This is a genomic window from uncultured Desulfovibrio sp., from assembly GCF_944324935.1.
In the GTDB taxonomy this organism is placed as follows: Bacteria; Desulfobacterota; Desulfovibrionia; order Desulfovibrionales; family Desulfovibrionaceae; genus Desulfovibrio.
The window spans coordinates 1-57,671 of sequence record NZ_CALUYG010000007.1 but is presented as its reverse complement, the minus strand read 5'-3'; the positions used below and the strand labels follow the sequence as shown (position 1 = coordinate 57,671).

General features: G+C 63.2%; 47 protein-coding genes (1 of these 47 running past the window's edge). 16 read left to right on the top strand and 31 right to left on the bottom strand.

Annotated features, from left to right (window positions below; translation table 11 throughout):
- Positions 1–1,647: the 3' portion of a YcaO-like family protein gene (locus Q0J54_RS03020; RefSeq protein WP_296303897.1), read on the top strand. It extends 96 nt beyond the left edge of the window; the window shows 1,647 of its 1,743 coding nt (coding positions 97–1,743); the start codon falls outside the window, past its left edge; its stop codon occupies positions 1,645–1,647.
- Positions 1,648–1,854: 207 nt separating this feature from the next.
- Here the strand turns inward: Q0J54_RS03020 and Q0J54_RS03015 are convergent, their stop codons facing one another.
- From Q0J54_RS03015 to wecB, 4 genes are read right to left on the bottom strand one after another with little or no spacing between them, the layout of a single operon-like run.
- Complete coding sequence (locus Q0J54_RS03015) at positions 1,855–2,898, bottom strand: NAD-dependent epimerase/dehydratase family protein (protein ID WP_296303896.1); 1,044 nt, start codon at positions 2,896–2,898, stop codon at positions 1,855–1,857.
- Positions 2,899–2,915: 17 nt separating this feature from the next.
- Positions 2,916–3,842: an NAD-dependent epimerase/dehydratase family protein gene (locus Q0J54_RS03010; RefSeq protein WP_296303895.1), complete on the bottom strand. Its 927-nt coding sequence runs from the start codon at positions 3,840–3,842 to the stop codon at positions 2,916–2,918.
- 53 nt (positions 3,843–3,895) lie between these two features.
- Entirely contained in the window at positions 3,896–4,870 is a 975-nt protein-coding gene (locus Q0J54_RS03005; RefSeq protein WP_296303893.1) for a radical SAM/SPASM domain-containing protein, read from the bottom strand.
- Between the two features lie 21 nt (positions 4,871–4,891).
- Complete coding sequence (gene wecB / locus Q0J54_RS03000) at positions 4,892–5,986, bottom strand: non-hydrolyzing UDP-N-acetylglucosamine 2-epimerase (RefSeq protein ID WP_296303892.1); 1,095 nt, start codon at positions 5,984–5,986, stop codon at positions 4,892–4,894.
- A 186-nt stretch (positions 5,987–6,172) separates the two neighbouring features.
- On the opposite strand from wecB, the gene Q0J54_RS02995 reads away from it, so the two are divergent.
- The 6 genes from Q0J54_RS02995 (at position 6,173) to Q0J54_RS02970 (ending at position 15,637) form a co-directional block, all read left to right on the top strand.
- Complete coding sequence (locus Q0J54_RS02995; RefSeq protein ID WP_296303891.1) at positions 6,173–8,029, top strand: hypothetical protein; 1,857 nt, start codon at positions 6,173–6,175, stop codon at positions 8,027–8,029.
- A gap of 40 nt (positions 8,030–8,069) precedes the next feature.
- Positions 8,070–10,133 carry a hypothetical protein gene (locus Q0J54_RS02990; protein WP_296303890.1) on the top strand — a complete coding sequence of 688 codons (2,064 nt, stop codon included), beginning with the start codon at positions 8,070–8,072 and terminating at the stop codon, positions 10,131–10,133.
- Between the two features lie 51 nt (positions 10,134–10,184).
- The gene (locus tag Q0J54_RS02985; protein WP_296303889.1) at positions 10,185–11,624 is read left to right on the top strand and encodes a hypothetical protein; all 1,440 of its coding nucleotides are present in this window, start codon (positions 10,185–10,187) and stop codon (positions 11,622–11,624) included.
- 13 nt (positions 11,625–11,637) lie between these two features.
- Complete coding sequence (locus tag Q0J54_RS02980) at positions 11,638–12,576, top strand: NAD-dependent epimerase/dehydratase family protein (RefSeq protein ID WP_296303888.1); 939 nt, start codon at positions 11,638–11,640, stop codon at positions 12,574–12,576.
- A 103-nt stretch (positions 12,577–12,679) separates the two neighbouring features.
- Complete coding sequence (locus tag Q0J54_RS02975) at positions 12,680–14,245, top strand: glycosyltransferase (RefSeq protein WP_296303887.1); 1,566 nt, start codon at positions 12,680–12,682, stop codon at positions 14,243–14,245.
- 276 nt (positions 14,246–14,521) lie between these two features.
- Positions 14,522–15,637 carry a hypothetical protein gene (locus Q0J54_RS02970; RefSeq protein WP_296303886.1) on the top strand — a complete coding sequence of 372 codons (1,116 nt, stop codon included), beginning with the start codon at positions 14,522–14,524 and terminating at the stop codon, positions 15,635–15,637.
- A gap of 181 nt (positions 15,638–15,818) precedes the next feature.
- Here Q0J54_RS02970 and asnB read toward each other — a convergent pair whose 3' ends face one another.
- The 3 genes from asnB to Q0J54_RS02955 form a co-directional block, all read right to left on the bottom strand.
- Positions 15,819–17,744, bottom strand: coding sequence for an asparagine synthase (glutamine-hydrolyzing) (gene asnB / locus Q0J54_RS02965; RefSeq protein ID WP_296303885.1), 1,926 nt, complete (start codon positions 17,742–17,744; stop codon positions 15,819–15,821).
- A gap of 109 nt (positions 17,745–17,853) precedes the next feature.
- Positions 17,854–18,921 carry a DUF2972 domain-containing protein gene (locus Q0J54_RS02960; protein ID WP_296303884.1) on the bottom strand — a complete coding sequence of 356 codons (1,068 nt, stop codon included), beginning with the start codon at positions 18,919–18,921 and terminating at the stop codon, positions 17,854–17,856.
- Between the two features lie 507 nt (positions 18,922–19,428).
- Positions 19,429–20,640 carry an HlyD family efflux transporter periplasmic adaptor subunit gene (locus Q0J54_RS02955; protein WP_296303882.1) on the bottom strand — a complete coding sequence of 404 codons (1,212 nt, stop codon included), beginning with the start codon at positions 20,638–20,640 and terminating at the stop codon, positions 19,429–19,431.
- A gap of 167 nt (positions 20,641–20,807) precedes the next feature.
- Here Q0J54_RS02955 and Q0J54_RS02950 point away from each other — a divergent pair, with 167 nt between their 5' ends.
- Positions 20,808–21,521, top strand: coding sequence for a hypothetical protein (locus tag Q0J54_RS02950; protein WP_296303881.1), 714 nt, complete (start codon positions 20,808–20,810; stop codon positions 21,519–21,521).
- Between the two features lie 196 nt (positions 21,522–21,717).
- Here Q0J54_RS02950 and Q0J54_RS02945 read toward each other — a convergent pair whose 3' ends face one another.
- The 13 genes from Q0J54_RS02945 to Q0J54_RS02885 form a co-directional block, all read right to left on the bottom strand.
- Complete coding sequence (locus Q0J54_RS02945) at positions 21,718–22,809, bottom strand: cysteine protease StiP family protein (protein WP_296303880.1); 1,092 nt, start codon at positions 22,807–22,809, stop codon at positions 21,718–21,720.
- Positions 22,809–23,606: a hypothetical protein gene (locus tag Q0J54_RS02940; RefSeq protein ID WP_296303879.1), complete on the bottom strand. Its 798-nt coding sequence runs from the start codon at positions 23,604–23,606 to the stop codon at positions 22,809–22,811. The genes Q0J54_RS02945 and Q0J54_RS02940 overlap by 1 nt, the downstream gene beginning before the upstream one ends.
- The gene (locus Q0J54_RS02935; protein WP_296303878.1) at positions 23,599–24,702 is read right to left on the bottom strand and encodes a phosphoribosyltransferase domain-containing protein; all 1,104 of its coding nucleotides are present in this window, start codon (positions 24,700–24,702) and stop codon (positions 23,599–23,601) included. The genes Q0J54_RS02940 and Q0J54_RS02935 overlap by 8 nt, the downstream gene beginning before the upstream one ends.
- 157 nt (positions 24,703–24,859) lie before the next feature.
- Positions 24,860–25,435: a TerD family protein gene (locus Q0J54_RS02930; RefSeq protein ID WP_296303877.1), complete on the bottom strand. Its 576-nt coding sequence runs from the start codon at positions 25,433–25,435 to the stop codon at positions 24,860–24,862.
- Between the two features lie 16 nt (positions 25,436–25,451).
- Positions 25,452–26,030: a TerD family protein gene (locus Q0J54_RS02925; RefSeq protein WP_296303876.1), complete on the bottom strand. Its 579-nt coding sequence runs from the start codon at positions 26,028–26,030 to the stop codon at positions 25,452–25,454.
- Positions 26,031–26,039: 9 nt separating this feature from the next.
- Positions 26,040–27,053, bottom strand: a complete 1,014-nt coding sequence (locus tag Q0J54_RS02920) for a TerC/Alx family metal homeostasis membrane protein (RefSeq protein WP_296303875.1) — start codon at positions 27,051–27,053, stop codon at positions 26,040–26,042.
- Positions 27,054–27,611: 558 nt separating this feature from the next.
- Positions 27,612–28,187: a TerD family protein gene (locus tag Q0J54_RS02915; protein ID WP_296303874.1), complete on the bottom strand. Its 576-nt coding sequence runs from the start codon at positions 28,185–28,187 to the stop codon at positions 27,612–27,614.
- A gap of 120 nt (positions 28,188–28,307) precedes the next feature.
- Positions 28,308–28,763 (bottom strand): tellurite resistance TerB family protein, encoded by a 456-nt coding sequence (locus tag Q0J54_RS02910; RefSeq protein ID WP_296303873.1) that lies wholly within the window; start codon positions 28,761–28,763, stop codon positions 28,308–28,310.
- Between the two features lie 427 nt (positions 28,764–29,190).
- Positions 29,191–30,120 carry an HpcH/HpaI aldolase/citrate lyase family protein gene (locus Q0J54_RS02905; RefSeq protein WP_296303872.1) on the bottom strand — a complete coding sequence of 310 codons (930 nt, stop codon included), beginning with the start codon at positions 30,118–30,120 and terminating at the stop codon, positions 29,191–29,193.
- 315 nt (positions 30,121–30,435) lie between these two features.
- Positions 30,436–30,999, bottom strand: coding sequence for an ATP-grasp domain-containing protein (locus Q0J54_RS02900; RefSeq protein WP_296303870.1), 564 nt, complete (start codon positions 30,997–30,999; stop codon positions 30,436–30,438).
- Positions 30,981–31,406, bottom strand: coding sequence for a hypothetical protein (locus Q0J54_RS02895; RefSeq protein ID WP_296303869.1), 426 nt, complete (start codon positions 31,404–31,406; stop codon positions 30,981–30,983). Before Q0J54_RS02895 ends, Q0J54_RS02900 begins: the two co-directional genes overlap by 19 nt.
- The gene (locus tag Q0J54_RS02890; protein ID WP_296303868.1) at positions 31,385–32,599 is read right to left on the bottom strand and encodes a TerD family protein; all 1,215 of its coding nucleotides are present in this window, start codon (positions 32,597–32,599) and stop codon (positions 31,385–31,387) included. Before Q0J54_RS02890 ends, Q0J54_RS02895 begins: the two co-directional genes overlap by 22 nt.
- Positions 32,600–32,645: 46 nt before the next feature.
- Positions 32,646–35,165, bottom strand: coding sequence for a tetratricopeptide repeat protein (locus Q0J54_RS02885; protein WP_296303867.1), 2,520 nt, complete (start codon positions 35,163–35,165; stop codon positions 32,646–32,648).
- A 157-nt stretch (positions 35,166–35,322) separates the two neighbouring features.
- On the opposite strand from Q0J54_RS02885, the gene Q0J54_RS02880 reads away from it, so the two are divergent.
- From Q0J54_RS02880 to Q0J54_RS02870, 3 genes are read left to right on the top strand one after another with little or no spacing between them, the layout of a single operon-like run.
- The gene (locus Q0J54_RS02880) at positions 35,323–35,946 is read left to right on the top strand and encodes an MBL fold metallo-hydrolase (RefSeq protein ID WP_296303865.1); all 624 of its coding nucleotides are present in this window, start codon (positions 35,323–35,325) and stop codon (positions 35,944–35,946) included.
- Complete coding sequence (locus tag Q0J54_RS02875; protein ID WP_296303863.1) at positions 35,946–36,563, top strand: flavodoxin family protein; 618 nt, start codon at positions 35,946–35,948, stop codon at positions 36,561–36,563. Before Q0J54_RS02880 ends, Q0J54_RS02875 begins: the two co-directional genes overlap by 1 nt.
- Positions 36,560–37,318, top strand: a complete 759-nt coding sequence (locus Q0J54_RS02870; protein WP_296303861.1) for a ComF family protein — start codon at positions 36,560–36,562, stop codon at positions 37,316–37,318. The genes Q0J54_RS02875 and Q0J54_RS02870 overlap by 4 nt, the downstream gene beginning before the upstream one ends.
- A gap of 245 nt (positions 37,319–37,563) precedes the next feature.
- Here Q0J54_RS02870 and ilvC read toward each other — a convergent pair whose 3' ends face one another.
- The 7 genes from ilvC to Q0J54_RS02835 all read right to left on the bottom strand — a co-directional run bounded on the left by ilvC (position 37,564) and on the right by Q0J54_RS02835 (position 43,107).
- The gene (gene ilvC / locus Q0J54_RS02865; protein WP_296303860.1) at positions 37,564–38,565 is read right to left on the bottom strand and encodes a ketol-acid reductoisomerase; all 1,002 of its coding nucleotides are present in this window, start codon (positions 38,563–38,565) and stop codon (positions 37,564–37,566) included.
- A 101-nt stretch (positions 38,566–38,666) separates the two neighbouring features.
- The gene (gene ilvN, locus Q0J54_RS02860) at positions 38,667–39,158 is read right to left on the bottom strand and encodes an acetolactate synthase small subunit (RefSeq protein ID WP_296303858.1); all 492 of its coding nucleotides are present in this window, start codon (positions 39,156–39,158) and stop codon (positions 38,667–38,669) included.
- A 10-nt stretch (positions 39,159–39,168) separates the two neighbouring features.
- Complete coding sequence (ilvB, locus tag Q0J54_RS02855; protein WP_296303857.1) at positions 39,169–40,860, bottom strand: biosynthetic-type acetolactate synthase large subunit; 1,692 nt, start codon at positions 40,858–40,860, stop codon at positions 39,169–39,171.
- 21 nt (positions 40,861–40,881) lie between these two features.
- A complete protein-coding gene (locus Q0J54_RS02850; protein WP_296303856.1) occupies positions 40,882–41,112 on the bottom strand; it encodes a DUF465 domain-containing protein in 231 nt (76 codons plus the stop codon).
- 143 nt (positions 41,113–41,255) lie between these two features.
- Positions 41,256–41,555, bottom strand: a complete 300-nt coding sequence (locus Q0J54_RS02845) for a YggT family protein (RefSeq protein WP_296303855.1) — start codon at positions 41,553–41,555, stop codon at positions 41,256–41,258.
- The gene (locus Q0J54_RS02840; RefSeq protein ID WP_296303854.1) at positions 41,546–42,214 is read right to left on the bottom strand and encodes an HAD family hydrolase; all 669 of its coding nucleotides are present in this window, start codon (positions 42,212–42,214) and stop codon (positions 41,546–41,548) included. The genes Q0J54_RS02845 and Q0J54_RS02840 overlap by 10 nt, the downstream gene beginning before the upstream one ends.
- Positions 42,211–43,107: a hypothetical protein gene (locus Q0J54_RS02835; protein WP_296303853.1), complete on the bottom strand. Its 897-nt coding sequence runs from the start codon at positions 43,105–43,107 to the stop codon at positions 42,211–42,213. The genes Q0J54_RS02840 and Q0J54_RS02835 overlap by 4 nt, the downstream gene beginning before the upstream one ends.
- 202 nt (positions 43,108–43,309) lie before the next feature.
- Between Q0J54_RS02835 and pdxS the strand changes: the two genes are divergently transcribed.
- Both pdxS and pdxT read left to right on the top strand, forming a co-directional pair.
- Complete coding sequence (gene pdxS / locus Q0J54_RS02830; RefSeq protein WP_296303851.1) at positions 43,310–44,191, top strand: pyridoxal 5'-phosphate synthase lyase subunit PdxS; 882 nt, start codon at positions 43,310–43,312, stop codon at positions 44,189–44,191.
- A 1-nt stretch (position 44,192) separates the two neighbouring features.
- Positions 44,193–44,786, top strand: a complete 594-nt coding sequence (gene pdxT, locus Q0J54_RS02825) for a pyridoxal 5'-phosphate synthase glutaminase subunit PdxT (RefSeq protein WP_296303850.1) — start codon at positions 44,193–44,195, stop codon at positions 44,784–44,786.
- Between the two features lie 153 nt (positions 44,787–44,939).
- On the opposite strand, the gene Q0J54_RS02820 is transcribed toward pdxT, so the two are convergent.
- From Q0J54_RS02820 to hydG, 4 genes are all read right to left on the bottom strand, one after another.
- Positions 44,940–46,598 carry a bacteriohemerythrin gene (locus Q0J54_RS02820; RefSeq protein ID WP_296303849.1) on the bottom strand — a complete coding sequence of 553 codons (1,659 nt, stop codon included), beginning with the start codon at positions 46,596–46,598 and terminating at the stop codon, positions 44,940–44,942.
- A gap of 329 nt (positions 46,599–46,927) precedes the next feature.
- Positions 46,928–48,130 carry an iron-containing alcohol dehydrogenase gene (locus Q0J54_RS02815; RefSeq protein WP_296303848.1) on the bottom strand — a complete coding sequence of 401 codons (1,203 nt, stop codon included), beginning with the start codon at positions 48,128–48,130 and terminating at the stop codon, positions 46,928–46,930.
- Positions 48,131–48,347: 217 nt separating this feature from the next.
- Entirely contained in the window at positions 48,348–51,392 is a 3,045-nt protein-coding gene (locus Q0J54_RS02810; protein ID WP_296303847.1) for a hypothetical protein, read from the bottom strand.
- Between the two features lie 125 nt (positions 51,393–51,517).
- Positions 51,518–52,912 carry a [FeFe] hydrogenase H-cluster radical SAM maturase HydG gene (gene hydG, locus Q0J54_RS02805; RefSeq protein ID WP_296303846.1) on the bottom strand — a complete coding sequence of 465 codons (1,395 nt, stop codon included), beginning with the start codon at positions 52,910–52,912 and terminating at the stop codon, positions 51,518–51,520.
- Positions 52,913–53,425: 513 nt separating this feature from the next.
- Between hydG and Q0J54_RS02800 the strand changes: the two genes are divergently transcribed.
- The 3 genes from Q0J54_RS02800 to ald all read left to right on the top strand — a co-directional run bounded on the left by Q0J54_RS02800 (position 53,426) and on the right by ald (position 57,510).
- Entirely contained in the window at positions 53,426–54,796 is a 1,371-nt protein-coding gene (locus Q0J54_RS02800) for an aminotransferase class III-fold pyridoxal phosphate-dependent enzyme (RefSeq protein ID WP_296303845.1), read from the top strand.
- 121 nt (positions 54,797–54,917) lie between these two features.
- Positions 54,918–55,991, top strand: coding sequence for a BMP family protein (locus tag Q0J54_RS02795; protein WP_296303844.1), 1,074 nt, complete (start codon positions 54,918–54,920; stop codon positions 55,989–55,991).
- Positions 55,992–56,391: 400 nt separating this feature from the next.
- Complete coding sequence (ald, locus tag Q0J54_RS02790; protein WP_296303843.1) at positions 56,392–57,510, top strand: alanine dehydrogenase; 1,119 nt, start codon at positions 56,392–56,394, stop codon at positions 57,508–57,510.
- Positions 57,511–57,671 lie beyond the last annotated feature (161 nt).

Sequence of the window (57,671 nt, the reverse complement as noted above, 5' to 3'; positions counted from 1 at the left end):
CAGGCCCTGGCCGATTCCGGGCTGGACGTGCTGACCGAGACCCGCCGCGTGGACACGGGACGGCTCGGCATACCGGTCTACCTGAGCGTCTGCGGCCGGGATGCCCGCCGCATCATGCCCACCCGCAAGCAGATGGGCAAGGGCTCTTCCGCCGAACAGGCGCAGGCCTCGGCGCTCATGGAACTCATGGAGCGTTATGCCTTCTTCAGCTTCTGGGAGGCCAGGCCCCACATGGTGACGGCAAGCTGGCAGGAGGCGGAACAGCGCTTCGGCGGCGAGCTCATGCCGGTGGAAGAGATCCTGCGTTCCGTGGAGGACACGCTCGCGCCCGAGGCCGCCCGGGAGGTGCTCTCCACCGTGCGCTGGGCCTTTTATCCGGCCACGCGGCTGGTGGACGGCAAGACGGTCTGGACGCCGCTGGACTGGTTCAAGCTGCTGGGCGAATTCAACGGGACCTCGGCCGGCAACAGCGCGGAAGAATCCCTGCTGCAAGGCCTGAGCGAACTGGTGGAACGCCACGTCTGCTGCCGCATCGACCGCGAACGCCCCACCACGCCCACCATCGATCCAGACTCGCTGGGCGATCCGGTGCTGGTCGACCTTTGCCGCCGCTTCGCGGCGCAGGGCATCCGGCTCGTGCTCAAGGACTTCTCGCTGGGCATGCCCCTGCCCACCGTGGCCGCGCTGGCCTGGGACCCGGCGACCTTCCCCGACCGTTCGGAGATCGTCTTCACCGCCGGGACGGCGTCCAGTCCGGCCAAGGCGGCCATCCGCGCCGTGACCGAAGTGGCGCAGCTGGCGGGAGATTTCTGCACCAATGCCTGTTACGAGGCCTCGGGCCTGAGCAAGTTCGAGCGGCTGGAAGACATCGACTGGCTGCTGGAAGGCCCTGTCGTCCCGCTGGACAGCCTGCCCGGCGTGGAAGCGCCCGACATCCGCGACGAGCTGCTGGCCGCCATCCGCGGCCTGGCGTCCGTCACTGTCTATGCCGTGGACGTGAGCCACCCCGCTCTGGGCATCCCGGCGCATTACAGCATGGCTCCCGGGCTCGCCTTCCGCGAGCGCGACCGCAACCAGAGCCTCGGCCTCTTTGTGGGCCGCAAACTGGCCGAAGAGGCCGAGGAGGCGGAAGCCCTCGCCGGGCTGGAGGTGCTGGAGCGCCACTATCCCGGGGCGCACTTCCTGCCCTTTTTCCGGGGGATGCTGGCCCTGCGCGCCGACAGGCACGCGGAAGCCCGCCAGTGCTTCACCAAGGCCGCTGCCTGCCAGCCGGACGCCGACGCCACGGCGCTCGCCCACTTCTATGCCGGGTACGCCGCCACCCTCCGCGGCGACTGGGATGCCGCCCGCGCGCCGCTGGCCGCGGCCTGCGCCCTCTGCCCGGACATGAAGGAATACGGCAACCTGCTGGGGGTGGCCAACTTCCGCACAGGCCGCTATGCCGAGGCCGCCGAGGCCTTCCGGGCCGTGTTGCGCGTGGACAAGGGCTCGGTCATGGACATGGCCAACCTCGGCATCTGCTGCAAGCTCCTCGGCCAGCGGGACGAGGCGCGCCATTATCTGGAAGCCGCGCTGGAACTGGATGATTCGCTGGACTTCGCGCGGCGGCATCTGGACGAACTGCTGGGGAACGACGAGGAAGACTAGAAGCGCTCCTGGCGCATGGCCGGACATCCCGGGGACTGCTGTCCGGCTGCTCGTGGCCTGCCTGCCATAGCGGGCGACAGCCATGACCTGTCGCGCACGACACCCCCTTACCGACTGGACAAGCCCGCCGACTCGGGAACGGACATCCGCGAGTCTCCTCAGCAGGAGGCCGCCCGCGCGACCTCCTGCTCCGCGGGATACGGAAAGTCATCGCATGAAGGGATCATGCTGATGCATGCAGCGCTCTATGAGCTCGCGGTGTTCCTTCGTCCAGGCGATGGTACGCTCAAGGCCGCTCGCCAGATCGACGCGGGCTTTGAAGCCGATCTCCCGTTCAGACTTTTCGGTACTGCCGAAGCGTTTGCCGGATCGATCCCAGTCACGGGGCTTGCGCAGATCCGGCGGCGTGGTGTTGCCCGTCAGACGATTGATGGTTTCCGCAAGCTCGCGGATGCTCGTTTCCACCCCTGATGCCAGGTTATACGCCTCGCCCGGCGTCCCCCGCAGCGCACAGGCTATCAGCCCTTCGACGATGTCTTCGACAAAGATGAAATCACGGCTGGCGTTGCCGCCGTTATCCAGCGGCAGCGCTTCCTGATGCAGGGCTTTCCAGATGAATGTAGGCGTTACATTGCGCCACACGGTATGCACGGTCCCCCTCCATCGTCCGGCACCGAGGATCTCGCGCGGGCCATAGACATTCTGAAAGCGTGCCTTGACGATGGGGAGGCGGTTGTGAAGAAAGAAGTAGTTGCCGTACAGTTCCCCGATAAGCTTGGATATGGAGTAGGGGCTGTCGTGAAAAAGGGATACCGGCGCATCTTCAGACGTCGCATGCGCCTCACCAAACGTCTTTTCGGCGACCGCGCACCCCGCGGCGGAATAAACGACCTTTTTCAAGTTGGCAAAGCCCGCGAGCCTGTTGAACAGCACCAGGTTGGGGTAAGCGTTGTTGGCATGGTCCTCCAGCGGGTTGGCGATGGAGGACTGATTGCCATGATAGCAGGCAAGGTGGAAGACAAAATCGATATCATCCTTCAGTCCGTAAAGGATCTCAGGATCGGTGATGGATCCGTATACGAACCGCACGGCAGGATGCGCCGGGACGTTGGCCGCGTCGGACGACAGCAGATTGTCCACGACGATGATCTCCGCCGGAGATTCCCGCAGCAGCCGCAGGGTCAGATTGCTACCGACGAAGCCCGCGCCGCCGACGATAAGGATACGCATATTTTGAAAAGATGTCGCCATGTGAACTTCCTCGCTCGTTATTTGCCGGGGGCAAGATGGGTGTAGATGTCCGTGACTCCGTGGGCATCATACCAGGCGAGCATCCTGCGGATGGTTTCGTCGAAGCCCTTCCGGGCCTTCCAGTGAAAGGCTCTTTCCGTTTCGGAGGGATCAAGCACGACGGCCGGCACGTCATCCGGGCCGCAGGGCACGAGGGGCGGTTCAGGCGTATCCAGGCCGAGGTGATCGGCAACGATCGCAAACACCTCGCGAATGGTATGCCCTTCTCCCGTGGAGACATTGAAAACGCCTGTGGGCGCCCCGTCGACGAGACAACGCTCCATCAGCGCCAGAAAATCCTCCATATCCAGAAAATCCCGTACGGTGTCGGAACAAAAACAGGCCCGTCCGTCCCGCAGGCGCGTATAAAAGGTAGGTATGGGCCCGATGGCCAGACGCGGCCCGGTCACATTGGCCAGGCGCAGCGATACCGACGGCGTCCTGGCCATGCGCACATACTGCTCCCCGGCGGTTTTGGAAATGCCGTAACTGGTAAAGGGGGCCGTCGGATGATCGACGGGAATGGGGACCTGCCGCGGCCGGCCATAGCAAAGCGCCGTCTGAAAATAGATCAGACGCCGGACGCCGTGCGCGTCGCAACAGCGGGCGATGTTGATGCTGCCGCGCACGTTGGTCTCAGCATCTTCCCACCAGTTCTCCGGCTCCTTGTAGGCGGCGGCGGAATGGATGACATGGCTTGGCCGGAAGCGCGCAAAGCAGGATTCCACCAGCTCCCTGTCGGCAATGGATCCCTCGACCACCTGAAGCGTCGGCAGTTCGGGAACGACTTCCCGTTTCCCGGTGGCGAAATTGTCGATCACCATGAGGTCATGGCCCTGCGCCACATAGGTCTCCACCAGACTGGAACCGAGGCAGCCTGCGCCGCCGGCTATCAGTATCCGCATAGATGCTCCGTTGATGTATGCGCCGCGTCATGCCGCGGCCGGGCGGCAAGAGCTCACTTCCGGTGCACACGCATCCAGAAGGGGTGCTGCTCAAGGACGATGTCGTCAGCGAGATCGACGATCTTCATCTCCTCGCTATACGTCATCCAGGTATCGCACTCGGCACAGAGTTTTGGCGTCGTGAAATTTTTCATAGCCTGAAGGAGCCTCATGGACATGTATCTTTCGCCCATCCAGACTTCTTCAAGCGTCTGCTCATGCAGGTCGCCCATTTTGAGTGTGTACAGATAGTCACGACAGCAGGGCACGACGGAACCATCGGTCAGCACGATCATGAAATGGAAAAGATCGTGGCAGTAAAACCGGGCCGGCCGCCACAAACACAGCTCAGGCCGACCTTTGACGCAGCGGGTATTGAAGTTGAGGACGTCGACCCGCCTGGCCCAAAGATTGATGAATTCCTCGATCTCTCCCCTGTTTTCCTGCTGCATGGTGAAACTCACGCTGGTTCGGACGTGCGGGCAGGATTTCGCCAATGCCAGGAACGTCTCGACATTGCTCATCACCTTTTCATAGCTGGCGCCGATACGAATGGCTTCGAAGGTTTCGGGCTTGACGCCATCAATGGAAAAATTGATCCCTGAAAAACAGGACATCGCAAGCAGTTCCCTGGATATTTCCGGCGTCAGCAGGGTTGCGTTGGTGGTAAAGCTGAAAGGGAGCCCGGCATTTTGCAGGATCCGGCAAAAATCAAGGAACTGCCGGTTCACAAGTGATTCTCCCTGGAACTGCGGCGCTACGATTTTACGATCTGAGGCAATTCGCTTGTACTGACTGATAATATCTTCAAAAAAATCCAGTTCCATGAATGGCGGCATATCCTTAGCTTGTCCTGCGTCCAGACCTTCTCCGTGCGAGACACACATCTTGCATCGCAGATTGCAACGGTTAGTGATTTCTATGCTCAACGAATTGAGACTGATGGGGGGCAGGACAATAGGCTTATTGGTGGGGACGATCTGGTACATGGCACTTCTCGATAGATAAACTTAAAATGGACTGAGGGTGGCGCACACATGCCGCACGATGCGCGTCGCCGCATCGCCTGCGCCGTAGACGAAACAGGGCATGGGAGGAGGAGTTTCCAGCAGGGCCCCGCCCAGCCCGGCGACGGCTTCCGCCTCCAGAGAAGGACAAAGCAGGTTCCAGCCCAGCTCGACAAGCTCCCGCCAGCCGGTATCGGGCATCAGGACGACCGCCCTTTTCCCGGCATAATAGGCTTCCTTCTGCAGTCCGCCGCTGTCGGTCAGCACGCCCGCCGAAGCGCCGACAAGGGACATGAGCTCCAGATACCCCAGCGGGGATATCAGAGTGATGTCCTGGAGCACATCTCCCCAGTGGGGAAAGTCGATGCTTTTCCCTGTTCGGGGATGCAGCGGCAGCAGGACCTTCTTTCCCGTCCGCCTGACCAGCAGGGAAAACCCTTTCAGCAGGGAGTGGAGAACCTCCTGGTCGTCCACATTGAAATTCCTGTGCAGCGTTGCCACAAAGAAGGAGCCGGGGACAAGCCCGCGCTCGGCGCACTCACGCTCAGCGTCGAAGCGGCCTTCCATCCTCTTGAACAGATCGAACATCACGTCACCGCAGACGATGACGCCTTCACGGATATTTTCCCGCTGCAGATTGTCCGCCGCCAGTTGCGAACAGCAGCACAGCAGCCGCGACGCGTGGTCGATGAGCCGCCTGTTGATCTCTTCGGGCATGGTGCGGGGAGCCTGGCGAATGCCGGCCTCCACATGGATGACGGGGATGCACATCTTTGCCGCGGCAAGGGCGCCGGCAAGCGAGGTATTGGTATCGCCATACACCAGCAGCGCATCGGGGCGCTCCTTTTCGAGCACCTTTTCCATGGCATCCAGCGCCGCTGCGGTCATGGCCCCGTGCGCCCCGGAACCGACGCCAAGGTTGTACCGGGGCGTCGGGATGCCCAGCTCCTGGAAAAACACGTCGGACATGACGGCGTCGTAATGCTGCCCGGAATGGACCAGCACATGATCCCACGCCTTTGCCGCGCGGACTGTCTCGCTGATGATGGCCTCTTTGACAAATTGCGGCCGGGCCCCGACAAGTGAAACCACTTTCATAATATGACCCCGATTCTCCACATCTTATTACGACCGCCATCCTATTCGCGCCGTTACGGGCTGTCAATCCGCCAAAGCGGATGCGGGGCATCCGGTTGACAGGCTGATGGTTTTGAGTATACAGACTGCAAAATCTTATCCAAAAAATCCATCCCGCCGAAGCCTTTACCAAAAGATGGGGAACTCATGCCGGACATGCAACGGATCATCAAGGACAAGCTGTCGCGCGTCCGCAGGCTGATGCAGCGGAAGGAATTGCGGATGCCCATTCCCGAATCTCTTCTGTCGGACGAGGGATGCACGCTGGCCCTGACCGCGCGCGACTGGCATGATCTGCGACCCGAGATCCTGCTGGAACACGGCAAACCCGTGCGGGAGATCCTGGCGCTGGATGACAACACGGCCTGGTATGCCCATTGCTGCGACATCCCGGTCATTCTGGCCGAGGATGTGCTGCCCCGGAACCAGCTCGCCTCCCTGCTGCGTGAAGCCGATCGTCTGTCCCGCGACTGGTTTGCGCCACTGGCACATCTTTACCGCATCGACGGCATCTGCTGGCCTGACGTGGACTCCGGCTGTTTGCGCTGGTTCTGGGAAGAAATCCTGCTGGCCGAAGCGCTGGCCGACAGCCTCTCGCAAAAGGGGCGGAATGTTCTTGCCATCGTGCGCACACCTTACGTCGCACCGGAACATTATTACGGCATCGACAATTTTGGCCGGGCCCTGCTGGCGCTGGACCCCGGGCGCGACATCATCACGCTGGATGGTCCATGCGGGCCCATGGCCTGTACCGGCCAGGCGGATCCCGTCATCGGCAACCTCGTGGGCTCCCCTTTTGACCCCTTTGCCGCGGCCGACATCGAGAATGCCGTCGTCTGCGCGCTGCCGCCGTCGGATGTCGGACGGTTCACCCCCGCGCTTTTTCGGACAGAGCGGCGTCTGAAACAGAACATCGCCGTGCTGACGTCGGGCGGCAGCCATGAGCGGCGTCCCTTCCCCGTCCATATCGTTCCCCCACCGCCGGCCATACGGGACGACAGCCTGTTCCACACCGCCTGGCAAAAATTTCAGGAAATGTCCCTTGGCAAAAGGGAACGTCTGCGGCCCGTCATCACGGACTGTCTGCGGCAATACCATGAGGTGCGCTGGCCCCTGCTGCTGCACTGGGCGGAACGCTTCCGCCTGCTCTTTTCCACATTCCGTCCCGCCTGCGTGCTGGGGACCGATCTGTATGAGGCGGAGTCGCGCATCCCTCTGCTTGCCGCCAGAAAACTGGGCATCCCCACAGCGGCATTCGGCCATGCCGAACTCAGCCCCTGCACGAGCTGGAAGGCGGAATACGCCGACAGGCTGCTGCTGTCCAACACATACAGCGTCCGCTGTGCCCACAACGCCGGCATTCCCTCGCAGCACATCGTGAACATTGAACCGATCGACCGGGCGAATGACCAGGAGCGTACGCCGCCCCCCTGGCCGCCAAAGACGGATGCCGATGAAGTGCGCCTCCTTGTCCTTCTGCCCCCGGTACGTCTGCGGAACACGGCCTCACTCTCCGCCGATACCCGTGTGCTCGATCGTCTGATCCGGGAGATTATGGCTCCCCCCGCGAGCGACAGGCGTTTTACCGTCCGCTTCTGGCGACACCCCGTTTGCAGCGACTCCTACTCTCTGGCCGCGGCCGGACTGGATGATGCGCCGACGCATACGGATCTCTCCCTTCTGCCCGCGGCGGACATCTGCATTTCCTTCGGCGAGGGGGGCGTCCCCCTGTTGCAGGCAAGCGGCCAGGTCCCTACCATCCTTGTCCTTGAGGATGCGCTGGCGTTGCGTGCCGACAGCTACGGGGAGGTATTGCGCGCCTACCCGACCGTGTGCCGCACAACGGAAGAACTCTGGCCACAGATTTTCCGACTGGCTGAAGATAGCGCATTACGGACGGAAGTCATGCAACAGCAGCGGAACAAGATCGTCGCACCGCATCCACGAGCCATTTCCTTCATTGAGGCCGTCAAGAATATCATCGCTCTGAGACAGGGCGTCTGACGCCATGCTGGATCGCTACCTCATTTTCAAGATGAGGGGCTTGAGCCTTCGCCCTTTTCTTGAGCACCATCACGCCGGCCTTGCCGTCATCTTCGGTACTGATGACGAAGCGGAAAAATGCTTTGCCGAACTGGAGAGCAGCGGCGTCAAGGTCCGTGCCTTTCTTTCGGCAGACGCCACGGAAAGTCTGTTTCTTGGCCGGCCCGTCGTCTCCCTGCACGAAGCCAGAAAGATCCCGCGGGTCGACCTGGCCGTTCTTGCCTCCGGCATGGATCGCACCGAAAGATATGCCGACATCCTGGGCATCCTCCAGCTTCTGCGCGGAGTGCTGCGAGTCCCCGTCTACACCTTCCGGCAGATGGTGGCCCAGGCGCTGGCCTTTGACGACAATCTGCGTATCCTTGCCTCACCGCGCCTGCGGGGCATCCACAAATATGTGCTGATGCACTACACGCTCGGGGCCCTGCCCGCCCATCAGAAAGCGGACGATTTCCTCATGCGGTTGAACAGCATCCAGACGATGCAGGGCAATCCCCCTGGCTATGAGGAAATTTATAAGAATACTCCTGACTATGGCGATGCCTATATCCGGGAGGTCATGTTCGCGCCGCCCCTGATACGGGATGACCACGGCTTCCCTGTGCGCATGGCCGACAAGCGCGGCATGTTCCTCAATATCGTCGATGGTCGCCGCGTCACCACGGATGTGCCGGAAAAAGGCTGCCGCACGGTGCATCTGCTTGGACCGTGCATGGCCTTCGGCTACGGCAGTGACGACAGCCAGACGCTGGCAAGCTGCCTGCAACGCGCCCTCAATGCGCGACAGGCCGGCTGGCGCGTCGTCAACCACAGCCTGATCGACCACCTCCATCTGGAAATACATTTCGCCTATCTGTTGTCGCAAATTTCCTTTGCGGATGGCGACGCTCTGGTCTACTTCTCCTACAGCAATTATTTTTTGCACCAGCAATGCACGGAAGCCTATCTGCGCGACCGCTGCACGCAAAACGGCTGCGCCTACCTCAGCATGTTCGAACCGCTGACGCGGGCATGCCTGTCCCGACGTCTTTTCCTTTCCGAGCGCCACCTTTCGCCGGCGGGCAACGCCCTTTACGCGGAGCATCTTTGCGATGCCATATGCCGCACCGCCCCGCTCACGGTGGACAAGGCCGTCCCTCCCGCGGCAATGGACGAGACGCGGCCGTGTCCACGGGCGTGTCCGCCTCTGGAGGACTCCGGTCCGACACCGCCCGTCCACGACGTCTTCGGAAAAAATCCCGAGCTTCAGGCATGGCTGGGACGGATACGGCGGCACCGCTTTCCCGACGGGATGCGTGTGGGCGCCGCCGTTATGAACTGCAATCCCTTTACGCTGGGGCATCGGCATCTTATCACGGAAGCCCTGAAAAAGGTGGACCGACTGTTCGTTTTCGTGGTGGAAGAGGACGCCTCCCGCTTTCCCTTCCGGGATCGCCTGGAGCTCGTGCGCCGCGGGGTGGAAGATCTCCCCAATGTGCGCGTCCTGCCCAGCGGACAGTTTATGATCTCAGCCCGAACGTTCGGCGACTATTTCAACAAGGATGACCCGGATGTCGACCATACCGCCGTCGATGCGTCCGTCGACGTGCGGATCTTCTGCCGCCATATCGCGCCAGCGCTGAACATCAGCGTGCGATTCGTTGGCGAGGAGCCCTTTTGCCAGGTCACCCGCCAATACAACGAGGCCATGCGGAACATGCTGCCCCGTCATGGCATAGAGCTGTGCGTCATCAAGCGGCTGGAGGCGGACGGCGCTCCCATCAGCGCTTCTCGTGTCCGCGACCTGCTGCGACAGTTAGAGAGAGAGAGAGAGAGAGAGAGACGCCGGCTCTTGCCGGCAGTCTGGAGCGCCTTGTTCCTCCTGCGACCCTGGCATATCTCTTGCGGACTCTTCCGTCAGGAGCGAACTGAAAAGGCTTGTCCCGCCTGCGACCCTGGCATACCTCTTGCGGACTCTTCCGTCAGGAGCACACTGAAAAGGCTTGTATCGCCAGCGCCCCTGGCATCTCCCGCAAGGATGCCCGGCAACGTCAGCCGCGCGGGACAGATGCCGCTCGCGGGATGAAAACAACATCGCGGCAAGGCGCGCGTGACCTGTTATACGGGGGAATGACATATGCCAGAAACGCCACGCCACAATCTGCTGGTGCTTTACTACAGCTTGTCGAACTATACCGGCACGGTATTTGAGTACCTTGAGGCATTTTCCAAGCATTCTCGCTACAATATTTACTATGCCGATGCCAGCCTCGACTCGATGCTGACATATGATCTGGAAAGCTTCGATGGCATCATCCTGTTCTACTCCCTTGCCGTGCAATGCAAAACGACCAGCCCGGACACTCCTCCGCCTCCCCTCATGCGGCAGCTGCGGCGGCTGTCAATCCCCAAGCTGTGCATCCTGCAGGATGAGTACGACTGCGTCAACCAGATGAAGGCGGCGCTCGCCTACATGCGTATCGACGGCCTGGTGACGTGCGTTCCGCCATCGGAGCTGGCCAGGGTCTACGGGGGCCCTGAACTGGCCGGACTGACCTACATCCCCGCCCTGACGGGATATGTGCCGGAACCTGTCGTCCGCAAAGCCTGCCCCCCCCTTGCCGGTCGAAAATATGTCCTTGGCTACCGGGGACGCCCGCCTCGCTTCTACTACGGACGCCTGGGGCAGGAAAAGGTTCGGATAGGCACGGAGATGCGCCGCATCTGCGAGGAACGCGGCCTTGCCGCAAATATCGAGACCGATGAGTATAAACGCCTCTATGGGGACGACTGGTTCGCCTTCCTGCAGGATTGCCGGGCCGTGCTGGGGGTGGAGAGCGGCAGCAGCATCTTTGATTTCGACGGAACGCTGCGTCCGGCCGTTGAGGAGTATACGCGCGAACACCCTGACGCGGATTTCGAGACGGTTCACGCCCTGCTGTTGCATGAGCACGAAGGTTTAATCAGGATGAACCAGATCTCGCCGCGCATTTTCGAAGCCATTCTGAACTGGACCGGTCTCGTCCTGTTCGAAGGCGAATATTCCGGTGTCGTCCTGCCGTGGGAACACTACATCCCCCTGAAGAAGGATTTCAGCAATGTCGATGAGGTATTGCGCCATGTTCTGGACGACGCTTTCCTCATGGGCATGATGCAGCGGGCCTGGCGGGACGTCATCGAATCCGGCCGGTACAGTTACGCGACCTTTATCGGCCGTCTGGACAACTGGTTTGCCGAACGCCTTCCCGATCAGCCGAGATCCCGCATGCTTGCCGGCGTCGTCGCCGTACAGGACCGCACGGGAGCGGTGCGCTCCCTCCATACGGATACGCAGGAATCCTTCTGGCATGCGCTGCAGGATGTGCGGCTGGGGGGCCACTTTGCCACAAGTCTTGTCTATGAGCGGATGAACTACGGCATACCCACGCGCTACATCAAAAAGTGCACCTTCAAAATGATAAAGGACGACTGCCGGGAATGGCGTATTGAGGGTGAAGACCTGTCTGGGGAACGAATAAAACGCACCCGGCAGCTCGCATGCGTGCGGCAGAGGATGCGCAGATCCCTGTGGAACTAGAAAGGAGAATACCATGAACATATTTATTTCCGGCGGCTGCGGCCAGGTCGGCTCGCATGTGGCGGAACTGCTGCTTGCCCGCGGCGATTCGGTCGTCGTCGTTGACAATTTTGCGACCGGCCGCCCCGAGCACCTGGCCCCGCACCCCCGCCTGGCGGTGGTGGAAGGCGACATTGCCGACAAGCGACTGGTGGATGACCTCGTGCGGAAGCATGCGGTTGACGTCATCGTGCACGCGGCCGCCGCCTACAAGGATCCTGACGACTGGCATACCGACACGCTGACCAACTGCGTGGGCGGCGCCAATCTCATCATGGCGGCCAAGGCCAACGGGGTAAAGCGGTTCATCTACTATCAAACGGCATTGTGCTACGGCACAAAGCCCATGCAAAACCCCATCCCCGTCACGCATTTTCGTTTTCCGAACAACAGCAGTTATTCCATCTCCAAAACCACGACGGAAGAATACCTCGAGCTTTCCGGCCTGAGCTATGTCTCCTTCCGGCTGGCGAACGTGGTGGGCCCGCGCAATCTTTCCGGTCCGCTGCCCATCTTCTTCCAGCGGCTGACCCAGGGCAAGCGCTGCTTCGTCACCCGCTCCCGCCGGGACTTCGTTTTTGTCAAGGACCTTGCGGCCGTCAGCATCAAGGCCATCGACGGCATGGGCGCTGGTTCCTACAATTTCTCTTCAGGAACGGATATTCCCATCATCGATCTGTACAATGCCGTTGTCGATGAATTGCGGATCACCCCGTACCCCGACCCCGAGATCCGGGACCTGGGGGCGGACGATGCCGCCAGCATCCTGCTCGACCCCTCCAGGACTTTTCAGGATTTCGGGGCCATCACCTTTACCGGACTCAAGGCCATCGTCCATGCCGCCTGCGAGTACTACCGCACATACGGCGTGGTGGGCGGCTATACCCATTTGAAGATCTCCGAAAACGCCTAGGGGCGCCGGCATCATCGCCGCCCCCTTTGCAGATGAAAAAACCGTCGGCCATGTGTTCTCATATGGCCGACGGTGCAAATTTGTTTCGAAATCAGGAGCTAACATGAAGCTGGCATTTTTGCATGGTCGCGAAAGCACAGCCTTTCTGCAGGATATCGTCTCCGCCCTGTCACAACGGCACGAGGTACGGGTCATTGCCTCGGAAAATGAGGTCGACATCTATACCGCCCTCAAATGGGCCGACGTAGCCTGGGTGGAATGGGGCATGAAACATGCGGCCATTGCTTCACGAATGCCAAAATGTTGCAGGATCATCCTGCGCATCCACAGCTATGAAGTCTTCATGCCGGACCTTGACGGCATAAAGTGGGAGCATATCGATCTCCTCCTCTTTGTTTCTCCCCTCATCCGCAACATTTTTTTGGGCAGGATGGGCAATACCGTCCCGACGCCCATCGAGATCCTTCACAACGCCGTTGATACGGACAAGTTCGCGCTGCGTAAAAACAACGACAGAACGGGAAAGATCGCCTGCGTCAGCCTTCACTTCAATCCTGAGAAACAATTGCCTTTCGTCCTCCAGTGCTTCAATGTGCTCGCACAGCGGGATTCACGTCTGACGCTGCATTTTACGGGCGTTCCTTCCCCGTTCTCTGTCGATCAGCTGCGGACAAAAATATACCTGCACCACATAATCAAGCAACTTGGTCTCCAGGACAGAGTCTTTTTCGACGGCAACGTCTCCCCCGCCCGCATGTCCGACTGGCTTGAGGACAAGGAATATCTCATTTCCGGGAGCCTCTTCGAAAGCTTCGGCTACTCCATTGCCGAGGCCATGTCCAAGGGCATCAAGCCGCTGATCCACAACTACTGCGGGGCCGACTACTTTTTCCCCGGGGAATTTCTTTTCAATACGCCCGATGAATGCCTGAAGGCATTCATGCGGGAATTCGATCCGGTCCGCTGCCGGGAATTCATCCTCAAAAAATTTTCTCTCACCCTCCAGCTCCGCCGGATAGAGGAACTGCTTGCCCAGCCGGAGGGAATCTCCCCCATCAGCGTCAAAAACTACTGGGAAGAACGCTACCGCACCGGCGGCAATTCCGGCAGCGGTTCCTATGGACGCCTTGCGGAATTCAAGGCGGAAACGCTCAATGCCTTCGTGCGGGAACAGCAGGTGACCAGCGTGCTCGAACTTGGCTGCGGCGACGGCAATCAGCTCACCCTTGCCAGTTACCCCTCATATGAGGGCTACGACATTGCCCCGCAGGCCGTGCAGGTCTGCACGCAAAAGTTTTCCGGCGACGCGTCAAAGACGTTTCATGTCTACACGCACGACGCCTTCCAGACCATGCTCGCCGGGCGCAGTCAGAAAGCCGATCTCAGTCTTTCTCTGGATGTCATTTTTCATCTTGTCGAAGACCCTGTTTTTGAGGAATACATGCAGGATCTTTTCGACTCCGCGGAAAGATTCGTCATCATCTATGCGTCCAATGAGGAAAAACCCTATGCCGGCGGCCACATGCGGTACAGGAAGTTCACCCGATGGATCGCGCAGCATGCTCCGCAGTGGACATGTCTCAAGATGATCAAAAACAAGTATCCGTATAATGCCAGGAGCCCGGAAAACACCTCCATCTCGGACTTTTACGTTTTCGGCAAGAAATAGCGGCATACTCTGCCGGCCTGGCATGCGACCGGACGTCAGCTGCTTTCGGGCGGACGTCCGCGCATGCGGTTTCTGTGCGGGTACGCAGGCATGGCGGCGCGTTTTGCGGACTTCGCGCGGACGCCGCCGCCATGCCACATATTGTCATGGATGCCGCCCTGTCGGCGAACGCGGGCAATGTATCTGCCGTATGAGCAGTTCCCCCCTTCGGCTGACGGCAAAAAGCCGCAAAATCGACGAAACCAGCCTGCCAGCCTTCTGAAGGAGCTCCCTCCCATGAATGTTCTTTTCCTTGTTTCCAGCAGCCCGTATTATACAAACACCGTACGCGACTACGATCAGGCCTTCAGCCTCTACTCACGCCATGCCGTTACCGTCCTGGATCTCATGGCAAACGACTGGACCATTGATTTCAACCGGTTCGATCTCGTGCTTGTCTCCTACTCCTTTTTTTCGTGCGTTGATGTTATCGATCCACTCATTGTAAAAAAATTCAGGATGTTCCAGGGGCCCAAGGTCGGCATCTTCCAGGACGAGTACACCTATTTCCTTCGTGCGCGCGAGAGTTTGCTCAAAATGGGGTTCACCCTCTTCATCACCTGCGTCCCCCGGAGATTCTGGCGTGACGTCTTCCGTGACGAATTCGCCTCCATGCCGCTCGTCCAGGCCCTGACCGGTTATGTGCCGGAAAATCTTCTGCAGCTCCCCCCCCCCCGGCCCATTGCGGAACGTCGCTGGCACATCGGCTACCGGAGCCGCCTTGTGCCCTTCCGTTATGGTCGTCTGACCATGGAAAAATACACTATCGGCGTCGAAATGCGGAAACGATGCGAGGAGCGCGGCATCCCGGCCAATATCGACGTCACGACCGCTGGGCGCATTTACGGCGACGCCTGGCCGGCCTTCATTCGCGATTGCCGGACAATGCTGATGACGGAAAGCGGCAGCAATGTTTTCGACTTCAGCGGCAAAGTCATCCCTCAGCTCAACCGCTATCTGGCCGAGCACCCGAACGCCTCGTTTGAAGCCGTGCACAAGCTTTTTCTGGAAGACATCGACGACAAGATCCTGATGAACCAGATCTCGCCAAAGGCCTTTGAAACAGCCGCCATGGGGACGGCGCTCATCTGCTTTGAAGGCGAATATTCCGGGGTCATCAAGCCCGACATCCACTATATCCCGCTCAAAAAAGATTACAGTAATGTGGATGAAGTCTTTGAAAAACTCCGGGATACGGATTTGCTGGAAACATTGGCGCAACGTACGCGGGACGATATCATCCTTTCCGGCCGGTACAGCTATCAGAGGTATATCGCACGCGTGGACGGCATCCTGGAGGGATTACCCCGCAGCCAGCCGCTGTACAAGACGCGCAGGAGCTTGTGGAACTAGGCCTGCCCACACTGTGTGCAGGTCATCTGGGGAACAGGGCCCGCGCTCCCATGCCGGCAGCGACCCGAACGGCGGCCCGCAGGGCCGTGCCCGTTAGGCGACGCAGGAGCCTTACGGGCATCGACAGCAACGCGAGGGGCTCCCCTTCCCCCAGACAGGCAACGAATAGTGTCAGCAGGCCCTAGACGCTCTCTCCCCGGTCGGCGGCTCCACTCCCGTATCCCTGATCCTGAAAGGTCGTAAACCAGAGTTCCAGGCACAGAGCTCCCCACAGGGGACGACCGGCATCGCTATCGTTGGAAAGCATGCGCTCCAACGCCGCCGGGGTCATAATGCCTCGCTGCCGGGAGCGCTGGCTCAGCAGCGTGTCCGCCACAAATTCCCGCACCGGCCCATCCTGCCGCATCCACAACGTCAGCGGCACGGGGAAGCCCATCTTGTCCTTGCGTTCCAGCACCGGCGCGGGGAGAAGATCCCGCATGGCCGCCAGCAGCATATGCTTGAGCTTGCCGTTTTTTATTTTGAGCAGCGCAGGCAGGGCGGCGGCGAATTCCATGAGCGCCGGAGTCAGCAGGGGCACGCGGGATTCCAGCGAAGCGGACATGCTGGCGCGATCCTCGATCTGCAGGAGTGCGGGCAGAAGCGTCCGCTGGTCAAAGCGCAGCATATCGTCGATGGGCGAGCGGCTTTCCCGAGAGAAGATCGCGCAAAATTCCTCCATGAGGCGCTCTTCGTCGATGCTGGCGCGCATGTCCTCGGTCAGCATGGGGAAGAGATCCGGCGAGCGATCGACGAGACGATAATAGCGCCGCGGGAAGGGCTCAAACATCCCCCGGCTGAAAAAACGCCGCAGCATCGGCTTGTAGTTGCGCAATGAGGGGAGCCCCGGCAGCATGTCCGCCAGTGTCAGACAATCCTGATCCCTCACCTCGTCAACAGCCTGATGGAGCGCCAGCTCCAGGCAGGCCACAAGGTAACGGGTATAGCCGCCGAACAGTTCATCCCCCCCCTGCCCGCCAAGGACAACCTTCACCGTATTTCGCGCGGCTGCCGACACCATGAACTGCGGAAAGGCGCCCGGTCCGGCCACCGGCTCATCCAGTGCATGGATGATCCGCGGCATCCAGGCAACAAAATCCCCGGCGGTCGGCTCGATGATGTGCAGCTCGGCGCCGCAGCTTTCCGCGACCATCCGCGCATACCTGCTTTCGTCATACGCGGGCGACTCCAAAAAACGGCCTGTGAAGCAATGAAGCGGCCGTGCCTCCTGTGCGGCAAAATACGCGACGGACGAGGAGTCCAGCCCGCCGGAAAGATAGGCCCCCACCGGCACGTCGCTGCGCATCTGCATATGGACAGCCTGCTGCAGGAGACCGCGCAGACGCTCCACCAGAGCCTCCTCGCCGGCATCTTCTCCCACCTCAGGCCGGCCATCCCGCGTGGACCAGGATGTTACCCGCTCCTTGCCGTCAGCCGTACGCAGCAGACATTGTCCCGGCTCAAGCTTGTCGATATGGGCAAAAAGCGTCTTGCTGCCGAAACAGAACTGAAAGACCAGATATTCCTGAAGCGCCTTTTGATTGACGGACGGCATGACGCCGGGAACATCAAAAAGCGCCTTGATTTCAGACGCGAAGGCTATGCCGCCGTGCGCATGCGTATAATACAGGGGCTTGATGCCGGCATGATCCCGGCACAGCAGAAGCGTTTTTTCCCGGCAGTCATACAGGGCGAAGGCAAACATGCCGTTGCACCGCGCGAGCGCGCTCGTCCCCTTGCGGATCAGCAGATTCAGCAGCACTTCCGTATCGCTGTTGCTGAAAAACTGAACGCCTTCGCTCTCCAGCTCCTGGCGCAACTCGACATAGTTGTACAATTCGCCATTGTACACGATGCAAAAGCGCTGGTCCGGGGAGCGGAACGGCTGCCGACCAGTGGTGAGGTCAATGATGGAAAGACGCCGATGCCCGAGCGCATACTCCTCTCCAGCCACGGCCCCTTCCTCGTCCGGCCCCCGGTGGATCAGCCGCCGCTTCATTCGTTCGACGATATGGCGTCTTTCAGCGGCGGCAAAACGTCCGCCGACAAGGCCGCAAATTCCGCACATGATGTTCGCTCCCCCGCAGGTCTGAAGATTCAGTCAGCTCCACCGGCATGCCGGCTGCAAAAGTCCTTTCCGCAGCGCACGCCGCGTGGCAGCTGCCAGGGCCGGACGACTACCAGATGTCGGCGCCGATCTGGGCAAAGGACGTCCAGCGCTCCAGCAGATCCGGTCTGAATTTTTTTACCAGCCGGAGCTCTTTGTGTTGCGTACGCAAAAAATGCGTCTTCAGCCTCTTGTCGGCCTCAAGTATCTCCAGAATGCGTTGCGACGTGATTTTGAAGGCATCCAACGTCAATGAGACGCTCTGAAGATAGCTGTTCCTCATCCTTATATAACCAGAAATATATTTTTCAAACCGAGCAAAAATAGACTCAGCCGACTTTTTCACCATATCAAAGTTATCGCACTGTAGACAAAGAACATATGTATTTCCATCAATTGTAAAATTATATAAATCAAAAAGAAGAATATTCTCTGTCCACATCTTCGTATATCGCATGTAGGGGAAATAATCCTTGGTATAGATGTGGATACGAATGCCGGGGCACTCGTCCAGGCTAAGCTGAGAAAAAAATATCTGCATTCGTGATTTAAACGAATTGAAATTCTTTCCGACAGTAGATGTATCCAGCACAAATTCTCTTTCTTGATCTCGTTCCAGCAATTCCCAGATCGACCGCAAAGAGCTCTCAATATGCTCTGAAGAAAGTTCCGAAGTATCCAGACACAACAAGGGGAACGGCTTGACTTTGAGCAATTGGGATGAATAATTGCAGTAATAGGGGTTTACTTCTCCCAACAACAGATATTCCAGCAACATCTCGGGAACAAGGTATTTCACGGGTAATTGCTGCTGCCATGCTGAACATCGCAGGATGGAACTGGAAATGATGAAGTTGCAATTGCTGCACAGCAGGTCGACAGGATCGCGCACTAACCAGACGGTCGGCACCCCCCCCCGTTTGATGCACGCTTTCTCATTCTCTTCCGAAGGTTTTGAATTGTCGATGTTTAGGCCGAGGCAGTGTGTCTGGCCGGCGATGTATTCCCGTATGTCGCCGCGGGTACTCTGCCGGAAGCACCCGATCCCCAGAGTCTTGAGATAGTAGGCCAGGGAAAAGCTTCCCGTACCGTGCGGTGCGACAAAATAGAAGTCCAGCATGACGACTCTGGACGGCATAGCATCTCTCTTGACAAGTGTTTTGTATACGGGCAACGGGCGCACCCGGCTTTGTGCCGGGCCTTCTGCGACCTTGGAGAAACTGGCTGTGCAACGCTGGCGTTACCCCAAACTACATCAGCTGACACCACGACAGGCTTTGTTGCGTGCGCCGGACGCCCCTGTCTCCCACCACCGCGCCTGCGCTATCGGACAGCGCAGGCCATGCTTGCACATCCCCCGTGAGCACGGTGCGGCTTTCCTTCACCGGAAGGTCCGCTCCTCCTGTCAGGCACAACAGTTTTAGGAAATGAGGCGTAATATGTCAACACGTTATCTGCCTTTCGCCCTGCACGCGGCATGAACGCCGCCGCATTGCGCCAGACTGCCGCGCATGGCAAAGCGCATCGCCCCGTTCTTCCCGAAATTTCCGGGATGGAGGCGGTCCCTTCCGTACGGGCAGTGACCGTCCATCAGCTTTTCCTTCGGCCACGATACGCTGGCCGCCGCGCCCTTCCGCGCTCAGTCCTACAGCCCCGTAAAGCCCAGCAGGCTGCGCGTGCGGATGTCACAGTCCAGGCGTGCGCCTGCGGAGGCCGCCTGCGCCAGCGCCGCTCCGTCTTCCAGGGAGATGCGCACGGCCACGAGAGAAGCGCTCTCACCCTCGCCCGCCGCGCCGTCCGCGCCGGGCACGGTCATGAGCTGCGGCGGATAGACTTCTTCCACCGTCCCCTTCCAGACCGTGCCCGCGCCCGCGCGCGGAGCGGCGGCGGCCGTTGCCCCGCGCGCCAGCGTGATGCGCACGGCTTGGCCGGCGCTGATGCCTTCGGCCTCTTCCACGGGATAGTAGGCCATGACCCACCAGGCGGCCGAGTCGTCAGGCGCGATGAGCAGCACGGGGTTGCCCGGTTGCAGGGTCTGCCCGGCCGAACGCAGGACTTGCGTCACCGTCCCGCTCACCGGGGCATAGAGATTTTCGTCCGGCGGCGGCAGTTGTGCCGGCTGACTGGCCCGGACAGGCGGCTGTCCCTGCCGGGTACGGGCAAGCTGCACCTCGGTACGGATGCGCTGCAATTCCTGATCAAGCGCCGCCCGCGCCCGGCTGGCCTTCTCGTAGGCCTCGCGGGCCTGCTCCATGCGCGTGCGCGCCGCGGCTTCCGCCTGACGCGCCCGCTCATAGGCGGCCTTGCCCTGATACGGCTGTATGCCGCGCAGGGCTATCTGGGCCTGCACATGCGCCGTGACGCTGCGATCCCGCTCCGCAAGGCTCACCGCTTCCTCATTGCGCGCCCTGGCCAGCCGCGTCACCATATCCAGCTCGGCCGCCTGGGCCTGCTCCATGCGCTGGGCCGCTTCCTCCATGCCCGGCGCAAGGCCGGCCACTTCCTGCCCCGCGCGGGCAAGCTGACGGGCGTAAGCGCTCACATCCAGCCGGGCGACCGCCTGATTGGCGTCCACATGCATGCCGGGCTGGGCCATCACCTGCCGCAGCGGGACGCTGTAGTCCGCCATGACAGGAACCATATTGGCGTCCAGCACGGCCCAGCGACTTTCCCGCCCCCCGGCGGAAAGCCACCAGAGCGCCAGCACCAGCAGCAGAGCGGCCAGCACGACGCTCAACGGCAGCCAGCGCAGCCATCTCCGGCAGCTTGCAAGACGCCCGTCTTTTTCCGTTCCCGGCCGTTGCGGCTCACCGGGGGCCTCGCCCGTCGGCATTTCCAGGTACATCGGTTCGGCCATACACCCTCCCGCCCTTTCAGGCACGACTACTTCGCGCTGTGGGCGCTGCGGGCGCTGTGACCCGCGCCCCGTGCGCCCTCTTCCTGACGTACTTTACAACAGGCACAAGCCTGCTTACAAGAAGCCTTTCCCGGCCGGCCCGGCCAAATTTTTCTGGGAGAATATCCATGTCTGCACGTTTCGCGGCACTTTTGTGCTGTCTCCTCCTGCTGACGGGCTGCGGCACCCGCACGGTCGCCGTCATCGACGACAAGGGCTTTGCGGAAATGAGCCGCCGCATGCCCGAAGAGATGCGCGCCCGCAAACTGCTGACGCAGGAAGGCGACTATTATTCCCGCCCGGCCGCCTCCCGGCCGTACGGCGATATCCTCTACAACACCCTGTCGCCGGACTTCCTCTTTGACGACACCGGCGGGCACGTCTACCTTGGTGAGACCTTCCACGCCACCCGCACGCCTTCCAGCCGGGTGAGCCTGCGCGAGAACGGCTTTACGCTCCGCCACCCCACCCAGATCGTCACCGTGGCCATGCTCGGCGAACTTGACTGGGACGACAACGGCTCGGACGAATGGCTCGTCTCCTGCCGGGTGGAGCCCCTGCGCGGCTCGCGCGTGCGTACCTACTATCTGCTGGTGTCGCCCCCCGCGCACAAGGGCCAGCCCCTCAAGGCCAGCGTGGCCGCGTTGTACGAATGCTACGGGCTGGCCTGCACCATGTACGTCAACCACGCGCTCGTCCTGCGCGGCGAGGGCAACGACAGCAGCGAGCCCGCCACCCCGGTGCAGGATTCCGTCCCGGGCCTGCAACAGGTCACCGAACCGCCCGCAGCCGGAAAGAACGACGCCGCCACGCCCGGCGGACTGGAAGAGCACAGCCTTTAGGGACAAACACCATTTGCTGCTTGTTTGGGGGGGGGAAGGGGCCCCCTCCGCCGGCGCGGAAGGTGGCAGATCCGCTGTCGATGTCTGTTGGGCGACGAAGAAGCCTTACAGGCATCGACGGCAGAGCAAAGGGGGCTTCCCCCCCTCAAAAAACGTCATGGGTCCTGAGCCTAAAAAAGCGTGATGCGCTCCGACCTCAGCGCACCTTGCGGATGATGGTCACGGCCTTGTACGGCAGGATGGCGTCGCCGGCTTCTTCCACGGGGATGCCGTGCCGTGCCGCCAGCCCCAGCAGCAGGCGCACATCGGGGTCCGCGCGGCGGCTGACGAGCACATGTTCCGGAACCCGGCGCAAGAGCGCCCGCGTCGCTTCCGCTATGCCGGGTTTGATCCGGTTGGCGGCGTCGATGGCGAACCGCCGCATGAGACGTGCCACCAGATCCCCGGACTGCCGGTGCAGGGCGGCGTACTGCGAGGGATCGGCCACGGCGGGGTGGCGCTGCGCCTCGGCCAGCATGTCATCCGTCCAGAGTGCGGAGACCGTATCGACGAATGCGCGCGTCTGATCCACATGCCGCAGGGACTCCCAGAGCATGCACTTGTGCAGGCCGTCATCGGCCCAGAGGGAGCGGGAGATGAGCCCGGCCACCGGCGCGCCCAGCAGGCCGAAGGGGATCAGCCAGTCCTCGCAGGAGGCGGCCAGCCAGCTTGTGCCGCAGAGGTCGGCCAGCACCGTCAGACGCGGCGGTCGCTGCGCATAGCCGGGGCGTGCGGCCAGCGTCCGCGCCAGCTCGCCGCTGATGGCCCCCTTGCCGGTCCAGCCGTCCACAAAATAGATGTTTTCCGGGGGGCATTCCCGCTCCACCAGAGAGAGCGCGGCATGATCCAGCCCCCTGTCCCGGATGATGCTGATGCCGAAATGCCGGACGTCCTTCCCCATGCGAACAAGGGCCCGACGCAGCAGCACGCCCAGCGGGCAGCCGGCACGCACCAGGCTGACCAGCCCGATGGGCCCGCCCGCGTCCGGCCGGGCGGCGATGGCGGCAGCCAGGGCGAGCGTCTCGCGTGCCAGTCGCGCCTTGCCGTGCTGCAAGGCTTGCGCGTAGATGGCCATATGTTCCGGCGTGGGGACGCTCTCCTCGCTGAGCATCTCCGAGTAGTGACGCTGCCCGCTCTGGAGCCAGACTTCCTTTTCCGCTACCGGCGTCAGCTCGATAACGGTCTTGCGCAGCAGAAAGGTGATGTCCTCCGGCGCGTAGGAGCCGGAAAAGAACTGTCCTGCCTCCATCACCGCTCTCCCTCCCCCACGATACGCCCCACTGCGCCTGCCAGCTGACTGTGGCGGGGCATGCCCCACCAGTCGCACAGGGCAAGAAAGGGCATGTCGCTCAGACTGTCGCCAAGCCCGACGGTAGGCCGCGCGCCGCCTTCCGCATCCAGCGTGTCCAGCAGATGGCGGAGAGCGGCGGCCTTGTCGATGCCGCGCGGCAGCAGGCTGATGTTGTTGTCGTTGCTGGACAGGACGAAATGCGAGCGATCCAGCCCGGAAAGGACGTCATCCACGACGGCGTACAGCTCCGGCAGGCGGCTGTTGTCCCGATGCTTCATGACGAGGTAGATGTCCGTGCCGTATTCCTGATTGATGCGGGCAAAGGCATCATAGCCCCGCCGGACGAAATAGTCCGTGCAGCACTGGGCGATGTGACGCAGCTCGTCCCGCAACGGCCGCACGATGCCGAGGATGCGCTCCCGCCAGACGGCGTCCTCGCTGCCGTCCGGGGTGAGGATGACGGCCCCGTGAGTGGCGATCCTCCAGGAACGGAAGGCGATGCGCACCCGCCCCAGCTCCTCGGTCCCGCGGCCTGTCACGGGGATGAGACAGGCGTTCTCATTGAGCCAGTCCAGAAGATTCCGTTGCGTCTCGGTCATAAAGGAGCTGGGTTTGCCCTGCCTGTCCACGGCCGCCACGACGGCCCGCTCCCGCTGGGCCTCGCTCATCTTGCGCGCCGTCTGGAACAGGGTGTCGTCCAGATCGAGAAAAAAGAGCGGCCTCCTCCCCGCGGACACGGGCGCGGACTCAGGCATGGTCATACTCCAGCACGACCGCCTTGTGCAGATGGCGCAGCAGCTCCCTGTCGAGGGCCTCGGCTCCCGTCTCGCAGCAAAGGTAGATGCTGTCGTAGGCCTCGGGATCGACGTTGTACAGGTAGTTGCTGATGCCGAAACCGTAATTGTCGCCATGCTCCAGCCGGTGGCGGATGGCCAGCCCCGGCTTGATGGGCGAACGCGTCGTCGCGCCGAAGCGCACGTCGGCTCCCTCCCGCTCCAGCCGCTCGGCCAGCAGGAAAGGCGGCCAGACGAATTCGCCGGTACCCAGCACGAGTACGCGCCTTCCCGGCTGCTCGCGCACTTCCGGCCACGGCTGCAAGTCGGGCTCCAGCATGCCGAAGCGGCCCCAGTCCTGCCGCCGGCTCACCGGTTCGCCGCCAGCGCCCTGCTCCACGCGCGCGGGGAAGGGCGTCGGCGGATAGCCGGGCGTCGGCGTCCAGTGCCACGTCCCCTGCAGCAGGCTTATCACCTCGCCGGGCCAGGGCAGGGCCGCCTTGGCCGCAGCCGGGCTCCAGTCCACGATGACCACGCGGGTCACGCGCCGCAGCGGCAGGCCCGCGCCGTGCAGGGCCTCGCAAAGATGCAGGAAGGTGTCTCCCGTCGTCATCTCGTCGTCGACGGCCACGAGATGCAAGGGCTTCTCCCCGAGGGTGACGCCGCGCGGCCGGTAGAGGATATGCCGCATGGCATGACTGTGGGCTTCGTCGAATTCCGCCAGACGGGGCGCGGCAAAGGTATGGCGCGTGGAGGCCAGATAGCAGCTGTCCGGGCATGTTTCCCGGCAGCGGCGAAACACCCCGGCGCCAAGCCCCACGGCGGTCTCCGCCATGCCGACGAAGAGGGTCTGCATGTCCGGCGGCAGCGTGATGCTGTCGGCAAGGCGCTGCTGCACGTCCCGCATGACGGACGGCGTCACGGGGATATGCCGCCCCAGCACCTTGCTGACGAAAAGAAAGACCCGGCGAGGGTTCTGCCGTTCGGCAAAGTCGAACAGCGCCTCCGCCGGCAGGTCGGCCCGGGCGATCTCCAGTTCGAGCCGTCCGGCGGCGTAGGTCTGCACGAGTTTCTCCATCCCCTTGCTCCTTCCGGCAGCCGCTTGCCGCCCCGCCCTTCTTCCGCCGCGGGGCATGCCTCCGCTCCGGGCAGGGCCGCAGGCCCCGCCATGCGGCGGCCTGTGCCGGCGTGCCGGGAACGGCCGACGTGCGCCGCTCCCGGCCCGGCCCAAACAGTTAGACGTTGACGCCGTAGTTGCGGGCAAGGGGGCCAAGCCCGCCATCATAGCCCTGCCCCACGGCCCGGAACTTCCATTCGTTGTTGTGCCGGTAGACTTCGCCAAAGATGATGGCCGTATTGGTGCTGGCATCTTCGCTCAGGTCGAAGCGGGCCACCTCGCGGCCGGTCTTGCGGTTGACGATGCGGATGAAGGCGTTGGACACCATGCCGAAGTTCTGGCGGCGCTGGTCGGCCTCATGGATGGTCACCGTGAAGGCCAGTTTGCTCACGTCGGCGGGGATGCGCGACAGTTCGACGTTGATGGCTTCGTCATCGCCGTCGCCGACGCCGGTGCGGTTGTCGCCGGTGTGCTCCACGGCGCCGCAGGCGGACTTGAGGTTGTTGTAGAAGATGAAATCGCTGTCGCTGCGGACCTTGCCGGAGGCGTTCAGGAGGAAGCAGGAGGCGTCAAGGTCGAAATCGTTGCCGTCGGTGCTGCGGGCGTCCCAGCCCAGGCCGACCATGATGGACTCGATACCCGGTTCTTCCTTGGAAAGCGAAACGTTGCCGCCTTTGACGAGGGATACGGACATGGGAGTGCTCCTGTCGTTAGAGGATCGCGCTGATGGGGCCGATCATGTCGGCAACGGTCTTGCCGCGCATGGATTCGCCCACGGCCTGCATTTTCCATTCGCCGTTATGGCGGTAGAGCTTGGCCATGATCATGGCCGTGTAGTCGCCGCCGCCGCTGATGGTGTAGCGGGCGACTTCCTTCCCGCTGTCGTCCACCAGACGACAATAGGCGTTGGCCACCTCATTGAAAGTCTGTCCGCGGTAGCTGCTGACGGTAAAGACGAGATAATTCACCTCGGCGGGGACCTTGGCCAGCGTGACGTTGATGACTTCGTCGTCCCCCTCTCCGTCGCCGGTCAGATTGTCGCCGGAGTGGATGATGCTGCCGTCCCTGCTCTTGAGCTGGCCGAAGTAGACGACGTCCAGCGGCTGCTTGTCCGCGGAGAACAGTACGCAGGAGGCGTCAAGGTCGATGTCGCCCCCGCCCACCAGGCGTCCCAGAAAGCCGCCTTTCTTGACGGCATCCCAGCCAAGCCCCATGAAGACCTTGTTCAGGGTCTTCCCCGACTCCTTGTCAAGGGAGATCTTCTGTCCTTTGATAAGGCTGACGCTCATGTGCTACTCCTAGTTTTTCCTTTGTGTTGCGCTGATAATGGAGGCGATGATGCCGACGGCCAGAACCGCCAGCACCACGACCAGCGAGAAGTGGGGCGACAGCTCGAAGCCGATGCCGAAACCGTGCTTGAGCGCGGAGAGCAGCAGCTTTGCCGCGATGAAGAAGAGCAGCACGATGACGGCCTTTTCCAAGTGTACCAGATAACGGCTCATGGCTTCCAGCACAAAATAGAGGCTTCGCAGACCGAGGATGGCGAAGATCATGGCCGAGTAGATGATCAGCGGTTCACGGCTGACGGCGATAACGGCCGGCACCGAGTCAAAGGCGAACATGACGTCGCTGACCTCGATGACCGCGAGACAGAGGAAGAGCGGGGTCGCCACGAAGGGTATCTTGTGGCTCATGCCCTCCACCGTTATCCCCAGCCGGGAGGCTTCTTCCGTCGCGTGCCTGCGGGCGATGAAGAAGTCATGCCCGTGCAGGCGCGGCCACATGGGGAAGATGCGCTTCACGCCCTTGTAGGCGATATGGGAGGAATAGTCCTCGATCTCTTCTTCCTGATCGCCCTTTTTGAGCATGACAAAGCCGGTGTAGGCCACCATGGCGGCAAAGATCAGCTCCACATACGGACCGAAGGAAAGCAGGCCCGTGCCGATGGCCACGAAGATGGCGCGAAAGACGATGGCCCCCAGCACCCCCCAGTAGAGCACGCGGTGACGGAATTCGTTGGGGATGGAGAACCAGGAGAAAATGGCCATGATGACGAAAAGGTTGTCCACCGACAGCACCTTTTCCAGCACATAACCGGTGAAGAACAGGCTCGCCATGTCGCTGCCGTGATGGATGTAGAGGTAGATGCCGAAGGCGATGGAGACCGCGATCCAGAAAATGGTCCAGAGGCAGGCGCTTTTCAGCGTCACGTCGGCATCGCGTTTGTGCGCGAACAGGTCAAGAAAAAGAGAGAGGATGACGGTCACGCCAAAAATGACGACCGTTTCCGTGGGAAAGCCCAGATGTTCCATGATCGATTACCTTGTGGCTGTTGCCGGTTTGCCGCAGGATGACGCGCTTTGCCCATACCGTGCCGTCGGCACGCGGCCGCCAATGGCGCGACCGCACTCCCGCACTCCCGCCCCATGCAGGCGCTCCCGGCCGCAAGCGGGCCGGGCGCGCCTGCTCATATCCGGGGCATGGCGTCACGCCGGTTCGGGAAAGACGCAGCCGCCCTGCTGGTCGCCCCTTTCCGCCCCTCGCGGCGGGAAAGCCGTAACGTCCCGAAAGCGGCAGGCCTGCCCGCGCCGGAGCAATGCCCTGTCGACACACGAGCGATTTGCCTTGAAAAAGACAAACGAGAGGCGGCGGCACAACGCCGCCCGGCCAGACGTCAACGGAAAAACCACGTTTTTTTCCCGCGAAACGGCAGGCCGTATGGTTTGGAGCGCACAGCGTTTCCAACGAAAAATGCTTGTGGACAACGCCTGCACGAGACGCCGTCCTCGCAGGGCGAAAAAGCCTTTTTGCGCCTGCCTGCACGGACGGCCGCGCCACCCGCGGCGCGACCGCCCGCCGCCGAAGCCGGTTTAGACGTTCACGCCGTAGTTGCGGGCCAGCGCTCCCAGCCCGCCGTCGAAGCCCTGTCCCACGGCGCGGAACTTCCATTCGCCATTGTGACGGTAGAGTTCCCCGAAAATGAGGCTGGTATTGGTGCTGGCGTCCTCGCTCAGATCGAAGCGGGTGATCTCCTTGCCGTCCTTTTCGTTGACGACGCGGATAAAGGCATTGGACACCATGCCGAAGTTCTGACGGCGCTGCTCCGCCTCATGGATGGTGACGGCAAAGGCCAGCTTCATCACATCGGCGGGCATGGCGCCCAGCTTGACCACGACCTTCTCGTCGTCGCCATCCCCTTCGCCGGTCAGATTATCGCCCAGATGCTGCACGGATCCGCAGGCCGACGTCTTGTTGTTGTAGAAAATGAAGTCGGCGTCGGAGCGCACCTTGCCCTCGCCGTTGAGCAGAAAGCAGCTGGCGTCGAGGTCGAAGGCTTCGCCATCGGTCGCGCGCACATCCCAGCCCAGCCCCACGACCACGCTTTCCAGCCCGGGGGCTTCCTTGGTCAGAGAAACATTGCCGCCTTTCACCAGAGATACAGACATGGTTCTTTCCTTTGAGGAGGTCGTTTCTGCCGCATGGCCGCCGGCATCCGCCGGCCGCACCGCTGCCGCCTGCCGCTGCGTGTCCCTCCATTCCGCGCCGCGGAGCTTCTCATCATCCCTTCAGCAGTCAAAGTCTTCAACGGGCACATTCAGTTCCGCGCAGATCTCACGGACAGCCCGTTTCTCGCTGTCGTCAAAGTTGCCGTCGCTTTTGGCGATGACGATGGCCACACGGACAAGCAGGCGGGCCTGCTCGTCCTTGCCGCGCAGCCTGCCGACCTTTTTCAGGGCTTCCGCCTTGCCGATGCCCATGTCAAAATCGAAAGCGTCCGCGATCTTTTTGAAGGCGGCCACCACCTCATCCGTGTCAAAGCACTTCAAGTCTTCGGAAACCTTGATGTAGTCGCAGAGCTTCTTTTTCTCTTCCGAGGTGACCGCGCCGTCGGCGAAGGAAATGATCACGGCCCCCGCCACGACCCCTTCAAGGAAGGTGGCATTGCGAAAACGGCTGACCTCCGTGGCCAGCCTGCCGCGTCCCTCGGCAAGCTTCTGCTTCAGATTATCCAGAAAACCCATAGGATGCTCCTTCTTTGCTAAGTGTTGTCGCGCCGCCTTACGGACGGAACTCATCCCCCGACACATTCTCCGCCGGGGGAAGCGGCCCGGGCAACGCCCTGCCGCATCTCTCGCCGCCGCCGCTTCCGGCGCACATGACGTCTCATCTCGGGACTGTAAACACGCTGTGCCTTGGGAGCGCTTTGCCTTTGGAAAAGGCGGAACGCGAGGCGGCGTCACAGCGCCGCCCGGCCCAAACCAGGCGGAAAAACCGCGTTGCCCGCGAAACGGCAGGCCATATGGTTTGAAACGCGCAGCGTTTCAAACAGAAAATACTCTCTGAATATGGGGGAGAGCCTTGCAAGCATGCGGCGCATGCGGGGCAAGCCTTTTCCCCTCTGGAACAACTGTAAAATTTACATCAAGCGCCTGACGCGCAAAACGCTTCTCACGGAAGGCCCGCGGCGCTCCCGCCGTCCGGCTCAGCCTGCGTCCCGCTCTCCCCAAAAACCTCCCTGCGCTCCAGGATCTTCCGGGCCCAGTGGGAATGCGTGGCCGGTTCGCACATCCTGCCGTCAAAACGGAATACGGCCTTCTCCTTTTCCAGTATGGCGCACGCGGTGGCCGCCTCTTCCGGGGTGACCCTGAAGGCGGCCTGGATATGGCCCAGCTGTGCGGGATGGATGGCGGTCTTGCCGCAAAAGCCGTGCAGGATGTCGCGCTCAAGCTCGGCGGCCAGCAGCGCTTCATCGTCCAGCAGCTCGAAAACCGGCGCCGTCAGCGCGAAGCCGCGCGGCAAAAATATGGTGGACAGCATGCCGAGGACATAGCCCAGCGGGCCCTCATACACCGTATGCCGTCCGCTTCGCCGCACCCCAAGCTGTTGCTGCAGATCATTGCCGCCTGTCCGCAACGCCACGATGCGCTCCCGGCCCGGTCCGGCCAGCAGCGCATCAGCCAGCTCCCGCATGGCGGCGGGATCGAATGCGTCCGCCGTCTCCAGCGTCGGCATCCAGAGGTACGGTTCTCCCCGCAGACGCCGTTCCCAGTCAGGCAGATCGACAAGCCGGAATTTCGGCAGGACGAATCCGGCGATGCCTTCGAGGCCGCCCCTGTCCAGCAGGGCGGAAAGATTGTCGCCGTCACGCGGCCGGATGAAGATATGGGGCAGGCCGTCGCTCTGCCGTGCCGCCGCAAGGAAGCGTCCGATGCACTCCATGCCCCGCGCCACTTCGCCGCTGTCGATGGAATCCTCGAGACAGAGCGTGACGCAGGGAAGAACGCCGTATTTTCCCGCGAGGATATTTTCCATGTATTTCCAGGCGGTCGAAGGCACATAAAGAGTCGTCCCCACAGCATAGGGGGAAAGCCGTTCCATGCGTTTTCTCCAGGATGACGCGATCTGCACGGCGGTGTCCGCGCTTGCTTGCCGCCGTCGTGTTCTGCTTATTTTTTTAGTTTATCACAAACCGTGCCGCTGTGGTGTTTTTTTGGTTACATTTATGTTACAAATTATATCAACGCCCGACAAGCCATGCCGGCGTTCCCGAGCCTGTCCGGTCTTCCCTGTCGTCGCTGCCGGATACGGCGGCCTTCGCCGCCCCTTGCCCCTCCCCGCCTGCCGGGGGAAGAGGGACAGCCACCGTCAGCGGACGGATGGTCACCGGCCGGAGAACCCGCACGGCGCCTCGCGCTATCTCTTCCGGGTCCAGCCTGCCCAACATGAGCCCCGCCCACAGGGCGGGCAGATTGCATCCCGCGGCAAGGCCGTTGCCGATGCCGCCGGAAGGCCGCAAACTGGCTGCCAGCAGGAGAGGGGGGCCTTTTCCGCCTCGATGCGCTGGATATTGACCAGTCCGTCGCATCCCAGCGGGCGGGCGCATTCATACGCGATCTCCGTCGCCTTGCCGGGCGCTTCCAGGTCCTGCAGGGGCCCGTATTTGCGCCGCTGCACGGCGCAGAGCGCGCGCTCCTGCCGTACGAGCATGTCCACGGAATACTCGTCCCCGCCGCAATAGGGCATGAGCAGCAGCGGATCGGACGATTCCTCCAGCAGGCGGAGGTACCAGGCGGACGGCACGCGCCGTCCCGCCGTATCCGCCAGCACGTCGCGCAGGCCGACGCTGTCGTCGAGGATGCGGAAGCCCTGCCCGTAGACGCCCTGTACCGGCTTGACGCACAAGCGGGCGGCCCTGAAGGGCGACGTGCACAGCGCCTCGCGCAGATCCTCGGCCCGCTCTATGGACAGGGCCGACACCACAGGAAGCCCGGCCTCCCGCATCCGCGTCGAAAACCGGAGCTTGTTGTCGGCCAGCGCGAAGTCCGCTTCCCGGCAGACCCCGGTCGAAAGCCGCACACCAGCGATTCCAGACGCGCGCGGCGGCCTTCGAACCAGCGGCCGCGCCGCCCGGCATGGAGAACCGTCACGGCATGACGCCGGATGACCTCCTCGATGAAGGCGGCGCGCTCCTCCTCGTCACGGGATTCGCGCAGGGCGATGTCGCCGCAGCTCAGTATTTCCCGCCGGTCGTCCCGGTGCGAAACAAGCAGCCGCACGTCGAGGCAGGCCGCCTTGATGGCCAGCGCCATGTCCCGTTGGGAGGCGTAGCCTTCCGCAAGCCAGCACACGCCGCCCCGCGGCGTCACTTCCAGCCCGCCCGCCATGTGAACCCCCAGCCGAAAAAGCGGTCCATATCCTCATGGCCGCGAAAATACCGCTCAAGACGCTCGATGCTCAGCTTGCCGCCGCTATTGATGATGCGCGCGATGGCGCACATGGGCAGCGGCTCATTGCCGTCGACAAGCCGCGTCTCGATCCTGGGCTGGCCCGGGATGTCCACGCGCACCTCGGCATCCGTGGCGTTCCAGTTGGGAGCGCCGGCATAGATGAAAGTAAAGATGATGATCTCCGCCAGATCGTCGATGCGGTCGCCGTTGATGTGGATCCATTCACCGTCGGCCTGACTGCCCGTGCGGTCGTCGCCCAGCAGCTTGACGAAGGGTGGCTGCTCCAGCGAGCCGAACCGCTTCCCAAGGGCCTGGACGATGGTCTTATCCCCGTTTTTCAGGCGGACATAGGCGGCCAGATCCAGATCGATGCCGTTATTGCGGTTGAACAGCCCGGCAAGGCCGCTCGGCCGGCTCGTGAAGGCGCGGTTCCAGTTGAGATTGACGCGGTACATGCCCCCGGCAAGAGTATGCTTGGTCAGGTCGATGCGCGGAGAGGCCTTGGTGAGCACGATCTTGCCCAGACTGGCGGGCCGGGACGACGCGGATGCGCCGGCCGGGGCCGGACGGGACGGAGCCTGGCCGGGATGCGCGGGACCGGAAGAGGCCGGACAGGGAGGCACGGGGGCATCGTCCGCCACATCCACACCGTAGAACTCGGCAAGCGGTTTGAGACCGCCCCGGAAGCCCTGCGCCACGAAACGAAACTTCCACTGCCCGTTGCGCCGGTAGAACTCGCCCAGGATCAGGGCCGCCTCATCATGGCGCACCACCTCGACCGAACAGCGCAGCAGGCACTCCGCCCCCTGCGCGGCCTCCAGCGTCAGGGACGACAGGCGCGCGACGGTGGGGAAGTCCGAGGTGACGGCAAGGGCCACCTTTTCCACATCCGGTGCAAGCCGGGCCAGATCCACGCTGAACACGCCGGAGCAGGCGTCGTGGCTGAGCGAGATGGTGCCGTCATCATTCCTTTTCTGCCCGTAGAACACGAAGTCCTCGTCCCGGCGCGTCTTGCCGCCGGCAAAGAGACGAAACGCGGAAAAGTCGGCCGCGGCTCCGGCCCTGATGCTGACGGAAAGCAGGGATGCGGGGACGGGACAATTCTGTCCGGGAACAAGAGTCTGCGTCATGATCTCTCCTTTGCATGGCGCACGGGGCGCCGTTCCGGTTTGCGTCTCAGGCCGAAGGGATGCGTGCCTCCGCCAGACGGGCTTCATCTTCCCGGTCCTGGGCGCGCAGGGCCCGGGCAAGCACCTGCCAGCCCTCCGCCGTATCGTGCAGGCGCACGCTCTTGCGCGCCAGCAGCTCGGCCACGGAGGGATCCTCGTTGCCGTCCAGATAAAGACGGGCCATGAGCAACATGGAGGCCGCGTCGTTGGGGTCGCGCAAGAGAGCCTCGTGCAGGAGCTCGCGGGCTTCGCCCCCGCGACGCTGCCGTGCCGCCACCCGCGCCAGATAGCGCCGGGCGAGGCTGGGCCCGCCGTCCTGTTTGCCTTCGCGCAGGCTGTCCTCGATGCGGGCCGCCTCCTCATAGAAGCGGCGAGCCTCGTTGCGCCGCCCGCCTTCCTCGCACAGCTGCCCGAGCCGCAGGTGGGCGTACAGATGTTCCGGTTCCGCGGCAAGGCATTGCCGGAAATAGCGCGCCGCCGTACGGCGTTCGCCCAGATGCTGGCACACCGTGCCCAGATTGTAGCGGGTCTGGGCTATCTGGCCGGGCTCGGCGCAGCGTTTCAGCGCCTCGAGAAAATGCCGCCGCGCCTCATGGTGTCGCCCGAGCGCGGCCATGCAGACGCCCAGCGAATTGCGGGCCAGCACATTGTCTTCATCGGCCAGCAGGGCCAGCTTGTACTCTTCCACCGCCCCGAAGATGTCGCCCTGGCTGTAGCGCCTGTCCGCGCTGATGTTGAGGGCCAGCGAGTTGCAGATGCCCACATGCGGCGCGGGCAGGAGAAGGGCATATTCCAGTGCCTTCAGCGTACATTCCAGCATCTCGCCCTTGCGGAAGCGCAAAAAGGGATAGCTTGCCAGACCGCAGGCTGCGCGCACGCCCTGCGCATCCAGCGCCCGGCAGATAGTTTCGTACAGCGGACGCAACCGCTCTCCGTCCGTGTCGGGATGATAGAACACGAGCCCGTTGCCGCCGTACAGCCCGCACAACACGCCGGCCCCCGCCGCCGGGCCCTGCCCGGCATATCCCTGCCGCCAGAAGCCCGCCGCCTGCCCCAGCGCCGCGCAGGGCGAAACGCCCTCCGCCGGCTGGCCGCCCAGCTCAAGGCGTAGCAGCGCCAGCGAAAAATGATTGAGATCCTCCGCATGCCGGCGCAGGGCACGCATGAACTCGCCATGCCCGAGAAAGCCCTCCAGCCCGTCGCCGCTGCCGCACAGCGCCGGCTGCTCCGTTCCCGCCGTCACGTCCGCAACGGGGCGTGGGGCCGCGGCGTCACTGTCGGCCGTCCCGGCGCTTCTGGCGGACGACTCCCCGCCACCGTCCTCACGCGGCAGCCGTCCGTCTTCGGCCAGAATGCCTTCTTCACCGTCGAAAGCCGCCGCCTCGTCCAGCAGGGCCAGCCGCTGTCCCACGGCCAGCGGGCGCGCCGCGTCGGTCAATTGCAGGGTCTCAGCCACGGCATCCTGTTCGCGCACCAGCAGGAGCACCACCTCGCCCCGCAGCCGCCGGCGGCCTTCCGCATCCGGTTCCCAGACGGCGAAGCGCTGGCCCTCGCGAGCCTTGGCCCGCAGGCCCAGGCTGATCCGCACCCGGCCCATGCCGAGGCACTCCACGATGACGCCGCCTTCCTGCAGGATGCGCGCAAAGGACATGATGCGTCCGGGAACGCCGCTCTTGGCCGCCTCACGGGCAGCCAGCCGGGCCCGCTCCATGAAGCGCCGCGCCTGCTCGTACATGGACAGACCGAACTCCGGCCCTTCCATGTCCTGCGGATAGACGGCGTGTCCCGCGCACAGCCGGGGGCGCACCAGCTTACACGTCACCCCGCAGCGCCGCTCCACGCCGGCCATGCGCCGCAGGGCCTCCTGTGCCAGCCGCTGACAGACCTTGCGTCCGCTGCTGCTGGGCATGAGCATCGCCATGCCGAAGCGCCCCACACGCGCCGCCATGACGTTGCCCGGCAGCTCCGCCCGCAGGGCATCCGCCACCTGCCGCAGCAGGCCGTCGGTAAAGGCGTAGCCGTATGTCTCGGCCAGCTCCCTGCCGTTGCTCATCCGCACCAGCACGAGCCCCATGCAGAGACGGTGCAGCGAAACGCCGTGCGAATCCTCGGCCGTGGGGTCGGCAAGCTGCTCGCGGACGCGGGCGGCCTCCTCCTCCATGCGTGCGTAGAGCTGATGCTCCGTGGCCAGACCGGTCACGGCATCGGTACGCTCGCCGCGGGTACGTTCCAGCAGATCCAGGCAGATGTCCGCCACGGCGGGCAGCAGCGGCAGGGCCTGGCGTGTCTCGCGCACACGCACGCCATGCAGCATGGCCACAGCCAGGGGCGTCTCCCCCCGCCAGAGCGGCAGGAGAAGACGCCGCTCCCCGGCCAGCAGTTCCGGCCGCCGTGACGGCACGTCAGTGGGGAAATACAGGGCGCAGCCCGTACAGGGGATCACGCGCCGCAGCTCGGCAAAGAGCTGGGCATCCATTTCCATGAGGTCGCCACGCGTCAGGCTCGGTGAGGTCTTTTCCGTCTTCATCCGTTCATGGTATGCCGCGGTACGGTCACATGTCTAGACAAATCCATGACTTTTCCCGCAGCATGGCCGCCCTTTCCGCCACGGCCGCCGCATCTTCGCTTGCCGTTCCCCGGCGGGCAACGTATCCTGTCCAAAACTTCACCGGAAAGGAACTGCCATGCCCATTGCCAAATTCGCTCTCGGCCCGCTGGAAACGAACTGTTATGTGGTCAGCAACGACCGGGAGGCCGTCATCATCGACGCCGGCGGCGATCCCGCCCCCATGCTGGATCATCTTGCACAGCGCAATCTGAAGCTGCTGGCCGTCTGCCTGACCCACAAGCATTTCGACCATGCCTACGGCGTCGCCGCCCTTGTCGCCGCCACGGGCGCGCCCGTCTACGCCTCCCGGCACGAGGCCTGCCTGGACGATACGGAATCCGTGCGCGGCGGCATCTGGGGTTTCCCGCCCGTTCCAGACTATGCCACGGAAGATCTCCCGGCCGGGGAACGCCGCTTCGGCGATCTCGTCTTTACGGTACTGGACACCCCCGGACACACGCCCGGCGGCGTCTCTCTCCATTATCCTGCCGAAAACGCCGTCTTCACCGGCGACGCCCTGTTCTTCCGCTCCATCGGTCGCACGGACTTCCCCGGCGGCGATCAGGCCCTGCTGCTGCGCTCCATCCGCGAGCAGCTTTTCACCCTGCCTGACGCAACGGATGTCTATCCCGGTCACGGCCCCGCCACGACCATCGGCGAGGAACGACGCGAAAACGCCTTTTGCGGGGATCTGTGCTGATGCGGCACGGACTCGTCCTGCTGGGCAGTCCCCGTCGCAACGGCAGCAGCGACAGTCTGGCCCGCCTGTTCATGGAAGGCGCCGCGGAGGGGGGCCTCGCGCTGGAGGCCCTGCCCCTGCGGGAATGCCGCATCCGCCCCTGTACGCATTGCGGCGGCTGCCGGCGGCCGCCGTACCGCTGCGTGCTGGCGGATGGCGACGATGCCGAAAGCGTACTGGCGGCCCTGGAGCGGACGCCCTTCCTGCTGCTGGCCGCTCCCGTGTATTTCTATGCCCTGCCCGGGCAGCTCAAATGCCTTGTGGACCGTGCCCAGAGCCGCTGGTCGGCCCGGCAGGCCGGAGCCGTTGCCGCAGGGACTCCCGGCGTGAGCCTGTCGCTGCTGGTGGCGGGACGCCCGCGCGGGGAGCAGCTCTTCGCGGGCAGCGAGCTTTGTCTGTCCTATTTTCTGCGGGCGCTCGGGCGGGAGCTCGGGCAGTCGCGGAGCCTGCACGGCATCGAGGCCCCGTCGGACATCTCCAGCGAGCAGCGTGCCGCCATGCGGACCTGGGGAGAACAGACCGCCGCGTGCCTTCCCCCGGATGCGGCGTCGCCTCCCGGCGCGCCAGACGCGCCATGAGCGCCCTGCCGCGCCTTCGCTCTTCTCTGCGGCTGTTGCGGGGCCTCGGGCTGCTGGAACGCCGTTGCGCCCACTGCCTTGCCCCCTTCACTCCCCGTCAGGACGAGGCCTTCTGCCCCCACTGTCTGCCGCGGCTTGCCCCGTACCGGGGGGCCGCCTGTCCGCGCTGCGGCCTGCCCCTGCCGGCGGCGGACAGGAGCGCCGCTCCCTCCGTGCCCTGCGGGCACTGCCTGGCCGATCCCCCGCCGTGGTCGGTCATGCTGGCGTACGGCCTCTATGAGGGAGCTTTGCGCGACTGTCTGCTGCGCCTCAAATTTTCCGGCGAACTGCCGCTGGCCGGGGCGCTTGGCGGCCTGCTGGCCCGTCATCTGCCTGCCGTCGCCCCGGAGGCTCCCGCGCCCGATCATGTGCTGGCCATGCCGCAGCACCCGGACCACCTGCGGGAGCGCGGCTACAATCAGGCGCATGAACTGGCGGCCGCCCTCTGCCGCGAACTCCGCCTCCCGCTGCGCCATGACCTTCTGTGGCGCACGCGGCGCGTACGTCCCCAGGCCGGGCTGGACGCCGCACGCCGGCTTGCCAATGTGCACGGCAGTTTTGCCGCCCATGCGCATAGCCTCGTGGGCGCGCGCTGCTGGCTGCTGGACGACGTTATGACCACCGGCAGCACGGCCCGCGCCGCCTGCGCGGCCCTGCTCGATGCCGGGGCCGCGTCGGTCTCCCTGCTGGTCATGGCCCGTACGCCGGCCCGCTGATGCGGGCGTGCTGACGCGGCAGGCGGCTTGCCCCCCGGCCGGCCCCGGCCTTTTTGCCATGATGAGCGGAACAAGGCCTTCGCGCCATCCTTTCCCCTGGACGAGTCCTTTCCCCGGTGCGCCTTTGCCACGGTCAGCTTGTGTCAGACGCATTGTCGCGCCGGACCGAAAAAATGAAGGGAGCGGAAAGCCCCTCTCAGAGGAAAGGCTTCCCGCTCCCGGCGATGCGTTCGGAAAGGAAGGAACTAGGCCTTCTTGTCCTTCTTGAGCCAGCTCATCATGCCGCGCAGTTCGCTGCCCACCTTTTCGATCTGGTGATTGGCTTCATTGCGGCGGGTGGCGAGGAACATGGGATACTTGGCGCGGGCTTCCAGGATGAAGTCGCGGGCGAACTTGCCGCTCTGGATGTCCTTGAGCACGTTCTTCATTTCCTTCTTGGTCTCCTCGGTGATGAGGCGCGGACCGGTCACATAGTCGCCGTATTCAGCGGTATTGCTGATGGAGTAGCGCATGCGGGACAGGCCGCCTTCGTACATGAGGTCCACGATGAGCTTCATTTCGTGCATGCATTCGAAGTAGGCCATTTCCGGCTGGTAGCCGGCTTCCACCAGCGTTTCGAAACCGGCCTTGATCAGCGCGGAGACGCCGCCGCAGAGCACGGCCTGTTCGCCGAAGAGGTCGGTCTCGGTCTCTTCGCGGAAGGAGGTCTCGATAACGCCGGAGCGGGTACCGCCGATGCCCTTGGCATAGGCCAGCGCGTTCTTGAGGGCGTTGCCGGAGGCATCCTGATGGATGGCCACCAGGCAGGGCACGCCGCCGCCTTCGGTGAAGGTGCGGCGCACGAGATGACCGGGCCCCTTGGGCGCGATGAGGTACACATCCACATCCTTGGGCGGGATGATCTGGCTGAAATGGATGTTGAAGCCGTGCGCGAAGAGCAGGGCCTTGCCGGCCTTGAGGTTGGGCTTGATGTCGTTTTCGTAGACGGCGGCCTGCACTTCGTCCGGCAGCAGGATCATGATCAGGTCGGCCTGGGCGGCCGCTTCGGCGGCGCTTACGGGGCTGAAGCCGTGTTCCTTGGCAAGTTCGTAGTTGGCGCCGCCGGGACGCTGCCCCACAACGACGTTGACGCCGGAATCGCGGAGGTTCTGGGCATGGGCATGGCCCTGGCTGCCGTAACCGATGATGGCGACCGTCTTGCCCTTGAGCGCGTTGATGTCCGCATCCTGATCATAGTACACTTTCATAGTCGTATCCCTCTGTCGTTATGCTACTAAAAATCCTCCCGCACGGGGCGGGAGGAAAATTGTTGTGCCGCTTCGCGGCAAAAGTCAAGTCTCGCGGACGCCTACTCCGCCAGCTTTTTGGAGCGGCGCATGGCCACGGAGCCGGTACGCGCCAGTTCCTTGATGCCGAAGCGGTGCAGCAGGCTGATGATGGCCTCCAGCTTGCCGTGGTCGCCGGTGGCCTCGATGGTCATTTCCGTCGCGCTCACGTCCACGACCTTGCAACGGAAGATCTCCACCGTGCGCAGGATCTCCCCGCGCATGGCCCCTTCGGCCTGCACCTTGACGAACATCATTTCCCGCTCAACGGCGGGGATGTCGGCAAAATCCACAACCTTGATGACGGACACGATCTTGTGGAGCTGCTTCATAATCTGCTCCAGGATCTGACTGTCGCCATAGGTGGTGATGGTCATGTGCGAGACGCCCTCTTCCAGCGTGGGGGCCACATTGAGCGAATCGATGTTGAAGCCGCGCCCGCTGAAGAGCCCCGCCACGCGGGAGAGCACGCCGGGCTCATTCTCCACCAGAACAGAAAGCACATGTCGTTCCATGCCGCCCCTCCTACACCAAGAGCATCTCGTCCAGGGCCGCCCCGGCGGGCACCATGGGATAGACGTTTTCCTCGCGCTCCACGGTCACGTCCACGATGGCCGGATTGGGGGAGGACAGCGCGGCCTCCAGCACCGGGCGCAGATCCTCGGGCCGGGAGATGCGGTAGCCCTCGGCGCCGTAAGCCTCGGCCAGCTTCACGAAATCGGGCTGCGCCTCCATGTTGGTGAAGCTGTAGTTGCGGTCGTAGAAGAGCTCCTGCCACTGGCGCACCATGCCCAGATGCCGGTTGTTGAGGATGATGACCTTGATGGGCAGACGATACTGTACCACGGTGGCCAGCTCCTGGATGTTCATCTGGATGGAGCCGTCGCCGGCGACGGCGATGACCTTGCGCTCCGGGAAGGCGCACTGTGCCCCGATGGAGGCCGGGAAGCCGTAGCCCATCGTGCCGAGCCCACCGCTGGTCAGCAGGGTACGGGGCCGGGTGAAGGGGTAGAACTGCGCCGCCCACATCTGGTTCTGCCCCACTTCCGTGGTGATGATGGCCTCGCCGCCGGTGAGGGCATAGACCTCCTCGATGACGTGCTGCGGCTTGATGTGGTCGTTGCGGATATAGCCAAGAGGTTTGCTCTGCTTCCACTGGGCCACGGTCTCCAGCCAGGCCTCATGGTCGCCCCGCCAGTCCACATGAGCCATCTTGCCCGCCGCGATGTCCAGCATGCCGGCAAGCGCCAGCTTGCAGTCGCCCACCACGGGCACGTCCACTTCCACGTTCTTGCGGATGGAGGTGGGGTCGATGTCGATGTGGATGATGCGCGCGTGCGAGGCAAAGGCGGAGATCTTGCCGGTCACCCGGTCATCGAAGCGCGCCCCCACGCAGACGAGCACATCGGCATTGTTGATGGCCATGTTGGCCGCATAGGCCCCGTGCATGCCCACCATGCCCAGCCAGAGATCGTCCGTGGCCGGGAAGGCCCCAAGCCCCATGAGCGTGCAGCACACGGGCAGATGCAGGGTATGGGCCAGATCCTTGAGGGTCGCCGCCGCATCGGACATGATGACGCCGCCGCCGGCCAGGATCATGGGACGCCGGGCCTGCGCCAGCACTTCCACCGCGCGCCGCAACTGATTGAGGTTGGGCTTGTAGGTGGGGTTGTAGCTGCGCATGTAGATGTCTTCAGGCCAGACGAATTCCGCGTGGGCCTGCATCACGTCCTTGGGCAGGTCCACCAGCACGGGGCCGGGCCGCCCGGAACGAGCCAGATAGAAGGCCTGCCGGATGGTCTTGGCCAGCTTGCGGATGTCCTTGACCAGGAAATTGTGCTTGGTGCAGGGGCGGGTGATGCCCACGATGTCCACTTCCTGGAAAGCGTCGTTGCCGATGAGCTTGGTGGGGACCTGCCCGGTGAAGACCACAAGCGGAATGGAGTCACAGTAGGCCGTGGCTATGCCCGTGACCGTATTGGTGGCGCCGGGACCGGAGGTCACCAGACAGACGCCCACCTTTCCGGAAGCGCGGGCATAGCCGTCGGCCGCGTGCACAGCCCCTTGCTCGTGCCGCACCAGGATATGCTTCAGCTCGGGATGGCGCGGCAGTTCATCATAAATATCAAGGACAGCGCCGCCCGGATAGCCGAACAGCACGTCCACCCCTTCCTTTTTCAGGGATTCAAGGAGAATCTGTGCACCTGTGAGTTCCATAGCGATAAGGCTCCTGCGCCGCTATTTGTCTTCGGCGCGATGTCTATCCAACAATTCCATCAATCTGGTCTTGCCTTCAAGCTTCTGCTTCTTCAACTGCTTGAGGGTCTGCTCCTCGGTGGGGGTACGGAACGCCTTGGCTTCCAGCTTTTCCACCTGCTTTTCATAGAGCACATGGTCTTCCCAGAGGGATTTCAGCTCCGGATCAGTGGGGGCCAACTTTTCCAGAAGTTCAATTTCGTGCTGATCCATAAGAAATCTCCAGTGTTAGGGGTTGAAGCCCGGCTGGGCATGAAACGATGTCGCTGTCGGGGCGTCCCGCCGGCGGATCCGCGTCCGGCGCATGCCGTCCGCGCTCCGGCATCGGATGCGCGCCGTCACCGCGGCAGGGCGATCTACATGGTGGCGGCGTACTGTATGAGGGAGCGTACCACGATCTGGTTGACCAGCTGAATGGCCAGCAGCACCACCACGGGGGAAAAATCGATCCCCGCCCGATAGGTGAAGGGCATCCATTTGCGGACGTAGTAAAACACCGGCTCCGTCATAATGCGCAGGGCGCGCACGATGGGATTGTAGGGATCCGGGCGCACCCAGGTGATGACCGCCGCGATGATGACGATCCAGAAATAGAGATTGAGCAGCGTGCCGAGCACGCTCCCCACGGCCATAAGGATATTTTGAATCACGAACACGCTTGCTGCTCCACGCTGTCTGTCAGAGCCGCCCGAAGAGCGGCATAGTTCACGGCCACGATGTCCCCGGCCAGCTCCTCGTTGCCGAAGGAGGCGAACGGTATGCCTGCCGCGCCCGCCGCCCTGCCGTCATGGGGACTGTCCCCCACAAAGAGCACGCGCTCCGGCGGCAGCTTCCAGACCGCCAGGATATGTTCCGGGCCCTGCGGGCTGGGCTTGGGCAGGATGCCGGGAGTATCCGCGGCGACCACAGGATTAAAATAGGGAGGCAGGCCGAAAATGTCCAGAACCGTTTGCATGCCGATGTGCGTGCGGTTGGTGTCCACGGCCATGCGTACGCCGTGAGCGTGCAGCCAGCCCACCATCTCCCGGAAGCCCTCGCACAGGCGCAGCAGCGGCAGGATGTCCCGCCGGTAGACCACCACTTCGCTGGTGACGTGATCTATCTGCCCGTGCAGCTCGTCCGGCAAAATATGCTCCAGCGCCTGCCGGGCCGTGGCCATGAAGGAAAAGCGCTCCTGCTCCGGCGTCATGGGCGGCAGACCGAAATGGGCAAGTATCCGGTTGTAGTACTGGTCATTGGCCGCGCGAGAGTCGATGATGACACCGTCGCAATCAAAGATGACGCCGCCGAGCCCCTGCGGAAACAGCCCGCTCATGCGCCGTCCCCCCATGTCAGCAGAGTGATGGATCGTTCCCAGCGGGAACAGCAGTCCGGGCAGCGCGGGCGCAGCAGCACGCGCCAGATCGGCGCGGTGAGGCTCAGCAGGGCTGGCCCGCCCTCCCCCGCGACGGCCGCCCGCAGCTCCGCCGCCGCCGGAGCAAGGTCGTCGCGTTCCAGCAGGGCCTCGCGCAGGCCGGCTTCGGCCACGATGACGGCCCCCTGCGGCAAAAAATCGAGCGCGGCATCAAGCACCCGCTGCCACGGCGGCAGCATGGCCGCCAGCGCGGCGGCCTCCGCCGGCAGATCGGGCGTCGTCGCCCGCAGGATGTCGTCCGGCAGGCCCGCCGGGGCCTCCGTGCGCTCCCGGCCGTCGTCAAGCGTGGCGGCCAGCTGGGCACGATCGCCGGCATACCGCCGGTGCAGCGCGGCCATCTCGGCAAGACGCTCCTCCTGGAGCCAGCAGAGCAGCAACAGCCGCTGTGCCCGGCAAAGCCGCTCCCGTTCCTCGGCGGCCTCAGCCGCCGCCAGCGCCGCCGTCTCGTCGCCCGCCCCGGCGGCAAAGGCCGACCGGGCCGCGCTCTCGGCCTGTCCCCGCAGGGATGCCGCCTGCCCGCCCTGCCAGGCGCGCAGCGGCGTACCGGAAAGCGCGGCGTCCGTCATGGCCTGCAGATCCCGCAGACAGGCCAGCGCCTGGCGCGGGGACAGCGGCAAGTTCGCGGGCGTGTACCACGGTCCCTGCGGGGCGGGCGCGCCGCCCGCCGCCCCGTCCGGCATGCCGGTCTCAGGCAGTCCCGGCCGCAGCCGGGGCAGCGCCGCAAGACAGGCCGGGGCCTGTTCCCCGGCAAGCGGCCCGCGCACCAGAGGCAAACGCACGAATATCCTGCTCATAGTCTTCTCTCACCATAAAATTTGTTTGTAGACCGCCGCCTGTCGAAAAGCAAGGTCTTTTCCCCCGCCGCGCACAGCGTACGACATCAAAAAAAATGCTTGCAAGCTGCGCCGATTTCCTTACTATGGGCAGTCTTGCCGCGTAGTTGCGGCGTTCATCCCCATTTTTCCGGAATTCCGGTCCATAAAGGAGAGCTACACTATGGAGCAGGGTACCCTTCGCCTTAAAACGGGCCTCGCAGAGATGCTCAAGGGAGGCGTGATCATGGATGTGACCGATCCCGAACAGGCGAAAATCGCCCAGGATGCCGGGGCCTGCGCCGTTATGGCACTGGAGCGCGTGCCTGCGGACATCCGTGCCGCCGGGGGAGTCGCCCGGATGGCCGATCCTACCATCGTGGAACGCATTATGAAAGCCGTGACCATCCCTGTCATGGCCAAGGCGCGCATCGGTCATTTTGTGGAGGCGCGCATCCTGGAAGCTCTGGGAGTGGATTACATCGACGAGAGCGAAGTGCTGACGCCCGCCGATGACAAGCATCACATCAACAAGCGGGAGTTCACCGTGCCCTTCGTCTGCGGTTGCCGCAACCTGGGGGAAGCCCTGCGCCGCATCGCCGAAGGGGCGGCCATGATCCGCACCAAGGGCGAGCCCGGCACGGGCAACGTCATCGAGGCCGTGCGGCACTGCCGCCAGGTGCTGGACGACATCCGCCGTCTCTGCTCGCTGCCCGAAGATGAAGTGGCCAATTACGCCAAGGAGATCGGCGCTCCGCTGGAGATCTGCCGGATCGTCCGCAAGGAAGGCCGTCTGCCGGTGGTGAATTTCGCCGCCGGCGGCATCGCCACCCCTGCCGATGCGGCGCTTATGATGCAGCTTGGCTGCGACGGCGTCTTCGTGGGCTCAGGCATCTTCAAGTCCGGCGATCCGGCCAGGCGTGCCCGCGCCATCGTGCAGGCGGTGACCAACTACAACGACTACACGATGCTTGCCGAGATCTCCAAAGATCTCGGCGAGCCCATGGTCGGCATCGAGATATCCGCCATCCCCGCGGCCGACCGCATGCAGGAACGGGGCTGGTAGGATGGCGCTGATAGGCGTTCTTGCGTTGCAGGGGGCGTTCCGGGAGCATGCGGCCGCCGTCTCCCGCCTGGGAGCCGATGTCCGGGAGCTGCGCCAGCGCAGCCATCTGGACGGCATCGACGCCCTTATCCTTCCCGGCGGCGAAAGTACCGTCATGGGCAAGCTGCTGACGGAACTCGGCATGCTGGAGCCTGTCCGCGAGCGCATCGCCGCGGGCATGCCCGTCTACGGCAGTTGCGCCGGGCTCATCCTGCTCTGCGAGACCATCGAGGCCTCGGACCAGCCGCGTATCGGCCTGCTGCACGCCTCGGTACGCCGTAATGCCTTCGGCCGGCAGGCGGACAGCTTTGAGACGGACCTTGCCGTTGCCGGGCTGGACGCTCCCCTGCGGGCCGTCTTCATCCGTGCGCCGCTCATCACGGCGGTGGGCCCGGATGTGGAGGTGCTGGCCCGCGTGGACATGGCGGCGCACGGCGGAGCGGGCGAACGGATCGTGGCCGTGCGGCAAGGCAACATCCTTGCCACATCCTTCCATCCCGAGCTGACGCCGGACACTCGGCTGCATGCCGCCTTTCTGGCCATGCTGCCCGCCTGATCGGCATCCTCCCTGACCATTGACAGCGCCCGGGCGTCCCGCCCGGGCGTTTTTTTGGACCTGCGCCCGTGCACGAGCGGCATAAAGGGCATCCGGCTTTCCGCCGGATGCCCTCTGTCGTCGCTTGGGGAGCGAAATGCGCGGTCACGCCGCTCAGCGATTCTTGCCGTGCCCCTTGAGATAGGAGACGTAGCCCGGGTCGGTACCCTGGATATGGTTGATGAGCCAGTCCTTGAGGAAGGCCAGCAGATCCATGCTGACCGTGGTGGTGCCGTTCTTGATCTGGGACTCGAACTCTTCCAGCTTGCTCACGAAGCGGCGATGCACTTCCTTGTGCTCGCGGGTATGCGGATAGGCCGAATGCTCGAAAAGCTGCTCTTCGGTGCTGAAATGGGACGCGGTGTACTCGCGCAGATGCTGCATGATGCTCGCCAGTTCATCCTTGGCGGAATTGTGCTTCATGGCGCTGTACAGATCATTGATGTAGCTGCACAGCATGCGGTGCTGTTCGTCCACCAGCTGGACGCCGATATTGAGCTTGTCCGTCCACTGCACGAACTTGTCGCTCGACGAGGCCATCTCCAGATTGCCGCTGAACAGCGCACTGACGATCATGCCGAGATCCTCGATGCCGCTCTTGAGCGAAAGGATGGAGCCCGTGAAGCTCTCCATATTGTCCGCGTTTTCCTCGGCGACCTGATGGATGGCCGCAAGCGATGTGCTCGTCTGGCTGCTCTGGCCGGACTGCTCCGCCACGGCCGAGGCGATGACCTTGAGATGATCGGCCGTCTGCTCCATACAATTGATGATCTCGCCCATGAACTCGCCCGCGCGGCCGGCGCGCTCCGCCCCTTCCACCGTCAGTTGCGCCGCGGCTTCCACGGCCTGCACGTTGTTGTGGGTCTCGTCCTGGATGGCGCGGACGGCATCCTCCACCTCCTTGGTGGCGCTCATGGTCTTTTCGGCCAGCTTGCGCACTTCGTCGGCCACCACGGCGAAACCGCGCCCGGCCTCACCAGCTCGAGCCGCTTCGATGGCCGCATTGAGCGCCAGCAGATTGGTCTGATCGGCCACCTCGTTGATGACGCTCATCACCTGCCCGATGCTGCTGGCCCGCTGGCCCAGCTTGTCCATCGCCTCCTTGAGGTGCAGGATGGTCTCCTTGACGGAGTCGATGGACGACACGGCGCTGCGCACGTCCTGCTCGCCCACGCTGGCCTTGCTGCGCGAGGTCTCGGCGCTGTCGGACAGCTCCTGCACGCGCCGGGCCGATTCCACCGCGGCGTCGCTGATCTGGGTCATGGCTGAGCTGGTCTCCTCAAGCTGGTAGCGCTGCACTTCCACGCCGTGGTTCACATTGGCCACCACCTGCGAGATGCTGCGCGTCTCCTCGGAAAGGCCCAGGCATACGCCATTGGCCTTGGCCAGCAGCTGCTTACGCGTCGCCACCTGCGCCTGGAGATCCCTGAGTTCGGCCGCGGCCTTGTCCGCCTCGCCGCGGGCAGCCGCACGCTCCGACTCCGCCGCGGCCAGCCTGCTTTCCAGCTCGCTGGTACGGGCAGCGCTCTGCTCCCGCTCCCGCCGCAGCAAAGCGCCCGCCTGCTCCGCCAGGCTGCCCGACGCGGCAGCCCCGGGGCCCAGTACCTCCCGCATGCGTTTTTTCTCCCGCTCTGCCAGAACGGCAAGCCCGATCCCCGCCAGACAGCCCACGATCAGCAGGCCCAGCAGCAGAGTTCCCACCACGCCGGCAGTACCAGCGACGGCAAGTATGACTGCCAGCACCAGGAGTACGGCATGCAGAACAATACCCATAGAAAGCTCCTCCACAAGGTTTCTTAGCTTATCGTCGGATACAGGCTACGCTTTAGGCGGGAAAATACAAGGAATATTTCCTGATAAAGCCTCCTCATTCTAACATGCTGAAAGCATTACTATTTCAAAATGTAACAGACGCTTTCCCCATAAAAAGGCCGCGGACCGCATATCGCCCCTTCTCTCGGCCCCGCGCTCCGGTCATCGGCCTCGGACAGCGGGGGGGAGGCGTTCGCCCATGAAAAAGTCCCCCCGCACGGCGGCGAGGGGACTGCATCGTACCGGGAAGGCCCTGCCGGGCCTCCCCGTCTGTCAGTATCCGTCAGGGATCAGAGAGCGGCCTTGTAGATGGCGGCCACGGCGGCATCGGTCATAATGCGCGGATTGGTCAGACCGCAGGCGTCCTTCTGGGCATTGGCGGTCATGGTGGGGATGTCCTCCTCACGGACGTCCTTGCCGTATTTCTTGCCCAGGGCAATGAGGCCTTCGGGGATGTTGACGTCACGGGAAAGGATGTTGATGGCCTCGATGGCGCGGTGCGAGGCTTCGCTGGCGCTCAGGTGGTCCACACGCTCGCCCAGCAGTTTGGCCACGCGGCCGAAGCGGCGACGGCAGGCGATGAGGTTGTATTCGCAGACATGGGGCAGCAGGATGGCGTTGCATTCACCATGCGGCAGGTCGTAGAAGCCGCCCAGCTGATGCGCCATGGCATGCACATGGCCCAGGCTGGCGTTGTTGAAGGCCATACCGGCAAGATACTGGGCGTAGCACATGCCTTCGCGGGCTTCCTTGTCTTTGGCGCCGCAGGCCACGGAGCGGCGCAGATAGCGGTTGATGTATTCCATGGCCTTTTCGGCACAGGCGTCGGTCATGGGCGTCGCCGCGGTGGACACATAGGCTTCGATGGCGTGGGTCAGGGCATCCATGCCCGTGGCCGCCGTGAGGGAAGCGGGCATGTGCATCATAAGCACCGGGTCGTCAATGGCCACGCTGGGCGTGCAGCGCCAGTCCACGATGGCCATTTTCACCTTGCGGGAGGTATCCGTGATGATGCAGAAGCGGGTCATTTCCGAGGCCGTGCCGGCGGTGGTGTTCACGGCCACATAGGGGGGGAAGGGCTTGGAGGATTTGTCCACGCCTTCGTAATCGTGGATGGTGCCGCCGTTGCTCACCACGAAGCCCACACCCTTGCCGCAGTCATGGGAGCTGCCGCCGCCCAGGGTGATGAGGCTGTCGCACTTGTTTTCCTTGTACATCTCCGTGGCTTCGGCCACGTTCTTGTCCGTGGGGTTCGGCACCGTGCCGTCATACACCACGTATTTCATGCGGGCCTTGTCCAAAATGTCGGTGATGTGCTTGAGGATGCCGCAGGCGGCGATCCCCTTGTCGGTCACGATGAGCGGACGTTTGCCGCCGATGCTCTTCAGGCGCCTGGGGATTTCGGAGCAACAATTTTCACCCACCAGCGTCACGTTGGGGATGAAGAAAGAGGTGATCTGACCCATGTGCATGCTCTTCACGTCCGTGCTCATAACGACTCCTTTTTTTCTACCGCGGAGGGCTCCCGCGGCGTTTTTTGTAGTTCTTAGAAGTCAGATTACGGCACTCACGGACTTATGACAAGCTCTTTTTGCGTATTCGCAGGCAACAGCTCCAAAAATCACAAGACTGTTTGAGCGCACAATGCAATTGGACAACTTTCGCCGCAAGGACGGGAAAACGTCACGCCGCAAGCGTGATGCAGCCATACTACACCGTTTCCGCCGCTTCCGCTTCAGGCTGGGCGTTCCCTTCCTTCCGAACCCTGTTCCGGCATAACTGGGTCATGGCGCGCAGGTATTCACCGTGCCTGTCAAGAAAAAAAGCCAGCGGTTTTGAAAAGTTGTGCCCGACAAGGCCGTCCACCATGAGCTGACAGATATCCCGTTCGCGCAGCAGGACCAATTGAGAACGAAAGAACACCCTCCGGTCGGCCGGAGACATGCCCCGGATGACCTGCCGGCAGACCTCCTGGGCCCGCGGCAGGTAGAACCAGAAGTACATGAAGTCCAGGGCGGCGATGATGAGCGCCCTCTCCAGCTTGCGGGCCTCGCGGCCTCCCCGCTCGCCCAGCCCGCCGGGTCGAGCCAGCTTGATCAGCGCGTCTTCCCGGGGGAAGAGCATCTCCAGACGGGTATAGCAGTCGAAAGCGCGGCGCAGCTTGCCGTCATAGTCGCGACGCCGCATGCGCATGTTGACCTTGCTGTCGGCCAGACCCTCGATGAGGGCCGCCACGGTATCCGAGGCCATTTTGGAGACGATGGCCGCGCTCGGCGCCAGATAGGCCAGCGGATCGGCCACGCCCAGGGCCAGCAGCCCTCCCCAGAGCCCTGCATTGTACAACGAGGAGATGGGGATGGCCAAAACGCTGCGGAACAGGTTGCCGATGGCCGCCTGTCGCGGGAAGCCACGGTAAATGTTGTGCGCGAAGATATAAAAGCCGTTGATGATGTTGAGCACCGCAAAGACGAGCAGCGGCTGGTCCTCCACCGTCACACCGCACAGCCGCTGCAACAGCCCCACGCGGACGATCCCCTCAAGCAGCAGCACGGAGATGCCGGTATACATGAGGGAATCGCACAGACGGCTCATGCTGACGTGCTCCTTCCAGTGCGTGAGCGTGCCGCGGGTCGCCCCCTGCGCCGCCATGACCATTTGCAGGACATTACGCACGCCCGTGATGCCGAACCAGATGAAGCTGCCGAACCAGGCAAGCACCCACCATTGCTGGGTCGCCTGAAAGGTGAAAAACGCCGGGATGAAGCCCACGAGCACCTTGGCCCACAAGGTCAGCCCCGTGTTGAGGTAGCGCCAGCCGGGAGGGCCGCCCGGCACGGCTTCCTTGTCCAGCAGATCGTTGGGCGCGGGGATGTTGTACCCGCCCAGGGTATGGATGTTGCCATGCTCGCTGTAGCGGCACTCCGCGCTGGCGGAGATCCATTCCCGCCGCCGTTCCTTGCCCAGATGCGCCAGGAAGGGGAACGAACGACAGCGGGACAGCAGACGCTGCAAGCGTCCGGCATGCTCGGGCTCGACAAAGGCGAGCTTTTCTTCCACAGGGACATGGATGGGGATGCAGGGCGAGCCCTCATGGCGCAGCGCCGCCACGCCCCGCGGCGGCAGCGTCTCCAGGATGGCGAAGCCCATGCCGAAGGAGCGCAGACGCGTTGCCGCGTTGCTGCCGAGCTGCGTTCGTAGCGGGCTGCGCCGGTAGGTTTCCCAGAGTTTGGGCACATTGCGCAGGATCTCCTGAAACTTGGCAAGGCGCTCGCTGTTTTGGCCCTGCGCCAGTCGCCGGATGATATGGCGGATCATCTGCTTCATGCGCGGCCCGTGCCCGTGATTGAGCACCTCGAGCAGCTGGCTGATGGATTCCATGCCGCCAAGCTGGCCCAGCATCCAGCTCTTGGTATTGAAGATCTCCAGATGGGTGATGCCGCCCTGGCAATCCCAGAGCAGTTCGATGACGTCCTCCGCGGTCAGATTTTCCGTGCAGAGCGTGAGCTGGTAGCCGGGCATGAGCTCCCGCAGCTGCCGCGTCAGATCGGCGGCGGACACCGTGCGCAATTCCGGCATGTCCGGCGCATGCCCGGGGATCCGCGCATCCGGCAGCTCGCCTTCCAGCAGGGAGGCGAACCAGTCATGGTAGATGACGTCGACCGTCAGCAGTTCCAGTTCCCTGATCTCCCGGCGGGCCTCCTCGTTCCCTTCGCCGGCCTTCGCTTCCAGCTGCCGCGCCCGCAGGCGCAGACTGGGCAGTACGAGCTGATGCAGATATTCGGCCAGCCGCAGCATGACGGAATGCCGTCTGCCCAGAAAATCCAGAAAATCATCGGCATCCGCCGGCGCGACGGAGACGCCCCAGCGGGACTCCAGTTCCGGCCGCTGCCGCGCATTCCAGAGGTCGAGGGCCTTGAGGGCCCGCTCCCGCCACCAGTGCAGCACGGCCCTGCCCCGCGCCTGCATCTTCTGCACGGGCGCGCTGTTCATGAAATCCAGGAAGCCCTGGCGGGAAACGAAACCGCGCGGCACCCACAAAAAGCTCACAAAGCGGTCGTAAAACGGGACCTGATATTCGATGCCCACCCGGACGGTCATGCCGGTGACGCCGGCCGCATCCAGCAGCTCCTCGGCGGCATCGAGCTCGATACAGTTGTCATAGAGCACCGTCAGGGAGCGCAGCCCCTTGATCCAGGCGTCCATGATCAGATGGGTCGGCGTCTTGCGCCCCTTGGTATTGACGTCGTAGACGTGGTCGTCAAAGGCGATCTGGTTCCATTCCTCCGGCATCTCCGGCAGATGGTAGCGCGCCAGCATGCGGCGGACCACGCGGGGCGTCCCCAGCGCGGCCTTGCGGAAATCGTGCGCCAGCTTGAGCTGCTCCGTGGGATCGCCCTGCGCGCGCACCATGTCCTTCATAATCTGCAACAGCACGCGCGCCGTATTGCGCCGCAATGGGGAATGCGCGCTGGCCAGCACTTCGTCAAAAAGACTTTGCAGCGCGCAGATCCTGTCCCGGGAGCTGGAGCCGCCCACCTCCAGATTGCGCAGCAGGTTGACCGTGGCATAGGCCATGCGCGAGGCCTGGGAGGTCACCATCTCCTTGATGCCGTGCGGATGCAGCTCAGGGTCGGCCAGATCGCCGGAGAGGCTGGCCAGCGTGCTGTCGGGCGCATCAAGGATGCGGTTGACCAGCGCCCTGATGTCCTTGTCCTGTCTGTCAAAATAGCGACTGAAGCGGTATCTGCGCGCCATGACGCCCGCACCCTCCCTTCTGCCGGCCGCCGTCAGCCCCGGCGGCCCGGAAAGCGGAAGGCCGCCCGCAGGGGCGACCTCCGCCGTACATGCTCATGCGATCCCGTCCGCCGGACTTGCCGGCATCAGATGAATTCGTCCACGCGTCCCGCCCGCACCTTCTGCAGCAGACGTACGGCGGCGCCCTTGTCCGGCTCCGGCATGGCCGCCAGCTTTTCCTCGATGAGGGCCTCCCCCAGACGCCGGGTGGCCGGCGTGGCGTAGTTGAGCAGGAACTCCAGGAACGAGGCGATGGAATTGGGGCCGCACTGCCCCTTCATGCCGCTTTCGCGCACCATGGAAAGGAATTCCACGCCGCTGCGTCCGAGACGCGGACAGGCCGTGCAGAAGGAGGGCAGGTGGCGCGCCTCCTCCAGCAGGAAGCTCACCACATCGTCCACATGGCAATTCTCGCCGATGGGGAAAGGCACGCCCCCCGGGCCGGGCAGCGGGCTCCAGTCCTCGTAAGGATTGGCCACGCTGCCGGTCAGCAGCTGGGAGCAGCCCACCCCGCAACCGTCGCGCCACAGGCCGGACGGCTCGCGGGAACTGAGGATGATGCCCGTATACGGGATGGCCAGACGCGTGATGGCCACGCAGCGCAGGAAATCCTGATCGCTCACCGGGAAGGGAGCCTGCGCCAGGCCGCCCGGAGCGGGACGCATGCGGTGCATGCTCACCGTGTGCCCTCCCGTCCCGTAGACGCTTGCCAGATGCGCGGCATGCAGGCTCAGGGCCAGCACGTCGAACTGCCACGGGGCAAGCCCCAGCAGCAACCCCAGCCCCACATCCCCCATGCCCGCGCGCAGCGCCTCGTCGGCCGCGTTGATGCGCCGCTCGTAATTGGCCTTGGGGCCGGCCTTGTGCACGGCCTGGTAATGCTCGGGATGATAGGTATCCTGATAGAGGAGCACGGACCCCACGTCCACGGAACGCAGGATATCATACTGATCGGCCGCCAGCGGGCCCACGTTCACGTTGACGCGGCGGATCTCGCCGTCCCCCTCGTACAGCGTATACAGGATGCTCACCGCCTCGGCCAGATACTCCACGTCGGCATTGGGCAGCTGCCCGGTGACCAGAAAAACGCGCTTGTGGCCCTGACGGATGAGCTTGCGGCCGGCCTCGCTGATCTCCGGGGAGGTCATGTACTTGCGCTGCACCATGTCGTTGCCCTTGCGGTTGGCGCAATACAGACACTCGCTGCCGCAATGGTTGGTGAGGTGCAGCGGCGCCGAAAGCACGATGCGATCCCCGTACACCCGCTGTTTCACCTCGTCGGCGGCGTGCATGATGGCCAGAAGGCCGTCGGGCGAGGTCACGCGCATGAGCGTTGCCGTCTCGGCCAGCGTCAGGGGACGCAGTGCCCGGGACTTGTCAAGGATGCCTTTCAGCCGGGCCGCATCGGGCGCCACGGCACAGGACAGCGCCTCCTCGATGGCGCGCACATCCAGCCAGGACGGAAGGGAAAAGTTCGGCATGGTTTCACCCCCATATATAAAGACGTTCCGGCACGACGGCGGGCTGTGCCGGGCGGGGCCATGCGCGCATGGCGGCTCCGCGCCTGTCCCGCAGGAGAGGCGTCATACCATAGCAGCGGGGCGGCCGAAAAGCGAGCGATTTTTTTCACAGCTTCCGGCCGGCGCATTTGCCGCCCAGCAGGAGCCCCCGCCACGCAAGCAGGCATGATCTCAGACGAAAACGAGACATTACGGATGGCGACAGCCAGGCGGTCCGTCCGGCAGGGCCCCGGGCGTCCCTGCGGACAAGGAGCCCGGCCTCACCGGGAAAAAGAAAGGAAATTGCATGAAAAAACATGTTATTCCGTTTGATTGAGAAAAAAAAGGACTTGCGGTTGACAAGGGTTTTTAAAACTCCTATTTGTCCTGTTAGCCAATGTGAACCACGTTCCGAAAGGGCCCTGGCTTGCGACGGCGCGTGCGGCGCCACCGTAGAAATGAGCCCTAGACACCTAAATGACTTTGGAGGCTACCATGGCTCAGTGCAATTCCGCCGATCTGATCGCCACCGACAAGAAATATGTGTGGCATCACCTGACCCAGCACAAAGTTTACGAACATGCCGACCCCACCATCTTCGTGGAAGCCAAGGGCAACCGCGTGAAGGACATCAACGGCAAGGAATATCTTGATGCCGTGTCCGGCGGCGTGTGGACCGTCAACGTGGGCTTCGGCCGGGAAAAGATCGTCAAGGCTGTGGCCGATCAGCTGATGAAGCTGTGCTACTTCGCCAACTCCTACGGCAACATCCCGACCATCGAATTCTCCAAGAAGCTCATCGAAAAGATGCCCGGCATGAGCCGCGTGTACATCTCCAACTCCGGTTCCGAAGCCAACGAAAAGGCCTTCAAGATCGTCCGTCAGATCTCCGCCCTGAAGCACGGCGGCAAAAAGAGCAAGATCCTGTACCGCGACCGTGACTACCACGGCACCACCATCACCACGCTGAGCGCCTGCGGTCAGTACGAACGCCGCAACCAGTTCGGCCCCTTCACGCCCGGCTTCGTGGAAGTGCCCCACTGCTGCGCGTATCGTTCGCCCTTCGGCGACTGCGCCGATCTCGGCAAGAAATTCGCCAAGCAGATCGAAGAAGTCATCCAGCGTGAAGACCCCGACACCGTAGGCGGCCTGATCCTCGAACCCATCACCGCCGGCGGCGGCGTCATCGTGCCCCCGGACGGCTACTTCGAAACCGTGCAGGAAATCTGCAAGAAGTACGGCGTGCTGCTGATCATCGACGAAGTGGTGTGCGGCCTTGGCCGTACCGGCAAATGGTTCGGCTACCAGCACTTCGGCGTGAAGCCCGACATCGTCACCATGGCCAAGGGCGTGGCCAGCGGCTATGCGCCCATCTCCTGCACCGTGACCACTGAAGAAGTCTTCCAGGACTTCATCAATGATCCTTCCGACCGCGACGCCTACTTCCGCGACATTTCCACCTTCGGCGGTTGCACCTCCGGCCCGGCCGCGGCCATCGCCAACATGGAAATCATCGAAGAAGAACACCTGCTCGACAACGTCGTGAAACAGGGCGAATACCTCATGGGCCGTCTGCTCGAGCTGAAGGACAAGTACAAGGTCATCGGCGACGTGCGCGGCAAGGGCCTCTTTGCCGGTCTGGAACTGGTCAAGGATCGCACCACCAAGGAACCGGTGGACGAATCCGTGGCCGGCGGCGTGGTGGCCGACTGCTTCAAGCAGGGCGTCATCATCGGCAAGACCTCCCGCAGCTTCCGTGAATTCAACAACACCATCTGCCTGAGCCCGGCCCTGATCTCCACCCAGGGCGACATTGACGAACTGGTCAATGCCATCGACAAGGCTCTGGCCAAGGTGTCTGCCTAATCACGGCCGAACACCGACGAACAAGGGGGGCCTCGGCCCCCCTTTTTTTGTGACGTCACATCCGCACCGGAATGGCCTCCGGCCGTTTCCTCCATCCTCATCGCCATATCACGAGTTCGCCATGTCTCAGCCGTCTCCCGCCTCATCCCTGCGTTGCCGTCTGTCCGCCGTCGGCGTCTGCCTGCTGTTCTGCCTTGCCCTGTGTCTGCACGCGGCGGCCGGGACAACGCGCGCCGCCCCGACGGCGACAGTCTGTCTGCTGCTGGAAAGCCTGACGCCGGACAAGGGCTGGCACGATCAGCTCCGGGCCGGCCTTGCCCGCGCCGAAAAGGAGCTCGGCATCACCGCGCGCGTGGTCGCCGCGCCGGCCGGCAGCGACCAGCAGGACATATTCCGGGAAGAGGCGGCCCGCGCCGACCTCGTCCTTGTTGCCGACGACAGCCTGCATGAAGTCTTGCGCAACAATGCCGCCAACTTCCGCACGACGCACTTCGGCTGCATCGACACCGGGGTCCGGGCCGCCAACATCATGTCCGTCACCTTTGCCGATGAGCAGGCGGCCTTCCTGGCCGGAGCCGCGGCGGCCATGCTGACGACCTCCGACAGCCGCGGCATGAACCCCCAGAAAACGCTGGGCTGGCTCTCCGGCCGGGAGACCGGCCCCATCGTGACCATGCTCAACGGCTTTCTGGAGGGAGCCCGCCTTATCGATCCCGAGATCCGCATCGTCCACCGCAGCCTGGATTCTTTCGAAGACGCGCAGCGGGCGCAGACACGCTGCCGCGAGCTGCTGGACGAAGGCGCGGATATCGTGGTGCTGGCCGCCGGCAGCGCGGGACTGGCCGCCCTGGACGTGCTGGCCGAGCGGCAGGCGCTGGCCATCGGCATGGCCGCCGATCAGGACGATCTGCGCCCCGGTCGCGTACTGACCTCCATCCTCAAGCAGGGGGACCGCGCCGTGTACGAGATCGTCGCCGCGCATGCGCAGGGAGGTTTTCGCGGCGGCGAGATCCTGACCCATTCGCTGGCGGACAAGGGCGTGGGCATCACCGATCTGCGCGTTTTTTCCCGGGAAGAGGGCAACAGACTGCCGCCCCGCCTCAAAGAGCGCCTGATGGAGCTGCGCCGGGAGCTGGAGCGCCAGGCCATCCGGCTGCCCTCCCTGCGTCAGGGCACGCTGTGCAATTGCCGCTGAGCCCTGACCGCTTTTTGTACAGCCCGGAGCGGGAGCCACGGCCTGAATCCGGCGCTGCCGGCCGCTTTTTTCCTGCCGGACCCTGTTCGTGAAGAAAATATTTTTTTCCTGAAAATCCCCCGCAATCCTCTTGCCGTCACGGCGGAAAAGGGCTAGGGTCTTTTCGCGAGCTGCGGAACAGAGTTGTTTGTCTGTTCAATGATGCGACGAGAGCGCATGGCACGCGCCACGTTCGCCCGCCACATCGGCAGACGCCGCAAGCCTTGGAGCAACGCATTACCTGAACGATCCGGCTCTTGCGCCCGATCAGCACCGTGCCTCCAAGCCTGTTTGCGAAAGGGTATGTCCGTCACGAACGGAATTTTCATCATCCACTTGCAGCCTTTCAGGAGGGCTTCAAATGCTTATCGGCGTTACTAAAGAAATCAAGGCCAATGAACATCGCGTGGGCATCACCCCGGCTGGCGTCAAAGCTCTGAAGGATCATGGTCATGAAGTCATGATCGAAGTGGGCGCCGGTCTCGGCAGCCGCATCTCCGACGACGAATACAAAGCCGCCGGCGCCACCATGCTGCCCGTGGCCGACGTGTGGGCCAAGGCCGAAATGATCATGAAGGTCAAGGAGCCCCTGCAGAGCGAATACAAGTACTTCCGTGACGGCCTGCTGCTCTTCACCTACCTGCACCTGGCCGCCGACAAGCCCCAGACCGACGCCCTGCTGAACTCCGGCGTGGTGGGCCTTGCCTACGAAACCGTGCAGCCCGAAGACCGCACCCTGCCCCTGCTGGCCCCCATGTCCGAAGTGGCCGGCCGCATGTCCATCCAGGTGGGCGCCAACATCCTGACCAAGCATGCCGGCGGTTGCGGCGTGCTGCTGGGTGGCGTGCCTGGCGTGCAGCGCGGTAAAGTCGTCATCGTGGGTGGCGGTATCGTGGGCACCAACGCCGCCAAGATGGCCATCGGCATCGGCGCCGAAGTGACCATCCTGGACAACAACCTGAACCGTCTGCGCTACCTCGACGACATCTTCGGCGCCCGCGTGCAGACCATGGCTTCCAACAGCCACAACATTGCCGCCGCCGTGAAGGACGCCGACCTCGTGATCGGTTCCGTGCTCATCCCCGGCGCCAAGTGCCCGCAGCTCGTGACCGAAGAAATGATCAAGTCCATGCGCCCCGGCTCCGCCGTGGTGGACGTGGCCATTGACCAGGGCGGCGCTGTGGAAACCACCGCCGGCCATCCGACCACCCACGAAAACCCGACCTTCATCAAGCACGACGTTGTCCACTACTCCGTGGCCAACATCCCCGGCGCCGTGCCGATCGCTTCCACCTACGCCCTGACCAACGCCACCCTGCCCTACGCTCTGCAGCTGGCCGACAAGGGCTGGAAGAAGGCTTGCGCCGACAACATCGCTCTGGCCCGCGGCCTGAACACTGTCCACGGCAAGTGCACCTTCAAGGGTGTGGCCGACGCCTTCGGCCTGACCTATGTGCCCGCCGCCGACCTGCTGAAGTAAGCCAGTCGGCCCAGGCTGTCCTCTCTGTCATCAGAAGGACGGCATGACGGCGAACCCAGCGCCCCCTGTGCATGCAGGGGGCGCTTTTTTGTATGAAGAAAACCTCCCGCTAGGCGGGAGGTTCAAAAAAGCTTAAAGCTTTGCGTATGTTATAAAAACTC

Bases quoted from the DNA above. Each gene is read 5' to 3' on its own strand.
- Q0J54_RS03015 (WP_296303896.1), bottom strand. From the start codon at position 2,898: ATGGCGACATCTTTTCAAAATATGCGTATCCTTATCGTCGGCGGCGCG.
- Q0J54_RS03010 (WP_296303895.1), bottom strand. From the start codon at position 3,842: ATGCGGATACTGATAGCCGGCGGCGCAGGCTGCCTCGGTTCCAGTCTG.
- Q0J54_RS03005 (WP_296303893.1), bottom strand. From the start codon at position 4,870: ATGTACCAGATCGTCCCCACCAATAAGCCTATTGTCCTGCCCCCCATC.
- wecB (WP_296303892.1), bottom strand. From the start codon at position 5,986: ATGAAAGTGGTTTCACTTGTCGGGGCCCGGCCGCAATTTGTCAAAGAG.
- Q0J54_RS02995 (WP_296303891.1), top strand. From the start codon at position 6,173: ATGCCGGACATGCAACGGATCATCAAGGACAAGCTGTCGCGCGTCCGC.
- Q0J54_RS02985 (WP_296303889.1), top strand. From the start codon at position 10,185: ATGCCAGAAACGCCACGCCACAATCTGCTGGTGCTTTACTACAGCTTG.
- Q0J54_RS02980 (WP_296303888.1), top strand. From the start codon at position 11,638: ATGAACATATTTATTTCCGGCGGCTGCGGCCAGGTCGGCTCGCATGTG.
- Q0J54_RS02975 (WP_296303887.1), top strand. From the start codon at position 12,680: ATGAAGCTGGCATTTTTGCATGGTCGCGAAAGCACAGCCTTTCTGCAG.
- Q0J54_RS02970 (WP_296303886.1), top strand. From the start codon at position 14,522: ATGAATGTTCTTTTCCTTGTTTCCAGCAGCCCGTATTATACAAACACC.
- asnB (WP_296303885.1), bottom strand. From the start codon at position 17,744: ATGTGCGGAATTTGCGGCCTTGTCGGCGGACGTTTTGCCGCCGCTGAA.
- Q0J54_RS02960 (WP_296303884.1), bottom strand. From the start codon at position 18,921: ATGCCGTCCAGAGTCGTCATGCTGGACTTCTATTTTGTCGCACCGCAC.
- Q0J54_RS02955 (WP_296303882.1), bottom strand. From the start codon at position 20,640: ATGGCCGAACCGATGTACCTGGAAATGCCGACGGGCGAGGCCCCCGGT.
- Q0J54_RS02950 (WP_296303881.1), top strand. From the start codon at position 20,808: ATGTCTGCACGTTTCGCGGCACTTTTGTGCTGTCTCCTCCTGCTGACG.
- Q0J54_RS02945 (WP_296303880.1), bottom strand. From the start codon at position 22,809: ATGGAGGCAGGACAGTTCTTTTCCGGCTCCTACGCGCCGGAGGACATC.
- Q0J54_RS02940 (WP_296303879.1), bottom strand. From the start codon at position 23,606: ATGCCTGAGTCCGCGCCCGTGTCCGCGGGGAGGAGGCCGCTCTTTTTT.
- Q0J54_RS02935 (WP_296303878.1), bottom strand. From the start codon at position 24,702: ATGGAGAAACTCGTGCAGACCTACGCCGCCGGACGGCTCGAACTGGAG.
- Q0J54_RS02930 (WP_296303877.1), bottom strand. From the start codon at position 25,435: ATGTCCGTATCCCTCGTCAAAGGCGGCAACGTTTCGCTTTCCAAGGAA.
- Q0J54_RS02925 (WP_296303876.1), bottom strand. From the start codon at position 26,030: ATGAGCGTCAGCCTTATCAAAGGACAGAAGATCTCCCTTGACAAGGAG.
- Q0J54_RS02920 (WP_296303875.1), bottom strand. From the start codon at position 27,053: ATGGAACATCTGGGCTTTCCCACGGAAACGGTCGTCATTTTTGGCGTG.
- Q0J54_RS02915 (WP_296303874.1), bottom strand. From the start codon at position 28,187: ATGTCTGTATCTCTGGTGAAAGGCGGCAATGTTTCTCTGACCAAGGAA.
- Q0J54_RS02910 (WP_296303873.1), bottom strand. From the start codon at position 28,763: ATGGGTTTTCTGGATAATCTGAAGCAGAAGCTTGCCGAGGGACGCGGC.
- Q0J54_RS02905 (WP_296303872.1), bottom strand. From the start codon at position 30,120: ATGGAACGGCTTTCCCCCTATGCTGTGGGGACGACTCTTTATGTGCCT.
- Q0J54_RS02895 (WP_296303869.1), bottom strand. From the start codon at position 31,406: ATGGCGGGCGGGCTGGAAGTGACGCCGCGGGGCGGCGTGTGCTGGCTT.
- Q0J54_RS02890 (WP_296303868.1), bottom strand. From the start codon at position 32,599: ATGACGCAGACTCTTGTTCCCGGACAGAATTGTCCCGTCCCCGCATCC.
- Q0J54_RS02885 (WP_296303867.1), bottom strand. From the start codon at position 35,165: ATGAAGACGGAAAAGACCTCACCGAGCCTGACGCGTGGCGACCTCATG.
- Q0J54_RS02880 (WP_296303865.1), top strand. From the start codon at position 35,323: ATGCCCATTGCCAAATTCGCTCTCGGCCCGCTGGAAACGAACTGTTAT.
- Q0J54_RS02875 (WP_296303863.1), top strand. From the start codon at position 35,946: ATGCGGCACGGACTCGTCCTGCTGGGCAGTCCCCGTCGCAACGGCAGC.
- Q0J54_RS02870 (WP_296303861.1), top strand. From the start codon at position 36,560: ATGAGCGCCCTGCCGCGCCTTCGCTCTTCTCTGCGGCTGTTGCGGGGC.
- ilvC (WP_296303860.1), bottom strand. From the start codon at position 38,565: ATGAAAGTGTACTATGATCAGGATGCGGACATCAACGCGCTCAAGGGC.
- ilvN (WP_296303858.1), bottom strand. From the start codon at position 39,158: ATGGAACGACATGTGCTTTCTGTTCTGGTGGAGAATGAGCCCGGCGTG.
- ilvB (WP_296303857.1), bottom strand. From the start codon at position 40,860: ATGGAACTCACAGGTGCACAGATTCTCCTTGAATCCCTGAAAAAGGAA.
- Q0J54_RS02850 (WP_296303856.1), bottom strand. From the start codon at position 41,112: ATGGATCAGCACGAAATTGAACTTCTGGAAAAGTTGGCCCCCACTGAT.
- Q0J54_RS02840 (WP_296303854.1), bottom strand. From the start codon at position 42,214: ATGAGCGGGCTGTTTCCGCAGGGGCTCGGCGGCGTCATCTTTGATTGC.
- Q0J54_RS02835 (WP_296303853.1), bottom strand. From the start codon at position 43,107: ATGAGCAGGATATTCGTGCGTTTGCCTCTGGTGCGCGGGCCGCTTGCC.
- pdxS (WP_296303851.1), top strand. From the start codon at position 43,310: ATGGAGCAGGGTACCCTTCGCCTTAAAACGGGCCTCGCAGAGATGCTC.
- pdxT (WP_296303850.1), top strand. From the start codon at position 44,193: ATGGCGCTGATAGGCGTTCTTGCGTTGCAGGGGGCGTTCCGGGAGCAT.
- Q0J54_RS02820 (WP_296303849.1), bottom strand. From the start codon at position 46,598: ATGGGTATTGTTCTGCATGCCGTACTCCTGGTGCTGGCAGTCATACTT.
- Q0J54_RS02815 (WP_296303848.1), bottom strand. From the start codon at position 48,130: ATGAGCACGGACGTGAAGAGCATGCACATGGGTCAGATCACCTCTTTC.
- Q0J54_RS02810 (WP_296303847.1), bottom strand. From the start codon at position 51,392: ATGGCGCGCAGATACCGCTTCAGTCGCTATTTTGACAGACAGGACAAG.
- hydG (WP_296303846.1), bottom strand. From the start codon at position 52,912: ATGCCGAACTTTTCCCTTCCGTCCTGGCTGGATGTGCGCGCCATCGAG.
- Q0J54_RS02800 (WP_296303845.1), top strand. From the start codon at position 53,426: ATGGCTCAGTGCAATTCCGCCGATCTGATCGCCACCGACAAGAAATAT.
- Q0J54_RS02795 (WP_296303844.1), top strand. From the start codon at position 54,918: ATGTCTCAGCCGTCTCCCGCCTCATCCCTGCGTTGCCGTCTGTCCGCC.
- ald (WP_296303843.1), top strand. From the start codon at position 56,392: ATGCTTATCGGCGTTACTAAAGAAATCAAGGCCAATGAACATCGCGTG.